The sequence below is a fragment of the Geobacillus sp. WSUCF-018B genome, from assembly GCF_002809985.1.
In the GTDB taxonomy this organism is placed as follows: domain Bacteria; phylum Bacillota; class Bacilli; order Bacillales; family Anoxybacillaceae; genus Geobacillus; species Geobacillus thermophilus.
The window spans coordinates 1-57,467 of the sequence record NZ_PIJF01000012.1 but is presented as its reverse complement, the minus strand read 5'-3'; the positions used below and the strand labels follow the sequence as shown (position 1 = coordinate 57,467).

Here is a 57,467-nt window from a genome sequence, read left to right as displayed (position 1 = left end):
TTTACCGCCACCTTTTCCGTTGAGAACAGCGCCTCCTCCTTTTTTCGTTTGCTTTTGCGCGAAACGGGGCACAATAAAAGGAGAAGCGGGAAGGAAAAAGGAGGAAAAAGTGATGAAGATCGGCATTCCAAAAGAAATCAAAAACAATGAAAACCGCGTCGCCATCACTCCGGCAGGCGTGATGACGCTCGTCAAAGCGGGGCATGACGTGTATGTGGAGACGGAAGCCGGCGCTGGGTCGGGGTTTTCTGACGCTGAATATGAAAAAGCCGGGGCAGTGATCGTGACAAAAGCGGAAGATGCCTGGGCGGCGGAGATGGTGTTGAAAGTGAAAGAACCGCTGCCTGAGGAGTTCCGCTATTTCCGTCCAGGGCTCATTTTATTTACGTATTTGCATTTAGCCGCGGCCGAAGCGCTCACGAAAGCGCTCGTCGAGCAGCAAGTGGTCGGCATCGCTTACGAGACGGTGCAGCTTGCGAACGGCTCGCTGCCGCTGTTGACGCCGATGAGTGAAGTCGCCGGCCGCATGTCGGTGCAAGTCGGCGCCCAGTTTCTCGAGAAGCCGCACGGCGGGAAAGGCATTTTGCTTGGCGGCGTGCCCGGAGTGCGGCGCGGCAAAGTGACGATCATCGGCGGCGGAACGGCGGGGACGAACGCGGCGAAAATCGCGGTCGGTCTCGGGGCAGACGTGACGATTTTGGACATTAACGCCGAGCGGCTGCGCGAGCTCGATGATTTGTTCGGCGACCACGTGACGACGCTCATGTCCAACTCGTACCATATCGCCGAGTGCGTGCGCGAATCGGATTTGGTCGTCGGCGCCGTCTTGATCCCGGGGGCGAAAGCGCCGAAGCTGGTGACGGAAGAGATGGTGCGCTCGATGACGCCGGGATCGGTGTTGGTCGACATCGCCATTGACCAAGGCGGCATTTTCGAAACGACCGACCGCGTCACGACGCATGACGATCCGACATACGTCAAGCACGGCGTCGTCCATTACGCCGTCGCCAACATGCCGGGCGCGGTGCCGCGTACGTCAACATTCGCGCTTACGAACGTCACGATCCCATACGCCTTGCAAATCGCCAACAAAGGCTACCGCGCCGCGTGCTTGGATAACCCGGCGCTGTTAAAAGGGATCAACACGCTCGATGGGCACATCGTGTACGAAGCGGTCGCGGCGGCGCACAACATGCCGTATACGGATGTTCATTCGTTGCTGCAGGGATGAAACAATGAAGATGGAGCCGCCTTGATGGCGATGAGAAAACAAAGCTGTCCGAATCGGCTTCGGGATCGATCCGGCGGACAGCTTTGTTCGTGCGCTTATTCGCAGAAGCTTTTGCCAATGGTTTTTCTCGTTATACAATGATCAATTCCTTCGAAAACGACGTCAACACCTCAACGCCGTTGTTCGTGACCGCGACATCGTCTTCAATGCGCACGCCGCCGATGGATGGGACGTAAATGCCCGGTTCGATCGTAAACACCATGCCGGGAGCGAGCGGGTCGGGGTTGGCGCCATGAAGCGATGGGTATTCGTGGATTTCGATTCCTAAGCCGTGCCCGACGCGGTGGGTGAAGTACGGGCCGTAGCCGGCTTGTTCGATGACGTTTCGAGCGGAGCGGTCGATCTCCTTCATCGCGGTTTGCGGGCGGCAGGCGTCGATCGCCGCCTGCTGGGCGCGCCGAACGGTATCGTACATGAGCCGCTGTTCGTCGCTTGCCGTCTGACAGACGACGGTGCGGGTAATGTCGGAGCAATACCCATCGACGATGACGCCCAAATCGAACAGCACGAAATCGCCCGGTGCGACCGCCGCCGTTCCCGGCACGCCGTGCGGGTCGGCTGATTTGGCGCCTGCAAGCACGGTCGTGGGAAACGACATCCCTTCAACGCCGAGTTTTTTCAGCTCATATTCAATGACGGCGACAAGTTCAAGCTCCGTCACGCCCGGGCGGATGGCGGAGACGCCGATTTCGATCGCTTTGTCGGCCAGTTTTGCCGCCTGGCGCAACACCTTCATTTCCTGCTCATCCTTGATCAGGCGAAGCTGGCGCAGCTTTTCTTCGGCGTCGTGCCACTTGGCGTTTGGAAACAATGCCGAGAGACGCTCGAAACGGGCGAACGACAAATGGTTTTTCTCGATGGCAATCAAGCCGGGTTTTGCGCCGCGCGCTTCGAGATGGCGCCCGATCTCTTCCCATGGGTCGGTGCTGTCGTCGTAGCCGATCACCGTATACCCAAAGCCGCTCCGGCGGGCGCGCGGGACTTCCATTTGCGGACAGACGAGCGCGGGCTCGCTGTCAGGGAAGACAAGCAATGCAAGCAGCCGCTCGTGTGGATCGCAAAAAAAGCCGCTCAAATAAAAAACGTTGGCGCTTGACGTAATGAAGGCAAATGAATCATCATGATGTTGAAGCCATGATGAAAAAGCATCCAGCCGTTGGTTCATCGTTCCCTTCCTTCCTTTTTTCGTGATCGTCCATTTTGAGCGTATCAAGAAACGGGCCGTTTGTAAATGGACAGGCGGGAAAAGAAGGGAATGGATGGGCGGCGGCGAATCATGTGTAGTGGAAAGGAGAGATGTGACGATGAAAATCAGCTACCATGGCCATTCGGTCGTCCGCATTGAGACGAACGGAAAAACGATTTTGATCGACCCGTTCATCACCGGCAATACGACGACCGATTTGAACGCGGCGGATGTGAAAGCGGATGTCATTTTGTTGACGCACGGGCACGGGGATCATGTCGGCGATACGGTTGAAATCGCCAAGCGGAACAACGCCCTTGTCGTGGCCACATTTGAGCTGGCGACGTATTTAAGCTGGCAAGGCGTCGAGACGTTTGGCATGAACATCGGCGGGGCGCGCGAATTTGACTTTGGCACGGTCAAGTTCACGCAGGCGTTCCACAGCTCCGGGTTTGTGACGGACGACAAGCAAATCATTTATTTAGGCATGCCGACCGGCATTTTGTTCACGGCCGAAGGCAAAACGATCTATCATGCCGGCGATACCGGGCTGTTTTCCGACATGAAGCTGATCGGCGAGCGCCATAACATCGATGTCGCCTTTTTGCCGATTGGGGACAGCTTCACGATGGGGCCGGAAGACGCGGCGGTCGCCGCCGAGTGGCTCGGGGCGAAACTCGTCGTGCCGATCCATTACAACACGTTCCCGCCGATCACCCAAGACCCCGAACGGTTCGTCTCGCTTCTACCGTCGGGTGTCGGCCGTGCTCTGAAGCCAGGCGAAAGCATCGAGCTGTAACAGCGGCGCCCTTCCCACTTTGGGAAGGGCGCTTTCTGATGGCCGGCGCGATCGTTGAATCCCCGCTGCTGAGCCCTGTATAATGAAAGTAACAATGCGTAAAGGGTGAAGACCGTTGGCGACCAAACATGAACAAATTTTAGAATACATCCACCGGCTGCCGATCGGCGAGAAAATTTCCGTCCGGCAGATCGCCAAGGAAATGGGCGTAAGCGAAGGGACGGCGTACCGGGCGATCAAGGACGCCGAGAACAAAGGGTATGTGAGCACGATTGAACGCGTCGGCACGATCCGGATTGAGAAGAAACGGAAGGAAAACATTGAGAAGCTTACGTACGCCGAGGTTGTCAACATTGTGGACGGCCAAGTGCTTGGCGGACGTGAAGGGTTGCATAAGACGCTCAACCGTTTTGTCATCGGCGCAATGCAGCTGGAGGCGATGATGCGCTATACGGGCGCAGGGGATTTGCTTATCGTCGGCAACCGGACGAAGGCGCACGAGCTGGCGCTTCAGGCGGGGGCGGCCGTGCTCATCACCGGCGGGTTTGACACGGCCGACCACGTGAAAAAGCTCGCCGATGAGCGGCAGCTGCCGATCATTTCGACGAGCTATGACACGTTTACGGTCGCGACGATGATCAACCGGGCGATTTATGACCAGCTGATCAAAAAGGAGATTGTGCTCGTTGAGGACATTGTCACCCCTGTCGAGAAAACAGCCTATTTATATACAGACGATCCCGTCGAGCGCTGGTATGTGCTAAATCGCGAGACGCGCCATACCCGGTTTCCGGTCGTCGACGACCAGTTGAAAGTGCAAGGCATTGTGACGGCAAAAGACGTGCTGGATGTCGACCGGCAGCTGCCGGTCGAAAAGGTGATGACGAAGCAGCCGATTACGGTGAACGGAAAAACATCGGTCGCATTTGCCTCGCACATCATGGTATGGGAAGGGATTGAACTGCTTCCGGTCGTTGATGACCATAACCGGCTGCAAGGGATCATCAGCCGCCAAGACGTGTTAAAAGCGCTGCAAATGGCGCAGCGCCAGCCGCAAGTCGGCGAGACGATCGATGACCTCGTCACCGCCCAGTTCCGCGAGTCAGGCGACAAAGAAACGCTGTTTCGCTGCACGATCACGCCGCAAATGACGAACTATTTAGGGACACTCTCGTACGGCGTGTTTACGACGATCGTCACCGAAGCGGCGGCGCGGATGCTGCGGGCGTACAAACGCGGCGATTTGGTGATGGAAAGCATTACGATTTATTTCATCAAGCCGGTGCAAATCGACACTACAGTCGACGTGCAGGCGAAGCTTTTAGAGCTCGGGCGCAAGTTCGGAAAAGTGGACGTCGAGGTGTACAATGAAGGCGCCATCGTCGGGAAGGCGATGATGATGTGCCAGCTGATCGACCGGTAATCGACAACGAAAAAAGGATGTCCGCCCTTTGTTGCTGGACATCCTTTCCCTTTCGCTGTGAACGGTTATGGTCAGCTTTGTTTCGCCGCTTTTTCCGCCTCTTCGATCGCCTGCGGCAGATAGTAGCGGTAGGCGCGGTAGCCGGCCCAGACGCTGCCGGCGCCTAGGGCGATAAAGATGGAGGAGATGATATAGGTGACAGTTGTCTGATACAAAAACAACTGGTTGACTCCGAACAAGGCGACAAACAGCCCGAGCGCCATGCTCGATTTCGCCGAGAGGAAGCGGCGCTCCATCGGGCGCTGCGAGCGAACGTAGCGGATTTTATAATAGACGTAAAACGAAAAGGAAAATATAATGAAAATAACCAATACGGGCATGCTGGCTCCCTCCGTAGTCCGTTTCTTTTTCCATTGTACATAGAAGCGCGGAAAAATGCCAGCGGTTGAAAATGACAAGCCATAAAAAGGGGACGAAGTGATGAAAGACGTTTGCCGGGACATTCTTGAAACGATTCGCCAATTTGATACGATCATCATCCATCGCCACGTGCGCCCGGACCCGGACGCGTACGGGTCGCAAGGCGGGCTGGCGGCGCTGCTTCGGGCGTCGTTTCCGGAAAAACAAGTGTATGCGGTGGGGACGGATGATCCATCGTTGTCATTTTTACGTCAAATGGATGTCATTGACGATGGCGCCTATGAACAGGCGCTCGTGATTGTCTGTGACACGGCGAACGAAGAGCGGATTTGTGACAGCCGCTACCGGCTCGGGCGGAAGCTGATCAAAATCGACCACCATCCGAACGATACGCCGTACGGCGACATCATGTGGGTTGACACCGACGCCAGCTCGACGAGCGAAATGATTTACGAACTGTATTTGGCCGGCAAAGACGACGGGCTGACGATGACCGCCGAGGCGGCGCGCCTGATTTATGCCGGCATTGTCGGCGACACGGGCCGTTTTTTGTTTCCGCGTACGAGCGAAAAAACGTTTCGCTATGCCGGAGAGCTCATTTCGTACGGCTTTTCGCTGACGGAATTGTATGACGGGCTGTACCGGACGAGCCTGCCGCTCGCCCGTTTGAGCGGTTATGTGCTGTCGAATTTCACGATCGATGAAGGAGTGGCGGCGGTGAAAATGCCGCGGGCGCTGCTCGAAGAATACGGCGTCACCCCGCTTGAAGCGTCGCAGCTTGTCGGGCTGCTCGGCAACATTGATGGCATCATCGCCTGGGTGTTTTTCGTTGAGGAGGAGAAGGAGATTCGCGTGCGTTTTCGTTCGAAAGGGCCGGTCATCAATGTCGTCGCCAAGCGGCATGGCGGCGGCGGCCATCCGCTGGCGGCCGGCGCGTCGATCGCTTCATGGGAAGAAGCCGACCGCATTGTTGAAGAGGTGAGAGCCGTTTGCCGGGCGGAACGGTAACAGAAGGGGGCGAGAAGGGCGTCATGCGGCGCCGCCCCCTCTTTTGCCGCCTGATGCAGCGTCCGGCGCTCTTGTCGGCGTCGGGGTGTCGGTTTGTTTTGGCTTTTCTCGTTTGTCGGCTGCATGGCGTGTTAAGGGAGCGGCTTCAATTTCACTTCCACAGCCAAAAGGGTGAAAATGGTGAGCGTATGAATTTCCAGCCGGTACGCTTTTTCGTGGATCGTATACGTTTTGTTTTCAATTGCCCGCTTGATCAGCTCGCGGCTGTTGTACACCGTTTCAATATCTTTGGTGATTAAATGGGACAAATCTTCTTTCACACTGTCTTCGATGCGGAACGCTGTGTACGAATCAAGCTTGTATTGCTCGGCGTTGACAAGGTGGACGGACACGTCCTGCACGGTCAGCTTTTTTTTCATTTCTTTGTTGTAATGGATATAGTCTTCTTGCCAAATGCGAATTTCATTTTGCAAGTCGGCGATCTGCTCGTTCAGCTCATTGACGTGCCGCACCTGCTTTTCCTGCAGGACGCCGAAAATGTACAAAAAGACAAACCAGCTGATGAGCGCCCCAATCGCTACGCCGGCGAAAAAACGCTGCCATGACGGATATTGGTAATACGGAGGAATTCTCATGGCGAAATGTGCTCCTGTGTCAGCCACGTAATGATCGCCACTCCTGTTTGCGCGCCGCCCATGGCGGACAAAATGAGCAAAAACTGCCGCACAATGTCTTTTGTTTCCCCGAGAAACAGCCCTCGCTCGACGACGTAAAACGTATCAAACGTTCCGCCGATGGCGGCGACGACCGCCCAAATGCGCAAGTCGCCGGCAAACCGGTACATGGCCGTCAGCGGCTGGCCGCCGCTCAAAAATGCGCCGAGCGCGCCGATGATGGCGCCGCCAAGCAACACGCCGACCGCGATAAAATAGCTTTGGATCAACGCCGGCAAAAACGCTGCTTTTTCGTCCATCGTTTCCCCGCCCTTTCTTTCTCTTTTACTATGTATATCAACGAATGGGACGGAGCATGCAGCCAATGGAAAAGTTTTCGTCCGCAGACGGATGAATAAGGGAGGGCTGTCTATGACGTTTGTGCACTTGCATGTGTCAAGCGGCTATAGTTTGTTTCAAAGCACGGCCACCGTGGAAGCGCTGGCGGCCAAGGCGAAACAGCTCGGCTGCCCCGCCTTGGCGTTGACCGACCGCAACGTGCTGTATGGCGCTCTGCCCTTTTACAAGGAGTGCCAGCGCCATGGCATCCGTCCGATCATCGGCGTGACGGCCGATATTGCTCTCAGCGGGGACGGCGCCTATCCGCTCGTGCTGTTGGCCGCCAATGAGGAAGGGTACCACCATGTAATCGAAATCAGCACGATGATCCAAATGGGCGAAGAAAAGCAGATCGATGAAGACGCCCTCCGCCGGTTGAGCGGTGGAATTGTCGCCATCACCCCGGGGGCTGAAGGGCGGGTCGAGTCGCTGCTGGCCGCCGGGGAATGGCAGCAGGCGAAAGCGGTGCTCGCCCGCTATCAACAGCTGTTTCCTGGCTGTTTGTATGTGGCTGTCCAGCGCGGCGAGCGGACGCGCGCACCGTACGAAGGAGCGTTGCGGCAGTTGGCGGAAGAAGCCGGGGTTCCGGTCGTGGCGACGAATGACGTCCGTTATGTTGAGCGCGGCGACGCCGCAGCGTGGCGCTGCCTGCAGGCGATCAGGCTCGGCGTGCCATTTGCTGACGTCCAAGAGGATGGCGGCCGTTATTTGGCGGCGCCGGATGAGATGGCGCGCCGGTTTGCCGACTTGCCAGAAGCGCTTGAGAACAGCGCGGCGATCGCTGATCGGTGCGAACTGCACATCCCGTTTGGCGGCTGGCGGCTGCCGAAATTTCCGGTGCCTGACGGCGAGACGGCGGACGGGTATTTACGCCGTCTGTGCGAACAAGGGCTCGCCCGCCGTGTGCCGGGCGCCGATGAGCGTTACTGGAAGCGTCTGCGGCATGAGCTTGATGTCATTCAGGCAATGCGCTTTAGCGATTATTTTTTGATTGTCGCCGATGTGGTTGCCTACGCCCGCCAACGTGGCATTCTCATCGGACCGGGCCGCGGTTCGGCGGCCGGCTCGCTCGTCGCCTATGCTTTGGCTATTACCGATGTCGATCCGATCCAATACGGGCTGTTGTTTGAGCGGTTTTTGAATCCGGAGCGGGTGTCGGTGCCGGATATTGATCTTGATTTTCCCGATGACCGGCGCGAAGAAATGATTCGCTATGCGGCGGACAAATACGGGCGCGACCGCGTCGCGCAAATCATTACGTTTGGGACGTTCGGCGCCAAGTCGGCGCTGCGCGAGACGGCGAAAGCGCTCGGCATTCCCGGGAGCGAGGCGGAGCGGGTTGTGTCGCTTTTGCCGGATAAACAAGGGGTGACGATCCGCCAATGGCGCAGCGAGTCGACCGCGTTCCGCCGCGCCGCCGAAACGGTGCCGGACGGCAAGCAGTGGCTGGATATCGCGCAAACGCTCGAAGGGCTGCCGCGCCATACATCGATTCACGCGGCTGGCGTCATCATCAGCCCTGAGCCGCTTGTGCGCCAAGTCCCGTTGCAGCCAAGCCATGGCGAATGGCCGCTCACGCAATACGCCATGGGGTCGCTCGAGGCGCTCGGCCTTCTCAAAATGGATTTTCTCGGCTTGCGCACGTTGACGCTGCTCGGGCAAATGGTGCGTCTCATCGAACGGCAGACAGGAAAGCCGTTTGATGTGCGTCGCGTTCCGCTTGACGACGAAAAAACGTATGCGCTCCTGAGCGCCGGAGAGACAAACGGCATTTTTCAGCTTGAATCAAGCGGAATGAAGCGTGTGCTTGCGGAATTGCGGCCGTCGGAGCTGGAAGACTTGGTCGCTGTCAACGCCTTGTACCGGCCGGGGCCGATGGACATGATTCCTGCTTATATCCGGCGCAAGCGCGGAGACGAGGCGATTTCGTATATCCATCCTGACCTTGAGCCGATTTTGGCGCCGACTTACGGAGTGCTGATCTACCAAGAGCAAATTATGCAAATCGCCGCCCGCATGGCTGGGTTTTCGCTCGGACAAGCGGACGTGCTCCGGCGGGCGGTGGCGAAAAAAGAGAAGGCGCGTCTCGCTGAACAGCGGGAGGCGTTTGTCGCCGGCTGCACGGCGAACGGCTATCCAAAGGAAGTTGCCGAGGAATTGTACCGGCATATCGTCCGCTTCGCCGATTACGGCTTCAACCGGAGCCACGCGGTCAGCTATGCGCTGTTGTCGTATGCGATGGCCTACATTAAAGCCCACTATCCGCTTTGTTTTTACGCGGCCATGCTCTCGGGCGCTTCCGGCGACCGGGAAAAAACGGCTCTTTACGCTAGCGAAGCAGCGCAAAAAGGGATTCCGCTGCTGCCGCCATCCGTCAACCGGAGCGGCTATCGGTTTGCGATCGAAGGCAAGGCGATCCGCACCGGGCTGGCGGCGGTGAAACATGTCGGCACAGCGGCGAGGCTCATCATCGAAGAGCGTCGGGAGCGCGGACCGTTTGCCGATTTTTTCGATTTCGCCATCCGCCTGTTGCCGAAAGGATTGCCGCGCCCGGCGCTTGAGGCGCTCGTTTTGGCCGGCGCGTTTGATGAAATGGACGGGGAGCGGGCTTCGCTTTTAGCGAGCATTGACGTGGCGGTCGAACACGTGCAATTGGTCGGGCCGTACTTGGACACAGGCGGATTGTCGCTGAAGCCGAAATACATGGATGCCCCCCCGCTGCCGCCGGATGAGCGGCGGAAACGGGAAAAAGAGTTGCTCGGGTTTGCCGTCACCCCACATCCGGCCGCGGTCTGCCGCCCGCTGTTTCAAGCGGCCCGGGCGGTGCCGATTGCCGAAATGCACGGTTCGGCGGCCGTGGTCGGCGGCTATGTGGCCAAACAGCGGAAAACGAGAACGAAACGGGGGGAGGAAATGGCGTTTGTGACAATCAGCGATGAAAGCGGGGAAGTGGAGGCGGTCGCCTTTCCGTCCATTTATGCCCGCGCCTCCGATGAGCTGGCGGAAGGAAACTTTGTGTTGCTTTTTGGAACGGTCGACCGGCGCGCAGGCAGGCGACAGCTCATCATCCGCCGCGCCGGCCTCCTGCCCGTGTCGGCGCTATACATTAACGCGAGCCGGGCCGATGAGGCCAAATTGTCCAAGCTGAAACAGCTGCTTGAGCAGCAGCGCGGCGCTACGCCGGTCTATTTGTATGACGAAGCGAAGCGGACGCTTCTCCGTCTTCCGGAGCAGTACGCCGTCGCGCTCACAGCGCCGCTTGTCGATGGGCTGCTCGCCTTATTCGGCTTCGGGCGCATTGCTGTGAAATAACTTCCCCTTTACTATTTCGCTATTTTATTATATCGTATAACCATTAGGTGGTCAGACCAGTGCGTCTGGCTGCGGTTGAACGGCATGCCGCCCACGCATGGAGTATGGCATGAACCGAAAAGGAGGGGTCTCCGTTCAACGATGAAAAAGTGTACGCCGAGACGTTGAAGCATATCCATCGTCTCGTTGTCGAGGATGGCCTTGTCCCGGGCGACAAGCTGCCGTCAGAACGCGAGCTGGCCGAGCGGCTCGGCGTCGGCCGCTCGTCGGTGCGCGAGGCGCTGCGGGCGCTTGAGTTTCTCGGCCTGATTGAGACGCGGCGCGGCGAAGGGACCTACTTGTGCGAGGTCGGCGGACATCAGCTGATTGAGTTGCTGGCGATGTTTTTGCTTGAAAATGAACGGGCGAAAGCGGATTTGGCGGAAACGAAATGGCTGATCGAACGGCTGCTGCTCGAGCTCGCTTGCCTCCGCTGCAGTGAAGATGCGCTGGAGAGGCTGGAAAAAACCGTTCGCCAAAAACCGACTGATTTCACGCCGTTTTTTCAGGCGGTCGCTGAGGCGGCTGACAACTACTTGCTCATCCGCATTTGGCGGGCGCTGTCTAGGTTTGCCTCCGCCTGTGCGCCCGACCCACCGCTTGCCGACTCGTTTTATGACCAGCTGTTAGCAGCATTGAAAAAACGCGATCCGGCTGAAGCCGCTGCTGTCTGGGAGAGGCACCGGCCTTCGCCGTTGTCGAAACAGAACTGACACCGTTTGACAAACAACCGCTTGCATTTTCGATAAAGTAGTAGAGAGGCGAAAACGCAAAGGAGGAGCTCCCTCGTGTGGAAAGATTTATTTGCCAAAAAGAAGAAGTATGCGTCGCTTCCTTCCGAGCAAGTGAGGCATGAGGTGCCGGAAGGCGTGATGACGAAATGCCCGCAATGCAAAAAAATTATGTATACAAAAGAGTTGGTGAAAAATTTGCGCGTTTGCCTAAGCTGCGGCTACCATCATCCGATGCCGGCGCGCGAACGGATCGAGAGCGTGCTGGATGACGGCAGCTTTCGCGAATATGATGCCGATATGATTTCTGTCAACCCGCTCGGGTTTCCGGGCTACATAGAAAAACTCGAGGAAGACCGGCGCAAGTCGGGATTGAACGAGGCGGTCGTGACCGGCGAAGGGACGCTTGACGGCCATCCGCTCGTCATTGCGGTCATGGATTCCTCGTTTCGCATGGGCAGCATGGGCTCTGTTGTCGGCGAAAAAATCACCCGTGCAGTCGAACAAGCGCACGATAAAGGCGTGCCGTTTCTCATTTTTACCGCTTCCGGCGGCGCCCGCATGCAAGAAGGGGTGTTAAGCTTGATGCAAATGGCGAAAACGAGCGCGGCGCTCAAACGGTTCAGCAGCGACGGCGGCTTGTTCATTTCCGTCATGACCCATCCGACAACAGGCGGCGTATCGGCGAGCTTCGCCTCGCTTGGCGACTACAACTTCGCTGAACCTGGCGCGCTCATCGGCTTCGCCGGCCGCCGCGTCATCGAACAGACGGTGCGCGAAGAGCTGCCGGAAGATTTTCAGACGGCGGAGTTTTTGTTAAAGCACGGTCAGTTGGATGCCGTCATTCACCGCCATGAGCTGAAAGAGACGCTGGCGGTCGTGCTTCGCATTCACGCGGGAGGAGGGGAATCAGGATGGTGGCGGAATTAGAATTCGAAAAGCCGCTTGTCGAGCTGCGCCGCAAAATTCAAGAGCTGAGAGAGTTTATGAAAACGGCCGATGTCGACTTGTCGGCGGAAATCGAGAAACTGGAGGCGCGCCTCGCCAAGCTGGAAAACGACGTGTATGCCAATTTGACGCCGTGGGACCGCGTGCAAATCGCCCGCCATCCGCAGCGGCCGACGACGCTTGATTATATTGGGCGGCTGTTTGCGAATTTTCTGGAATGCCATGGCGACCGCTGCTTTGGCGACGATGAGGCGATCGTCGGCGGCATCGCCGAATATGACGGGCTGCCGGTGACAGTCATTGGCCACCAGCGCGGCAAAGATACGAAAGAAAATTTGCGCCGCAACTTCGGCATGCCGCACCCGGAAGGCTACCGGAAGGCGCTGCGGCTCATGAAGCAGGCAGAAAAGTTTTCGCGGCCGATCATCTGCTTTATCGACACGAAAGGCGCCTATCCGGGCAAATCGGCCGAAGAGCGCGGGCAAAGCGAAGCGATCGCCCGCAACTTGTTTGAAATGGCAGGGCTCACCGTGCCGGTCGTCTGCATCGTCATCGGCGAAGGCGGAAGCGGCGGGGCGCTCGCCCTTGGCGTCGGCAATCATATTCATATGCTTGAAAATTCCACGTACTCGGTCATTTCGCCGGAAGGGGCGGCTGCTATTTTATGGAAGGATGCGTCATTGGCGCAACGGGCGGCGGAAACGATGAAAATTACCGCTCACGACTTAAAAGCGCTCGGCGTCATTGACGAAATCATTCCGGAAGTGAAAGGCGGCGCCCACCGCAACGCTGACGAGCAGGCAAAGGAAATGGACCGCGTGCTGCGCCGGTCGTTGAAAGAGTTGTTGGCGCTTGACGGCGAGGCGCTCGTCCGGCAGCGCTATGAAAAATTTAAACAAATCGGCCAAGTGTCGTTTTTGCAGGAAACGATTCGGGCAAGATAAGGAAAAAGCTGTCTCGACTTTCGGGGCAGCTTTGTTCTGTCCATGAAAAAATTCTGTTCATGTAAGCCGTTTCAACAAGGCGTCGCTGTTGTGTTCCGCCCATGTTCATGGTACATTAGGGTTGTTCAAGAGCGACAGATGTATGAGGTCGGACGTGTTGAATTTGATGCAAATGAGGTGGAATGAGTGAAACGGATTGGTGTGTTGACAAGCGGCGGCGACTCGCCGGGCATGAATGCGGCCATTCGCGCGGTTGTCCGCAAAGCGATTTACCACGGGGTGGAAGTGTACGGCGTTTATCACGGGTATGCCGGGCTGATCGCCGGCAACATCAAAAAGCTGGAAGTCGGCGATGTCGGGGATATTATCCACCGCGGCGGCACGATACTCTATACGGCCCGCTGCCCGGAATTTAAGACGGAAAAAGGGCAGAAAAAAGGAATCGAACAGCTGAAAAAGCACGGCATTGAAGGGCTGGTCGTCATCGGCGGCGACGGGTCGTACCAAGGGGCGAAAAAACTGACCGAGCACGGCTTTCCGTGCGTCGGCGTGCCGGGAACGATCGACAACGACATTCCGGGCACCGATTTTACGATCGGGTTTGACACGGCGCTCAATACGGTCATTGATGCCATCGACAAAATCCGCGACACGGCGACGTCGCACGAGCGGACGTACGTCATTGAAGTGATGGGCCGCCATGCCGGCGACATCGCCTTATGGTCGGGGCTGGCCGGCGGGGCGGAAACGATTTTAATTCCGGAAGCCGATTATGATATGAACGACGTCATCGCCCGCTTAAAACGCGGCCATGAGCGCGGCAAAAAACATAGCATCATCATCGTGGCGGAAGGGGTCGGAAGCGGCGTCGACTTCGGCCGGCAAATCCAAGAAGCGACCGGCTTTGAGACGCGCGTGACGGTGCTTGGCCACGTGCAGCGCGGCGGGTCGCCGACGGCGTTTGACCGCGTGCTCGCGAGCCGCCTCGGCGCCCGGGCGGTCGAGCTGCTGCTTGAAGGAAAAGGCGGGCGCTGCGTCGGCATCCAAAACAACCAGCTCGTCGACCATGACATCGCGGAGGCGCTGGCCAACAAACATACGATCGATCAGCGGATGTACGCATTGTCGAAAGAATTGTCCATTTAAGTCCCGAGGGGAAAGGAAGAAGACACGATGAAGCGGAAAACGAAAATCGTCTGCACGATCGGGCCGGCAAGCGAGAGCGTGGACAAGCTCGTGCAGCTGATGGAAGCAGGAATGAACGTGGCGCGCCTGAACTTTTCGCACGGCGATCATGAAGAGCACGGGCGGCGCATCGCCAACATTCGCGAAGCGGCGAAACGAACGGGCCGAACGGTCGCCATTTTGCTTGACACGAAAGGGCCGGAAATCCGGACGCACAATATGGAAAACGGCGCCATTGAGCTGAAGGAAGGGGCAAAGCTCGTCATTTCGATGAGCGAAGTGCTCGGCACGCCGGAAAAAATTTCGGTCACGTACCCGGGGTTGATCGACGATGTGTCCGTCGGCGCGAAAATTTTGCTTGACGACGGGCTCATCGGCCTGGAAGTCAACGCGGTCGACAAGCAAGCGGGAGAAATCGTCACGACCGTGTTAAACGGCGGCGTGTTGAAAAACAAAAAAGGAGTCAATGTGCCGGGTGTCAAAGTCAACTTGCCGGGCATCACCGAGAAAGACCGGGCTGACATTTTGTTTGGCATTCGCCAAGGGATCGATTTCATCGCTGCCTCGTTTGTGCGCCGGGCGTCCGATGTGCTGGAGATCCGCGAGCTGCTTGAGGCGCATGACGCCCTCCATATCCAAATTATCGCCAAAATTGAAAACGAAGAAGGCGTCGCCAACATTGACGAAATTTTAGAAGCCGCCGACGGCCTGATGGTGGCGCGCGGCGATTTGGGCGTGGAAATTCCGGCTGAGGAAGTGCCGCTCATTCAAAAACTGCTCATTAAAAAGTGCAACATGCTCGGCAAGCCGGTCATTACGGCGACGCAAATGCTCGATTCGATGCAGCGCAATCCGCGTCCGACGCGGGCGGAGGCGAGCGACGTCGCCAACGCCATTTTTGACGGCACCGACGCCGTCATGCTTTCCGGGGAAACGGCGGCCGGCCAGTATCCGGTCGAAGCGGTGAAAACGATGCACCAAATCGCGCTCCGCACCGAACAGGCGCTTGAGCACCGCGACATTTTGTCCCAACGCACAAAAGAAAGCCAAACGACGATCACCGACGCCATCGGGCAGTCGGTCGCCCACACCGCGCTCAACTTGGATGTGGCGGCGATCGTGACGCCGACCGTGAGCGGAAAAACGCCGCAAATGGTGGCGAAGTATCGCCCGAAAGCGCCGATTATTGCCGTGACGTCAAATGAAGCGGTATCGCGCCGGCTGGCGCTTGTGTGGGGCGTGTATACGAAAGAAGCGCCGCATGTGAACACGACGGACGAAATGCTCGATGTCGCCGTCGATGCGGCGGTGCGCTCCGGGTTGGTGAAGCACGGCGACTTGGTCGTCATCACCGCCGGCGTGCCGGTCGGCGAAACCGGTTCAACGAACTTAATGAAAGTGCACGTCATCAGCGATTTGCTGGCCAAAGGGCAAGGGATCGGCCGCAAGTCGGCGTTTGGCAAGGCGGTCGTCGCCAAAACGGCGGAAGAGGCGCGGCAAAAAATGACAGACGGCGGCATTTTAGTCACTGTCAGCACCGATGCCGACATGATGCCGGCGATCGAAAAAGCGGCAGCCATCATTACTGAAGAGGGCGGGTTGACCAGCCATGCGGCGGTCGTCGGTTTGAGCCTTGGGATTCCAGTGATTGTCGGAGTGGAAAACGCAACAACCTTGTTTAAAGATGGGCAGGAGATTACGGTGGACGGCGGGTTCGGGGCCGTCTATCGCGGCCATGCCAGCGTGTTGTAACGCGGACTGAAACAGCCTTGGCCAGTGGAGCCAAGGCTGTTTTTTACAAAGTCGGCCTGCCGACGATAAAGCGCCAAATGTCGCGGAAGACGTTGGCGCTGTGGAGCGTGCGGATGATGACGAGCGCGACCGGACCGGCGATGAGGCCGAGGAAGCCGAGCAGCTTGAAGCCGACAAACAAGGCGATGAGCGTCGCGAGCGGGTCGAGCCCGATCGAGGAGGAGAGCACTTTCGGCTCCATAATTTGCCGTTGGACGAGAACGACGATATACAAAACGCCGAGCCCGATCGCAAACGGGATGTCGCCGCTGATGGCGGCGTAAATGATCCAAGGCACGAAGACGATGCCGGTCCCGAGGTAGGGCAAAATATCGACAAAGCCGATGATCAACGCGATCGTAATCGCGTAATCGACGCGCAAAATGAGCAAGCCGATCAACACGATGACCGTCGTAATCGAAATGAGCGTCGCTTGCGCTTTAATAAAGCCAAACAACGCCCGCTTCAAATCCAAAAACACCGTTTTCCCGCTCGTGCGGGCTTTCGCCGGCAGCCAACGCTGCGCCATCCGCATTAAGCGGTGCCAGTCTTTACTGATGAAAAAGGTCGCCAACAGTGAAAAAATAAATACGGTCGCCGCGTTTGGCAGCCAGGCGATGAGCTGGGGAATGTTTTGCAGCACGCGCTGAATGAATTCGCCGACCGTCGTCGCGATTTGCGTTCCGACCGCCTGAATGTTTTGCATGATCGTATCTTGTTGATCGGCGTTCAAGCTTTTAAACAAGACGGCCAAGTCTTGGTAAAGCGGGATAAGCTGATTGGCGGCAAACGATTCGATGTACGCGACGAGCGCCTGGAATTTTTCCGGCACCACATTGGCCAAATATTGCGTTCCCGAAACGATCTCAGCGATCAACAGCGTCACCAGCCCGGCGACAGCGGCGAACAAGACGATGAGCGTGGCGCTGACCGCGAGCCAGCGCGGCATTTTCACCTTTCGTTCCAACAAGTCGACGACCGGGTTGATGAGAAAGGCGATGAAAAAGGCAATGATAAACGGGTACGTCAATGTTGCGGCATAGTAGGCGGCGGCAGCGCCGAACGCAACGATCGCGATGACGATGAGAAAACGCAAAAAGCGGTCAACATATATTCGGGACAATGTTTCACCCCCACTCGTTTTCCATACTGATATATTACATGTTTCTTTACGAAGAAGCAAAAAGACAAGTTTCAGAGGAAAGGGCGAACAATCATGAACGAACCCGTCTTGTTTTTGCTCGGGCTGCTTTTGGTCGGCCTATTGGCGAAAAACAAATCATTTATTGCCGCGATTGTCGTGCTGCTTGCCATTAAACTCGCCGGCCTCGATCAGCGGCTGCTCCCGTTGATCCATGCCAAAGGCCTCAACTGGGGCATTACGCTCATTACGATCGCCGTGCTGGCGCCCATTGCCTCCGGGGAGATCGGCCTTAAGCAGCTTGCCGGCTCGCTGCAATCGTTGGCGGCCTGGGTGGCGCTTTTATCCGGCATTCTTGTTGCGTTGATCGCGAAAGGGGGCGTGACGCTTTTGGCGAATGACCCACATATCACCGCGGCGCTTGTGTTTGGCACGGTCATTGCGGTGTCGCTGTTTCACGGGGTGGCGGTCGGTCCGTTGATCGGCGCGGGGATTGCCTATATGGTCATAAAAATGGTAGAATATTTTTGAACTGGGGCGGGGAACGTTATTCTTATGTAATGTCTTTTGCCAGGACGATACATTTCCGTTCACAAAAGTCTGATAATTGTTTATAATAGTAGGCGTAAGCTAGTTTTCGGGTCAAACGGCGCCCCCCCCGCCACAGCGCGGCGGCATCCGCGCGGTGATGTAAGCACTTTCGAGAGCGTGCGCTTGTTTTTTGCGCCTGTTTCGAGCAAGCGCTCACCGGCCGTAAAGCGGCAAGCAGGAACGAGGAACTATAAAGAAAAGGGGAGATTGACATGACGGTAACCCGCGGTTTGGAAGGAGTTGTAGCGACAACCTCTAGCATCAGCTCAATCATCGACGATACATTGACGTATGTCGGCTATGACATCGACGATTTGGCCGAAAACGCTTCCTTTGAAGAAGTCATTTATTTGCTTTGGCACCGCGAGCTGCCCACGAAAGAACAGCTCGAGGAGCTGAAACAGCAATTGGCGGAAAATGCCGACATCCCACGCGAGATCATCGAACACTTCAAGCTCTATCCGATTGAGAACGTGCATCCGATGGCCGCGCTGCGCACTGCCGTCTCGCTTCTTGGCCTGTACGACGAAGAAGCGGATGTGATGACGAAAGAAGCGAACTACCGGAAAGCGATCCGCCTGCAGGCGAAAATTCCGACGATTGTCACTGCCTTCGCCCGCGTGCGCAAAGGGTTGGAACCGGTTGCGCCGCGCAAAGATTTGAGCTTTGCCGCCAATTTCTTGTACATGCTGACCGGCAAAGAACCAGACGACATCGCCACGGAAGCGTTCAACAAGGCGCTCGTGCTGCACGCCGACCATGAGTTGAACGCGTCGACGTTTACGGCGCGCGTCTGCGTAGCCACGCTGTCCGATATTTATTCCGGCATCACGGCGGCGATCGGCGCGTTGAAAGGACCGCTTCACGGCGGGGCGAACGAAGCGGTGATGAAAATGTTGACGGAAATCGGCACGGTCGACAACGTCGAGCCGTACATCCGCACGAAGCTCGCCAACAAAGAAAAAATTATGGGCTTCGGCCATCGCGTCTATCGGAAAGGCGACCCGCGCGCCAAGCACTTGAAGAAAATGTCGGAAAAACTGACGAAGCTCGTCGGCGAACCGCACTGGTACGAAATGTCGACGAAAATCGAGGAAATTGTCACGTCGGAAAAAGCGCTGCCGCCGAACGTTGACTTTTATTCCGCTTCGGTTTACCATTGTTTAGGAATCGATCATGATTTGTTTACGCCGATTTTTGCCGTGAGCCGGACATCGGGATGGTTGGCCCATATTTTGGAACAATATGACAACAACCGTCTCATCCGTCCGCGCGCCGAGTACACCGGCCCGGGCAAGCGGGCGTACGTGCCGATCGACGAGCGCGGCTGAAACAAGTGGACAAGGCGGTGAAGGCGAGCCTTCACGCCTTTTCAATAAAAAACTGGCATTGGGGGTTTTACTCGTGACGCAAGGGGAAAAAATTACTGTCACCAATGGTGTGCTCAATGTTCCAAACAATCCGATCATTCCGTTCATTGAAGGGGACGGAACCGGCCCGGACATTTGGGCGGCCGCTTCGCGCGTGCTGGAAGCAGCGGTGGAAAAAGCGTACAAGGGCGAGAAAAAAATCGTTTGGAAGGAAGTGCTCGCCGGCGAAAAAGCGTACAAGCTGACGGGCAGCTGGCTTCCGGATGAAACGCTTGAGACGATCCGCGAATACATAATCGCCATTAAAGGGCCGTTGACGACGCCGGTCGGCGGCGGCATCCGTTCGCTCAACGTCGCGCTCCGCCAAGAGCTCGACCTGTTTGTCTGCCTGCGTCCGGTCCGCTACTTTCCTGGCGTTCCGTCGCCGGTCAAACGTCCGGAAGACACCGATATGGTCATTTTCCGCGAGAACACGGAAGACATTTACGCCGGCATTGAATACGCCAAAGGAACGCCGGAAGTGAAAAAAGTGATCGACTTCTTGCAAAACGAAATGGGCGTGCGCAAAATCCGTTTCCCGGAAACGTCCGGCATCGGCATTAAGCCGATTTCCGAACAAGGGACGAAACGGCTTGTGCGCGCGGCGATCAACTATGCGATCGAACACGGCCGCAAGTCGGTGACGCTCGTCCATAAAGGGAACATTATGAAGTTCACGGAAGGCGCGTTTAAAAACTGGGGCTATGAGCTTGCCGAACAAGAATTCGGCGATAAAGTGTTCACGTGGGCGCAATACGATCGGATCGTCGAAGCCGAGGGCAAAGAGGCGGCGAACAAAGCGATGGCGGAAGCGGAAGCAGCCGGCAAAATCATCGTCAAAGACGTTATCGCCGACATCTTCCTGCAGCAAATTTTGACGCGTCCGCGCGAATTTGACGTCATTGCGACGATGAACTTAAACGGCGACTACATTTCCGATGCGCTCGCAGCCCAAGTCGGTGGCATCGGCATCGCGCCGGGGGCGAACATCAACTATGAAACCGGCCACGCCATTTTCGAGGCGACGCACGGCACGGCGCCGAAATACGCCGGTCTTGACAAAGTCAATCCGTCGTCCGTCATTTTGTCCGGCGTCATGATGTTTGAGCATCTCGGCTGGAACGAAGCGGCGAAGCTCATCATCCAGGCGATGGAAAAAACGATTGCCGCCAAAATCGTCACGTACGACTTTGCCCGCCTGATGGAAGGGGCAACCGAAGTGAAATGTTCGGAATTTGCCGATGCGCTCATCCGCAATATGGACTAATTTAACGAAAGGGATGGCAAAACGATGGCGATGAAACGGAAGAAGATCTCGGTGATCGGCGCCGGATTCACGGGGGCGACGACAGCGTTCCTGCTGGCGCAAAAAGAGCTTGGCGACATCGTATTGGTCGATATTCCGCAGTTGGAAAATCCGACGAAAGGGAAGGCGCTTGACATGCTCGAGTCGAGCCCGGTGCTCGGCTTTGACGCCAACATTATCGGTACGTCGGATTATGCCGACACGGCCGATTCCGACATCGTCGTCATTACGGCCGGCATCGCCCGCAAACCGGGGATGAGCCGCGACGACTTGGTGACGACGAACCAAAAAATTATGAAACAAGTGACGAAAGAAGTCGTCAAATACTCACCAAACTGCTACATCATCGTCCTGACGAACCCGGTCGATGCGATGACGTACACGGTCTTCAAAGAGTCCGGCTTTCCGAAAAACCGCGTCATCGGTCAGTCGGGGGTGTTGGACACGGCGCGCTTCCGCACGTTCGTCGCCCAAGAGCTGAACATTTCGGTGAAAGATGTCACCGGCTTCGTGCTGGGCGGCCATGGCGATGACATGGTGCCGCTCGTCCGCTACTCGTACGCCGGCGGCATTCCGCTCGAGAAGCTCATTCCGAAAGACCGTTTGGACGCCATCGTTGAGCGGACGCGCAAAGGCGGCGGCGAGATCGTCAACTTGCTCGGCAACGGCAGCGCCTACTACGCGCCGGCCGCCTCGCTCGTCGAAATGGTCGAAGCGATTTTGAAAGACCAGCGCCGCATTTTGCCGGCGATCGCCTACCTTGAGGGCGAGTACGGCTATGAAGGGATTTACCTAGGAGTGCCGACGATCTTGGGCGGCAACGGCATCGAGAAAGTGATCGAGCTCGAGCTGACCGAAGATGAAAAAGCGGCGCTGGCCAAATCGGTCGAATCGGTCAAAAACGTCATGCGCGTGTTGGAATAACGAAAAGGCAAAAATTCGGGCGTTGTCCCGAATTTTTGCCCGTGATGACTGAAAGCGCTTTCTAGACAAAGGGGTGGGAACGTGTTGAAAAAACGGAAACCCGGGAGAACGATCGGGGAGATTCAGGTTGGAGAAAAACTTGTCTTTCAGGCGTCCATTGAGGACAAAGACTTGCTTCTTTACCTTGGACTGACCGATGATGCCAACCCGCTTTACATCCAACATGACTACGCTTCGCAGACGCCGCTCGGCCGGCCGGTTGTGCCGCCGATTATGTTGACGGGGATGATTACGTCGGCGGTCTCCAAATATTTGCCCGGTCCGGGAAGCTACATCACCCGGCAGGACATCCGCTTTCTCCGCCCGGTTTACCATTATGAGACGCTCGAATTTTTGCTCGAAGTGACCGGGGTGGATGAGGAAGGCCATTGCGTCACCTTGGCCGTGACCGCGACGCGCGGGACGGAGACGGTGCTGGATGGAACGTTGTCCGTCTGTCCGCCGCACGCCTTGCCGCGCTTTGATGGCCGGGTTTTAGAAAATTTTTGACCGGAATCGTGTTTCGCCGGCGGCCAAAAGCCGGCGACAACGTGCGAGAGACTGTTCCTTGCGGGGCTGCTTGCCCGCCGGGGGAGCAGTCTCTTTATTTTTTTCCGTGACAAATCGCGAGTTATGGTATCATAAGGGCAGAAACTATCGGATGAAACGGAGGAGCGGCATGGAAAAAAAAATTTTAGTCGTTGATGACGAACAGCCGATCGTGACATTGTTGGCGTACAACTTGGAGAAAGCCGGCTTTCAAGCTGTGGCTGCCTATGACGGCGAAGAAGCGCTCGCCAAAGTGGCGTCCGAACAGCCGGCGCTCATCATTTTGGACTTGATGCTGCCGAAGCTTGACGGTGTCGAAGTGTGCAAGCGGCTCCGTCAGCAGCAAATCATGACGCCGATTTTAATGCTGACGGCCCGCGATGACGAGTTTGACAAAGTGCTTGGCCTCGAGCTTGGCGCCGACGATTATATGACCAAGCCGTTCAGCCCGCGGGAAGTCGTTGCGCGGGTGAAGGCGATCTTGCGCCGTACGGAGATTGCACAGCCGGCGGCGGAGGAAGGCGAGCGGCTTGCCGTCGGCCGGCTCGAGATTTTTCCAGAGCGATATGAGGCGGCGATCAGCGGCAAGCCGCTCGAGCTGACGCCGAAAGAATTTGAGCTGCTCCTGTATTTGGCGCGGCATAAAGGGCGGGTGCTGACGCGCGACCAGCTGCTCAGCGCGGTATGGAACTATGATTTTGCCGGCGATACGCGCATTGTCGATGTCCATATCAGCCATTTGCGCGAGAAAATCGAAGAGGACACGAAAAAACCGGCATACATCAAAACGGTGCGCGGCCTCGGCTACAAACTGGAGGAGCCCAAGCGGCATGGATAGCTTGCGCAACCGGCTGTTGTTTTGGCTCATCACGCTCATCGTCACGGTTTTGATCGCCCTCGGTTTGCTGCTTGGACAACTGCTCAAACAGTTTTACGCCGAGACGATGAACAAGCGGATGGAAAAAGAGGCGAAAGCGCTCGCCATTTTGCTTGAAAACGAGCCGCTTGAGCAAATTCGCATCGACTTGCACGACATGGGGAACGAGCTGTCATCGCGCATCACGGTGCTTGACCGAAATGAACAAGTGCGCTTTGACAGTGGGCGCATCGCGGCGATCAGCGATGAAGACCATGAGCGCATCATCCGCACCATTTTGCGCAAACAGCAGTTTCCGCGCTTTTCGGTTATTGAAAAAGCGAACGATGTATACTATTACATCGCTCCATACGGACGCGGCTCGGAGCGGGACGGCTATGTCGTGTTAAGCACGCCGACGAGCTCGCTGAAAAAAGTGAACCAGCAAATTTGGGGCGTGCTCACGAGCAGCCTCGGCATGGCGCTTGTCGTCATGATCGCCCTTGTCTTTAAAATCGCCAACCAATATGTGCGGCCGATTGAAGCAGCGACGAAGGTGGCGTTTGAACTCGAAAAAGGCAACTATGCCGCCCGTGTGCCTGATGGCGAATATAAAGAAGCCGGCATGCTCGTCCGCTCGATCAACCGCCTCGCCCGCAACTTGCAGGAGATGAGCCGGGCGCGGGAAATCCAAACCGACCGGCTTCATACGCTCATTGAAAACGTCGGCAGCGCGTTGTTGTTTATTGACCATCGCGGGCATGTTCATTTGCTCAACCGCACGTTCCAAACCTATTTTCATCTTGAGCCATCCGCCTGCTTGTACCGTCCATATGCCGATGTGCTGCCATACCGCGACGTTGTCCGGCTTATTGACGACATTTTTATTACAGAAACGCCTATCCGCCGGCAAATGCGATTGACGGTCGGCATTGAGCGGAAGCATTTCGACGTGTACGGCGCCCCGATTATCGGCACGAACGCCGAATGGAAAGGGATCGTCGTCGTGTTCCACGACATTACCGAGCTCAAGCGGCTCGAGCAAATCCGCAAAGACTTTGTCGCCAACGTGTCGCACGAGTTGAAAACGCCGGTGACGTCGATCCGCGGATTCGCTGAGACGCTGCTTGACGGGGCGATGAAAGACGAAGCGGCGCTTGAGCATTTTTTGACCATCATTTTAAAGGAAAGCGAGCGGCTGCAGACGCTCGTTGAGGAACTGTTGGACTTGTCGAAAATCGAGCAGCACGGATTTCAGCTGCAACTCGAAGACGTGGATATCGCTCAAGTCATCGCCGAAGCGGCTGCTGTGTTTCGCCAAAAAGCGGCGGAAAAACAAATTGATTTGCATATCGAATCGCCATCCGGGCTTGTCATCCGCGGTGACAGAAATCGGATGAAGCAAATTTTGCTGAACTTGCTCGCCAACGCCATCACGTATACGCCGGAGCACGGACGGGTCGCTGTCGAGGCGGAAGAGACGAAGAAAGAAGTGCTGATCCATGTGAAAGACACCGGAATCGGCATTGAGGAAAAAGAAATCCCGCGCATTTTTGAGCGTTTTTACCGCGTCGACAAGGCGCGCAGCCGCGATTCCGGCGGAACGGGGTTGGGCCTGGCGATTGTGAAACATTTGGTTGAGGCTCACCATGGATATATTACCGTAGCGAGTAAAGTGGGGCGCGGCACCGTGTTCACGATCCATTTTCCAAAGCCGGGGCGGTAGCCGGCTTCTTTTTATGGCCGCCCGCCGGCGTGGTACAATAGAACAAGGAACGTCCGAGGAGGGATGATGTTGAAAAACAAGCTCGTCTTAATTGACGGCAACAGCGTGGCGTACCGCGCCTTTTTCGCGTTGCCGCTTTTGCATAACGATAAAGGGATTCATACGAACGCAGTCTACGGGTTTACGATGATGTTAAACAAAATTTTGGCGGAAGAGCAGCCGACCCACATTCTCGTGGCGTTTGACGCCGGGAAAACGACGTTCCGCCATGAAACGTTCCAAGACTATAAAGGCGGGCGGCAGCAGACGCCGCCGGAACTGTCGGAACAGTTTCCGCTGCTGCGCGAATTGCTCAAGGCGTACCGCATCCCCGCCTATGAGCTCGACCATTACGAAGCGGACGATATTATCGGAACGATGGCGGCGCGGGCTGAGCGGGAAGGGTTTGCAGTGAAAGTCATTTCCGGCGACCGCGATTTAACCCAGCTTGCTTCCCCGCAAGTGACGGTGGAGATTACGAAAAAAGGGATTACCGACATCGAGTCGTACACGCCGGAGACGGTCGCGGAAAAATACGGCCTCACCCCGGAGCAAATTGTCGACTTGAAAGGATTGATGGGCGACAAATCCGACAACATCCCTGGCGTGCCCGGCATCGGGGAAAAAACAGCCGTCAAGCTGCTCAAGCAATTCGGCACGGTCGAAAACGTACTGGCATCGATCGATGAGATCAAAGGGGAGAAGCTGAAAGAAAATTTGCGCCAATACCGGGATTTGGCGCTTTTAAGCAAACAGCTGGCCGCTATTTGCCGCGACGCCCCGGTTGAGCTGACGCTCGATGACATTGTCTACAAAGGAGAAGACCGGGAAAAAGTGGTCGCCTTGTTTCAGGAGCTCGGATTCCAGTCGTTTCTCGACAAGATGGCCGTCCAAACGGATGAAGGCGAAAAGCCGCTCGCCGGGATGGATTTTGCGATCGCCGACAGCGTCACGGACGAAATGCTCGCCGACAAAGCGGCCCTCGTCGTGGAGGTGGTGGGCGACAACTATCACCATGCCCCGATTGTCGGGATCGCCTTGGCCAACGAACGCGGGCGGTTTTTCCTGCGCCCGGAGACGGCGCTCGCCGATCCGAAATTTCTCGCTTGGCTTGGCGATGAGACGAAGAAAAAAACGATGTTTGATTCAAAGCGGGCGGCCGTCGCGTTAAAATGGAAAGGAATCGAACTGCGCGGCGTCGTGTTCGATCTGTTGCTGGCCGCTTACTTGCTCGATCCGGCGCAGGCGGCGGGCGACGTTGCCGCGGTGGCGAAAATGCATCAGTACGAGGCGGTGCGATCGGATGAGGCGGTCTATGGAAAAGGAGCGAAGCGGACGGTTCCTGATGAACCGACGCTTGCCGAGCATCTTGCCCGCAAGGCGGCGGCCATTTGGGCGCTTGAAGAGCCGTTGATGGACGAACTGCGCCGCAACGAACAAGATCGGCTGCTCGTCGAGCTCGAACAGCCGCTGGCTGGCATTTTGGCCAATATGGAATTTACTGGAGTGAAAGTGGACACGAAGCGGCTTGAACAGATGGGGGCGGAGCTCACCGAGCAGCTGCAGGAGGTCGAGCGGCGCATTTACGAACTCGCCGGCCAAGAGTTCAACATTAACTCGCCGAAACAGCTCGGGACGGTTTTATTTGACAAGCTGCAGCTCCCGGTGTTGAAAAAGACAAAAACCGGCTATTCGACTTCAGCCGATGTGCTTGAGAAGCTTGCACCGCACCATGAAATCGTCGAACATATTTTGCATTACCGCCAACTCGGCAAGCTGCAGTCAACGTATATTGAAGGGCTGCTGAAAGTGGTGCACCCCGTGACGGGCAAAGTGCACACGATGTTCAATCAGGCGTTGACGCAAACCGGGCGCCTCAGCTCCGTCGAACCGAATTTGCAAAACATTCCGATTCGGCTTGAGGAAGGGCGGAAAATCCGCCAGGCGTTCGTGCCGTCGGAGCCGGACTGGCTCATCTTTGCGGCCGACTATTCGCAAATCGAGCTGCGCGTCCTCGCCCATATCGCGGAAGATGACAATTTGATTGAAGCGTTCCGGCGCGGGTTGGACATCCATACGAAAACAGCCATGGACATTTTCCATGTGAGCGAAGAAGACGTGACAGCCAACATGCGCCGCCAAGCGAAGGCCGTCAATTTTGGCATCGTGTACGGCATTAGTGATTACGGTCTGGCGCAAAACTTGAACATTACGCGCAAAGAAGCGGCTGAATTTATTGAGCGATATTTTGCCAGTTTTCCAGGTGTAAAGCAATATATGGACAACATTGTGCAAGAAGCGAAACAAAAAGGGTATGTGACGACGCTGCTGCATCGGCGCCGCTATTTGCCCGATATTACAAGCCGCAACTTCAACGTCCGCAGCTTCGCCGAGCGGACGGCGATGAACACACCGATTCAAGGGAGCGCCGCTGATATTATTAAAAAAGCGATGATCGATCTAAGCGTGAGGCTGCGCGAAGAACGGCTGCAGGCGCGCCTGTTGCTGCAAGTGCATGACGAACTCATTTTGGAGGCGCCGAAAGAGGAAATCGAGCGGCTGTGCCGCCTCGTTCCAGAGGTGATGGAGCAAGCCGTCGCACTCCGCGTGCCGCTGAAAGTCGATTACCATTACGGTCCGACGTGGTACGACGCCAAATAAAAGCGGCCTGCCCGCCAGCTGCTCGGTTTTTCACGGGGCCGCGCAATGAGCTGTTGCTTTAAAACAGGTGCACGAACAGGAAAAGGAGGGAGGCGCCATGCCGGAACTGCCGGAAGTGGAAACGATCCGCCGCACGCTGTTGCCGCTTGTCGCTGGCAAAACGATTGAAGAGGTGCGGGTGTTTTGGCCGAATATCATTCGTCATCCGCAAGACCCGGCGGCGTTTGCTGCCAGGCTGGCCGGGCAGACGGTGCGCGGCATCGATCGGCGCGGGAAATTTTTGAAATTTTTGCTTGACCGGGATATGCTCATCTCCCATTTGCGTATGGAGGGGCGCTACGCGGTCGCCCAGTCCGATGAGCCGCTTGAACCGCATACGCACATTGTGTTTCGTTTTACAGACGGCAGTGAGCTTCGTTATCGCGATGTACGCAAATTCGGAACCATGCACGTGTACGCGAAAGAGGAAGCAGACTGCCGGCCGCCGCTCGCTCAATTAGGGCCGGAACCGCTGTCCCCAGCGTTTTCTCCGGCGGTGTTGGCCGCAAAAGCGGCGAAAACAAAGCGGACGGTGAAAGCGTTGTTGCTTGATCAAACGGTCGTGGCCGGGTTTGGCAACATTTATGTCGACGAAGCGCTGTTTCGCGCCGGCATTCTCCCTGGACGGCCGGCTGCTTCGCTGACGGATGAAGAACTTGCACGGTTGCACGAAGAAATGGTGGCGACGATCGGCGAGGCGGTCATGAAAGGGGGAAGCACGGTGCGCACGTATGTGAATACGCAAGGAGAAGCCGGAACGTTCCAGCATCGCCTGTTCGTATACGGCCGCAAAGGGGAGCCGTGCAAACGGTGCGGCGCCCCGATTGAGAAAATGGTTGTCGCCGGCCGCGGCACGCATTATTGCCCGCGTTGCCAACGCTAGGCAGCAGACAAAAAAGGAGGGGTGACGAATGGCATTCACGATCGGATTAACCGGTGGAATTGCGAGCGGCAAAAGCACGGTCAGCGCGATGATGCGCGAGCTCGGCCTTCCGGTCATCGATGCGGATGAGGCGGCGCGCGCCGTCGTCCGCCCGGGGGAGGAGGCGTACCGGCAAATCGTCGCTGCATTCGGTCCGGGCATTTTGCGGGCGGACGGCGAAATCGACCGAGCCAAACTCGGGGCGATCGTCTTTAACGACGAACAACAGCGGAAAGTGCTCAACGCCATCGTTCACCCAGCGGTGCGGAAAAAAATGCTGGCTGAAAAAGAAGCGCACATCCGCTCCGGAGCGAAGACCGTCGTCCTAGATATTCCGCTGTTATTTGAAAGCGGGCTGACTCATTGGGTGGATAAAGTGCTTGTCGTGTACGTCGACGATGACGTTCAGCTCCGCCGGCTCATGGCGCGCAACGGTTTCACCGAAGAGGAAGCGCTCGCCCGCATCCGCTCCCAGTGGCCGATGGCGGAAAAAGTGAAACGGGCCGATGCGGTGATTGACAACAACGGGACGATCGAAGAGACACGCCGGCAGTTGCTGGCCATTTTGCATCAATGGGACGCCTTGGGAAAATAGGCGTCTTTTTTGCTGCGTTTTATTGATTTTGTTCTCCACATTTCATAAAAATATGATATACTATTTATGCGGATGAAAATAAATAGTATAACATATATGAGAGGAGAACAAGGTGAATGAAGGCGAAAGTGGCGATTAACGGATTCGGACGAATTGGACGGATGGTATTCCGGAGAGCCATCAATTCTCCCGACCTTGAAATTGTGGCGGTGAATGCCAGCTATCCGCCGGAAACGTTAGCCCATTTGGTGAAATACGACTCCAACCACGGCAAATTCGACGGCGATGTCACCGCTTTGGAAGACGGATTGCTTGTCAACGGCAAAAAGGTGAAATTGCTGAACTCGCGCGATCCGCAACAATTGCCGTGGAAAGAGCTTGATATTGATATTGTGATTGAAGCGACCGGCAAATTTAACGCCCGCGAAAAGGCAAGCCTTCACTTGGATGCTGGGGCGAAACGCGTCATTTTAACCGCTCCGGGCAAAAATGAGGATGTGACGATTGTCGTCGGCGTCAATGAACAGATGTTGGATATTGACCGTCATTTTATCATTTCCAACGCTTCGTGCACGACGAACTGCCTCGCCCCGGTCGTGAAAGTGCTTGATGAAGCGTTCGGAATTGAAAACGGCCTGATGACAACTGTTCATGCTTATACGAACGATCAAAAAAACATCGACAATCCGCATAAAGATTTGCGCCGCGCCCGTTCATGCGCCCAGTCGATCATCCCGACGACGACGGGAGCCGCGAAGGCGCTCGGGCTGGTGCTGCCGCATTTAAAAGGAAAGCTTCATGGCATGGCGTTGCGCGTTCCGACGCCGAACGTGTCGCTTGTCGATTTGGTCGTTGACGTCAAGCGGGATGTGACGGTCGAGGAAGTGAACGAAGCTCTTCTCCGCGCAGCCAATGGTCCGCTGAAAGGCATTTTGGATTTCACGATGGAGCCGCTTGTGTCGATCGATTTCAACACGAACCCGCATTCGGCGATCATTGACGGTTTGTCGACAATGGTGATTGACGGCCGGAAAGTGAAAGTGCTCGCCTGGTACGACAACGAGTGGGGCTATTCGTGCCGCGTCGTCGACTTGGCCAGCCTTGTCGCCGCCAAAATGAATGAGCGTCTTCATGTGAGCGCTTAAGCAGTTTTTCTTCCAATCTCGCAATCGTGAAAAGATGCGCAAAGCGTCCGATCCGCCCGTGTGGCGGTGTGGGCGCTTTTTCCTTTTGGCATGCGAAAAATTAAAAAAGCCTGTTGCAAAAACCCCCTAAACAAAGTATACTATGTTTCGTGAACTTCTTAACGGCAAAGGTAATGTGACTACTTAAAGGGTTAGGACCTCTTAGGACTAACTTTCCCCCGTGGTAGTTATACATGCCATTTTGCAACCTACAAATCTGTTTTTTATTTGAGAAAATTGGTTAAAAGGGGGACTTTCGCATGGATACGATGGGTCGTCACGTTATCTCGGAACTTTGGGGATGCGACTTTGACAAACTGAACGATATGGACTTTATTGAAAAAACGTTTGTAGACGCCGCATTAAAGTCGGGAGCGGAAATTCGCGAAGTCGCGTTCCATAAATTCGCTCCGCAAGGTGTAAGCGGGGTCGTCATTATTTCCGAATCCCATTTAACGATTCATACGTTTCCGGAACACGGCTATGCCAGCATTGATGTGTATACATGCGGCCATTTAGACCCGACCATCGCCGCGGATTACATCGCCGAAAAGCTTGGCGCGCAAACGCGGGAAACGATTGAGCTGCCGCGCGGCATGCGCCCGATTGAAGTGAAAAAGGCGCACGCGCTGTAATTCCATAACAACGGAAGCAAAAGGAGCGTAAACAGGACGCTCCTTTTTTTACGCTTTCGGCGGTGCCATGGCGGCCAAAATCATGGTATGATGGTGAAAAAAAGAACGATTAGGGAGACGTGGCTATGAGCATGTGGAAAAAGTTGAAGTATGCGTTGACGAACCATTGCGAAACGCGGGAAAACCATGAGGACGCCGAGCTCCGGAGCCATTACTACAAAGCGGCCCACCGCGCTGTCATCGACGCGGTGAAAGAGCTGCTCGCTTCGCTGCCTGACGCCGAGCTGCTTTCCGTTTCCGAAGAGCGCGGCGAGCTTTGCGCCCAAACGCGGCGCGGCCCCAAGCTGTTTATCGTCGCCACCGTCATTTCCGTCCGCCCGTTTGAAACGGCGGTGGACTTTTCGGTGACGACCGAGGCAAAGTTCTTGCCGTTTGATTTTGGCCGCAGCCGGGCGGTCATCCTTGAGTTATACCGGAAGCTTGACGGCCGCCTGCCGTATATTGGTTCTGGCCTCAATAGCTGACTATGGCTTGTCTGCCCTCTGCCATTCCGGTATGATAGAAGATAAGAAGAGGAACGGAGTGGATGTTATGCGATGTCCGTCATGCCATCACCAAGGCACGCGCGTGCTTGACTCGCGCCCTGCCGAAGAAGGCCGCTCGATTCGCCGCCGGCGCGAGTGCGAACAATGCCACTATCGATTTACGACGTTTGAGCGGGTCGAGGAACCGCCGCTGATTGTCGTCAAAAAAGAAGGGACGCGCGAGGAGTTCAGCCGGGAAAAAATTTTGCGCGGTTTGATCAAAGCGTGTGAAAAACGGCCGGTGGCGCTTGAGCAATTGGAAAAAGTGACGCAGGAAATCGAGCGCGAGCTGCGCAGCCAAGGCGTATCGGAAGTAAAAAGCGAAACGATCGGCGAAATGGTCATGGAGCGGCTGTCGCGCATCGATGAGGTGGCCTATGTCCGCTTCGCTTCCGTCTATCGGCAGTTTAAAGATATCAACGTATTTATCGAAGAGCTAAAAGAGCTGATTAAAAAAGGACAACGGTAAAAGGGCTCGGGCGGGAATGCGGCAGGCCCTTTTTTCAGCTTATTTTTCGGCCGGGAAGGCGAGAGGTGGATGGAAACGAATATGGCAGAATGGAAGGTCGGAGCGATGCCACACCATTGGAAAGAGTTGTTGGCCGTTGATCGGTATATGGTGCAAAGCCGCACTGCGCTGCACGATGCGGACCGAAAAGTGTTGACTATGCTGTATCAGCCGCTGATCGGCCATCGTGCGCTCGCCTTATATATGACGCTTTGGGGGGAGCACGAGCTGCTTGGCGGCCGGGAAGCGACCCACCATCGGCTTATGGCGCTCATGCAGTGCGGCCTGCCGGACATTTACAGCGAGCGGCTGAAGCTCGAAGGCATCGGGCTGCTGAATACGTACGTCCACGCCCCCGAGGCGGAAGAGCCGAAGCAGTTTGTGTATGAGCTGCGCCCGCCGCTGGCGCCGGATCAATTTTTCCGCGACGAAATGCTCGGCGTCTTTTTGTACCGGCAAGTCGGCCGTCATATGTTTGCCCAGCTGAATGACTGTTTTGCCTGCCCGGTTGTGGATGAGACAAAGTTCACCCGGGTGACGCGCGCGTTTTCGGACGTATTTTCGTCCGTTCATGCTGAACAAATCGTCGCGGGATTCAATGAAGAGGCCGGGCGCGAGCTCGAGCCGCCGGATGGAAAAGTGCACATGGGGCGGGACGAGGCGTCGTATGCGCTCGATGACGGCGTGTTTGATTTTGAGCTGTTTTTTGCCGGCTTGTCGAAACAGATGGTGCCGCGCCGGGCCGTAACCGCGAAAGTGAAAGAAGCGATCAAAAAGTTGGCATTTTTGTACGGCATCCCGCCGCTGGAAATGCAAAAAATTGTCCTCGGCGTCATCGATCCGGCATACGAGATTGACATTGACGCCCTGCGCCGGGCGGCCCGGGAGTGGTATGAGCTCGAGCACGGCGGCGCCGCCCCGCGCCTTGTCGAACGGGTGCAGCCGCTCGCTTACCGGACGATGGAACACATCAAGCCACGCACAAAAGAGGAGGCGTTGATGAAGCAGCTCGAGACGATCTCCCCGCGCCAGCTTCTGAAGGAAATTTCCGGGGGAGCGGAGCCGTCGCTCGCCGATTTGCAATTGATCGAAGATATTATGTTTCAACAGCAGCTTCTTCCGGGCGTCGTCAATGTGCTGATTTATTACGTCATGCTGCGGACGAATATGAAACTATCGAAAAAATATGTCGAGAAAATCGCCAGCCATTGGGCGCGCAAAAAGGTGCGCACCGTCAAAGAGGCGATGGAGCTGGCTAAAGAGGAAGCAAAGACGTACCAAAACTGGGCGAATGAAAAAGAAAAAGGGACGCGGACAGTGCGCAAAGTCGTGCGCACCGAAATCGTCCCCGACTGGCTGAACATGGATTACAGCCAGCCGGATGATGACGACTTTGATGTGGAACAGGCGCGCAAAGAGCTCGAGGAACGGCTGAAAAAATACCGTGATGGATCGTAGGTGTAAAGGCGATGGAACGAGTAAATCAACTGTTGCAGCGGCTGTTCGGAAACGAAGGGTTCCGGCGGCGCTATGAACAAATGCGGCGCTATATTTTGACGCATCCGGACGTGCAGCCGTTTTTGCAGGCGCACGAGCAGCAGCTGTCGCGCGATGCGGTGGACCGAAGTTTAATGAAGCTGTACGAATTTATCGAGCAACATGGCCATTGCCGCCAGTGCCCAGGGCTCGAGCAATGCCCAAATATGCTGCCGGGGTATCATCCGAACTTGGTGGTCGCCGGCGGGCGAATTGACGTTGAATACGACCGCTGCCCGAAAAAAGTGCAAGATGATGAACGGAGAAGGCAGGAAGCGCTCATTCAAAGCATGTTCGTGCCGCGGGAAATTTTGCAAGCTTCGCTGTCGGATGTGGATCTTAGCGACGATGGGCGCATTAAAGCCATCCAGTTTGCAGAGAAGTTCGTGACGGAGTACGAGCCGGGGAAAAAAATGAAAGGATTGTACTTGTACGGGTCGTTCGGCGTCGGCAAAACGTATTTGCTCGGGGCGATCGCCAATGAACTGGCGAAACGGAACATTCCGTCGCTCATCGTCTATGTGCCGGAGCTGTTTCGCGAGCTGAAGCATTCATTGCAAGATCAGACGATGAACGAAAAGCTCGATTATGTGAAAAAAGTGCCGGTGCTCATGCTCGATGACCTTGGAGCGGAGGCGATGTCGAGCTGGGTGCGCGACGATGTGCTCGGCCCAATTTTGCAATACCGGATGTTTGAAAATTTGCCGACCTTTTTCACCTCCAACTTTGATATGAAGCAGCTCGCCCACCATTTGACGTATTCGCAGCGCGGCGAGGAAGAAAAAGTGAAAGCCGCCCGCATTATGGAGCGGATCCGCTCACTCGCGCACCCGGTTGAAATTACCGGGCCAAACCGCCGCGAATGATGGATAAGCGGTCAAACGGCGCGCTTAAGGCGTCCCCTGACGCAAGGGGGCGCCGTTTTTCTGCGCTGGGGCGGAAAGGATGCATTCTCCGCCAGCCGCCAAGGAGCGGGGCATCTTGGCGAATGAACCCGTTGCGAATGTCTGTGCGCTCCGTCCGCCGCAGCCCTGTAGGCGGGAAACGTTGGACGTTTTGCGCTTTTTTAGTCTAAACAGCTGATTGTCCCCATATATATAAACCAAGCGTTGATCTCGGAGAAGGGGGGACAGCGGGTGATCGAAATCCATTTTGACAAGGCAAGCGAGGCGGAGAAACTGTTTTGGCTGCTGAATGAACGGAAACGGGATGCCTGTCCGCTGTTTCACGCCGCTTACGACGGAAACAAGATCGTGGCGGTTTACATATACGGCGACGAGAAGCACGTGCTCGAGACGTATATCATACCAGCCATGACTGCATTTGTGCAGTCTGTCCTCGAAGACCGGCTGTTGTTGTCGATCATTTCCGGTGTCTTTTATTTTCGCGACCGCGAGGAACAGCAGCAAATTTTGGCGCTCGCCCATTCGTTTTTGGACGGTGAACGGCGCGATTATCAGAAAGGGGCGGAGTTTGCTGCTTCGCGCATGGCGCTGCTGCGCGAGGCGTTCGCTTCGTTTTTGCGCGACGGGCTGTCCTTCTCGTTTTCGTCGTTTGTCACCTTTCGGCTGAAGCCGTACATCGAGCGGCTTGAACATTATGTCGGGCTCGCGATTGACGAGTACAAATTGGAGCAAGAGTATCAAACTTTCGTGCAAATGCTGCGCGAATGCCTGGTTGGCCGGACGCCGCAATGGCCGCGCCTGTATTTGGTGCACGACCCGCCGCACTTCGTGTTTTACGACCGCCACCGCCGCGAGCTGTCGGCGGCGGAAGTGAAACAGCTGATCGACCGCCATCTCGTCGTCAGCCAGCCGATGTATATCGATTCTTCGGTGCTCGCGCCGCTTGTCTCGCTTGCTCCGGCGGAAATTGAGCTGTATACCGACCACCCGGATGACGGCATGGTGCAGACGCTGCAAAACGTGTTTCAAGAGCGGCTTCGCCTCCGCCGCCGCGCTGATTTTTCCCGCTTGTTTGTCGCCAGCGCCGGAAATGGGGAAGAATCTTGATTTTTCTTTTCGGTTCCGCTATAATATCGTACATGAATAACCGCATAGACAAGCGATGACGAGGATATGGGTGCATTTTTACGGTTTCCAGAGAGGGAAGGCGGCGGCTGGAACCTTCCTAACACGAAAAATGCGCTTACCCCCTCAGAGCTGCGGCAGCGAACGGAGCGCCCAGTAGTTGCCGCCGGTGGCTAGCCGTTATTGTTGTTAAGCCATGGCGTTGTGTTGCCATGGGAAGAAGGGTGGAACCACGACGAAAACTCGTCCCTTTTGAGGGAGGAGTTTTTTTCTTTTTTAATTATGACAAAGGAGTGATTGCCGATGCCAGACATGATTCGCATCACGTTCCCGGACGGGGCGCAAAAGGAGTTTGCGAGCGGGACATCGACCGAAGACATCGCCGCGTCGATCAGTCCGGGGCTGAAGAAAAAAGCGATCGCCGGGAAACTGAACGGCCGGTTCGTCGATTTGCGCACGCCGCTTCATGAGGACGGCGAGCTGGTGATTATCACCCAAGATATGCCAGAGGCGCTTGATATTTTGCGCCATAGCGCCGCCCATTTAATGGCGCAGGCGATCAAACGGCTGTATCGCAACGTCAAGCTCGGCGTCGGACCCGTTATTGAAAACGGCTTCTACTATGATATCGATATGGAGCATAAGCTGACGCCGGACGATTTGCCGAAAATTGAGGCGGAAATGCGCAACATTGTCAAAGAAAACTTGGATATCGTCCGCAAAGAAGTGAGCCGTGAAGAAGCTATCCGGCTGTATGAAGAAATCGGCGATGAGTTGAAGCTCGAGTTGATCGCTGATATTCCAGAAGGCGAGACGATTTCCATTTACGAGCAAGGCGAGTTTTTCGACCTTTGCCGCGGCGTGCACGTGCCGTCGACCGGCAAGATCAAAGAATTCAAGCTGCTCAGCATCTCGGGGGCCTACTGGCGCGGTGACAGCAACAACAAAATGCTGCAGCGCATTTACGGGACAGCGTTTTTCAAGAAGGAAGATTTGGAGCGCTATCTGCATCTTCTCGAAGAGGCAAAGGAGCGCGATCACCGCAAATTAGGAAAAGAGCTTGAGCTGTTTGCGACGTCGCAAAAAGTCGGGCAAGGCTTGCCGCTTTGGCTGCCGAAGGGGGCGACGATCCGCCGGATCATTGAACGGTATATCGTCGACAAAGAAATCGAGCTTGGCTATGACCATGTGTATACGCCGGTGCTCGGCAGCGTCGAGCTGTACAAAACGTCAGGACACTGGGACCATTACAAAGAAAACATGTTCCCGCCGATGGAAATGGACAATGAACAGCTTGTGCTGCGTCCGATGAACTGCCCGCACCATATGATGATTTACAAAAGCAAGCTGCACAGCTACCGTGAGCTGCCGATTCGCATCGCCGAACTTGGCACGATGCACCGCTACGAAATGTCCGGAGCGCTTACCGGCTTGCAGCGCGTCCGCGGCATGACGCTTAATGACGCCCATATTTTCGTGCGCCCTGACCAAATCAAAGACGAGTTTAAACGTGTCGTCAACTTGATTTTAGAAGTATACAAAGATTTCGGGCTTGACGAGTACTCGTTCCGCTTGTCATACCGCGATCCGCATGACAAAGAAAAATATTACGACGACGATGAAATGTGGGAAAAAGCGCAACGAATGCTGCGCGAAGCGATGGACGAGCTCGGTCTCGACTACTATGAGGCTGAAGGGGAAGCGGCGTTTTACGGGCCGAAGCTCGATGTGCAAGTGCGCACGGCGCTCGGCAAAGACGAAACGCTCTCAACGGTGCAGCTCGACTTCCTCTTGCCGGAACGTTTTGACCTTACGTACATCGGCGAAGACGGGAAGCCGCACCGCCCGGTTGTCATCCACCGCGGCGTCGTCTCAACGATGGAGCGGTTTGTCGCGTTCTTGATCGAAGAATACAAAGGCGCGTTCCCGACATGGCTCGCCCCGGTTCAAGTCAAGGTGATCCCGGTGTCGCCGGAGGCGCACCTCGATTACGCCTATGACGTGCAGCGGACACTGAAAGAACGCGGCTTCCGCGTTGAAGTCGACGAGCGCGACGAAAAAATCGGCTACAAAATCCGCGAAGCGCAAATGCAAAAAATCCCGTACATGCTCGTTGTCGGCGACAAAGAGGCGGCCGAGCGAGCGGTCAACGTCCGACGCTACGGCGAAAAAGAGAGCCGGACGATGGGGCTTGATGAATTTGTCGCCTTGTTAGCGGAAGACGTGCGGGAAAAACGGGCGAAATAAGGAACGACCTATGGCGGTCCGACGCGTTTCGGACCGCTTTTTTTTCGCGCGCAGGCGGAGGCTGGAGCGCATTGTTGCGGTCAACTGAAAATTTTCTCTTGCTAACGAAGTGAGAATCCATTATAATAAAGGACGTTGTGTTTATCAAGAGCCGCTCCTTGACATGCCATCGCCAAGGTGGTATAGTGTATAAAGTGGAATGATTGCTTGTTTGTAACGAAAGCAGAAGCGCCCGCTTCTCACCTGACCGACGCTAAGAAGGCTGTTGGCAGGTTGTTACGGTTCGCCAACTTTTTGTCCGAACGTCGTGCGCGGGTGCTTTGTGCATCCGCGCTTTTTCGTTGAGAGCGGGCTCTGCCGGCAAACAAGCCAGTTGGAAAAAACCTTGGAGGTGGCTCATTATTAGCAAAGATTTCATTATCAACGAGCAAATTCGTGCCCGGGAAGTGCGCTTGATCGATCAAAACGGCGACCAACTTGGCATCAAGTCGAAGCAGGAAGCGCTCGAAATTGCGGCGAGACGCAACTTGGACCTCGTGCTTGTGGCGCCGAACGCCAAACCGCCTGTTTGCCGCATCATGGATTACGGGAAATTCCGCTTCGAGCAGCAGAAGAAAGAAAAAGAAGCGCGCAAAAAGCAAAAGGTCATCAATGTGAAAGAAGTGCGCCTCAGCCCAACGATCGAGGAGCATGACTTCAACACGAAACTGCGCAACGCGCGCAAGTTTTTGGAAAAAGGCGATAAAGTGAAAGCGACGATCCGCTTCAAAGGACGGGCGATCACCCATAAAGAAATCGGACAGCGCGTCCTTGACCGCTTCTCGGAAGCGTGCGCCGACATCGCGGTCGTCGAAACGGCGCCGAAAATGGACGGGCGCAACATGTTTCTCGTGCTCGCACCGAAAAACGACAACAAGTAAGGAGGAAACTGTGATGCCAAAAATGAAAACTCACCGCGGCTCGGCGAAACGGTTCAAAAAGACGGCGAGCGGCAAATTGAAACGCGGCCATGCGTATACGAGCCACTTGTTTGCCAATAAAACGAAAAAACAAAAGCGTCATCTCCGCAAAGCGACGCTTGTCTCGCCTGGCGATTTCAAACGCATTCGCCAAATGCTCGACAACTTGAAATAACGACCGACTATAGGAGGGAACGATTATGCCACGCGTAAAAGGTGGACCAGTGACGCGCAGACGTCGCAAAAAAGTATTGAAGCTTGCGAAAGGCTATTTCGGCGCGAAACACGCGTTATATAGAGTTGCGAACCAGCAAGTGATGAAATCGCTCATGTATGCGTATCGCGACCGCCGTCAACGGAAGCGCGATTTCCGCAAACTGTGGATCGCCCGCATCAATGCGGCGGCCCGCCAAAACGGCCTGTCGTACAGCCGTTTGATGCACGGCTTGAAATTGGCCGGCGTCGAAGTCAACCGGAAAATGCTCGCCGACTTGGCGGTCAACGACCAAGCGGCGTTTGCCCAACTCGCCGATTTGGCGAAAGCGAACTTGAATAAGTAACCATGACGGCCATCCTGACAAAGGGTGGCCGTTTTTCTTCGGCAACGAAATGGGGGGCTTGAAAGCCGATCAGCGCTGCTGTTTTTCTGTCAAGGAAAGGGATGGATATGGTACAATACGGAATAGCGATCAATCTTCTTGCCTTTTTTATGATGGGGCTCGACAAACAAAAAGCGAAACGCCGCCGCTTTCGCATCGCCGAGCGGACGCTTTGGCTGCTGGCGTTTGCGGGTGGGGCCATCGGTGCGGCAGCTGGAATGTACACGTTTCGCCATAAAACGCGCCATTCGGCTTTTCGCTATGGGCTTCCGCTGCTGGCAGCCGCGGAGGCGTTTTTCTATTGGAACTGGATGTGGTAGAAGGGGGAAAAGAGCATGGATTGGCCTTTGCTTTACGATATGCAGCGCATGTTGGATGAGCGGATTGAAACAGAGCACGGCCTTATGCATGAGGACTTGTTCAATCGGAAAATGCTTGCGTTTCTCGTCGAACTTGGGGAGCTGGCCAATGAGACGCGCTGTTTTAAATTTTGGAGCGTGAAACCGTCGGCGCCGGCGGAACGGGTGCTGGAGGAATATGTCGACGGTTTGCATTTTTTGCTGTCGCTCGGGCTGGATTGCGGGCTGTTTTATGAAAGCCGGGAGCTTCCGGCTGTCGAGCGGCCGCTTGTTGAGCAGTTTTTGGCCGTCTTTCGCGCCGCCGAGCGGTTCGGGGAGACGAGAGCGCGAGGGGAATATGATGCGCTGTTTGCGGAGTATTGGCGGCTTGGCGTGGCGCTCGGTTTTTCTTCCGACGACATCGAGGCGGCGTATCGGCGGAAAAATGAAGTGAACCACAAGCGGCAAAACGAGCGCTACTGATCTTTTTTCGGGTGGCGAATGATTCATTTTGCCAATCGTCAGCCTTTTCAAGTATAATAAAAAAGTGGACAAAACCGGAAAGGGGTGCCAAGATGGCGAAGTTGGACGAAACGTTGACGATGCTGAAAGCGATGACCGATGCGAAAGGCGTCCCGGGCAATGAGCGGGAAGCGCGCGATGTGATGAAGACATACATAGCCCCGTATGCGGATGAAGTCACAACCGACGGCCTCGGCAGCTTGATCGCGAAAAAAGAAGGGAAATCAGGCGGGCCGAAAGTGATGATCGCCGGTCATTTGGATGAAGTCGGCTTTATGGTGACGCAAATCGACGACAAAGGCTTCATCCGCTTCCAAACGCTTGGCGGATGGTGGAGCCAAGTAATGCTCGCCCAGCGCGTGACGATCGTGACGAAAAAAGGCGACATCACCGGCGTCATCGGTTCGAAGCCGCCGCACATTTTGCCGCCGGAGGCGCGCAAAAAACCGGTGGAAATCAAAGATATGTTCATCGACATCGGCGCGACCAGCCGCGAGGAAGCGATGGAGTGGGGCGTCCGCCCGGGCGATATGATCGTGCCGTATTTTGAATTTACGGTATTGAACAATGAAAAAATGCTGCTCGCGAAAGCATGGGACAACCGGATCGGCTGTGCGGTCGCCATCGATGTGCTCAAGCAGCTGAAAGGCGTCGACCATCCAAACACGGTATACGGCGTCGGCACGGTACAGGAAGAAGTCGGCTTGCGCGGCGCGCGCACGGCCGCCCAATTCATTCAGCCGGATATCGCCTTTGCGGTGGATGTCGGCATTGCCGGCGATACACCGGGCGTGTCGGAAAAAGAAGCGATGGGCAAACTCGGCGCCGGCCCGCACATCGTCCTGTACGACGCGACGATGGTGTCGCACCGCGGCTTGCGCGAATTCGTCATCGAAGTGGCGGAAGAGCTGAACATTCCGTACCATTTTGATGCCATGCCGGGCGGCGGTACGGATGCGGGAGCGATTCATTTAACGGGCAGCGGCGTTCCGTCGCTCACGATCGCCATCCCGACGCGCTACATCCACTCGCACGCCGCCATTTTGCATCGCGACGATTATGAAAACACGGTCAAGCTGCTTGTCGAAGTAATCAAACGGCTTGACGCCGACAAAGTGAAACAACTGACGTTTGACGAATAAAAACACCGGCCGATTCGGCCGGTGTTCGTCATTGTTTAACCGCCTGCTCGAGCGTGGTGAGCATCATGTCTTTTTGCTGTTCATTGGCGTGCGTCCAAATGGCTTCAAAGAGGACGCCGAGGCCGGGCAAATATTTTTCCTCGCCACGCTGGATCGCGTCCTCGATTGTATTCTCGAGCTGTTCTTTCGAGTTGTTGGCGACGTTGTGCATAATGGCTTTCCGCAAGTTCAAATCCATTTGTCTCACCTCATTGGCCGTATTGTACACCGTTATCGTTTGCCAATGGCGGCGGATTTATACATGGAGCGGCTCTCGTATATGGTATAATAGAGGAAAAACTAGACCGAAATGAGTGATGGCGACGATGGACGAGAAACCGCTCTATGGATTGGAACGAACGGTATTTCGCCAACTGCTCCATCTATTTTCCCGTTATGCTGATGTCATTGAAAAAGTCATTTTGTTCGGCTCAAGAGCACGAGGCGATTACAAGGAAGGATCAGATATCGATTTGGCGATCCAATTTCGAAAACCGGGAGGCCCGCTGTACCTCCTGCAATCGGACTTGGATGAACTTCCGATCATTTATCCGATCGATGTTGTTGATTACAATCAAATTCACAACGAACAGCTAAAAATGAATATTGACCAAGAAGGAAAGACGATTTTTCAAACGAACGAGCACGGGAAGGTGATGGTCACCATGAGCCGGCTGATGGATCGATTTTACGATTTCGAACGGGCGCTCTCCAAACTCCGGCAAAGTGCCGCAAGAGACGCTCAAACGGATGACCTTGTTGTTGATGCGACCATTCAACGCTTTGAATTCACGTACGAACTAGCATGGAAATGGATGAAACTTTATTTGGAGCATCAGGGATACGCTGAAGTGACGAGTCCGAGGAAAACGATTCGCGAGGCGTTTCGGGAAGGGTTGATTCAAGACGGAGAGACATGGCTTCGCATGCTGGAAGACCGCAACCGGACGTCCCATACGTATGACGAAGAAACGGCGATGGACATTTACGAACGCATCCGTACACACTATATCCCGCTGTTTGACCGCTTGCTTGACGAAATGAAACAACGGCTTGACTCAGCGACATGAGCGGCCGGCGTGCGGAACGGAACGAGCCTGGCTTTGTGAAGGAACTTGGCTTTGGTCGTGAAAGATGACAACGGCGCACATTTTGTTATAATCAAATGAAGAAACTTGACGCATGAGGTGACGACACAATGGAAAAAGCGACATTCGCCGGCGGCTGCTTTTGGTGCATGGTGACGCCGTTTGAGGAGCTTGACGGCATTTACGGCATCGTCTCCGGCTATACAGGGGGACATGTGGAAAATCCGACATACGAGCAAGTGAAAACCGGCACGACCGGCCACTACGAAGCGGTGCAAATCACGTTTGACCCGGACGTCTTTCCGTATGAGCGGCTGTTGGAGCTGTATTGGTGTCAAATCGACCCGACCGATGACGGCGGCCAGTTTCACGACCGCGGGCCGCAATACCGGACGGCGATTTTTTACCATAACGAAAAACAGCGCCAGCTCGCCGAGCAGTCAAAGCGGGCGCTCGAGGAAAGCGGGCGCTTCTCGAAGCCGATTGTAACGAAAATTTTGCCGGCGACGACGTTTTACCCGGCGGAAGAGTATCATCAAAACTACCATAAGAAAAATCCGGAGCATTACAAACAAGACCGCGCCGCGTCCGGGCGCGACGAGTTTATCGCCAAACATTGGGGGACGAAACGGTGAAGCGGATCGAATCGCCGAAAAATGCGCGCGTCAAACAATGGAAAAAGCTGCTGACCAAAAAAGGGCGCGATGAGACCGGATTGTTTTTGCTTGAAGGGTTTCATCTTGTCGAAGAGGCTGTAAAAAGCCGAGCGCCGCTTGTTGAGCTGATGGTGGACGAGCGGACAGCCATCCCGCCCGGCTGGGACGTCAGCGTCCCGGTTGTGATCGTGACCGAAGCGGTGATGAAGGCGATCAGCAGCACGGAGACGCCGCAAGGCATCGCCGCGGTGTGCCGAAAGTTGCCAGCCGAGCTTGAAGGCGTGAAGACCGCCTTGCTCATTGACGCCGTGCAAGACCCGGGCAATCTCGGGACGATGATTCGCACCGCCGATGCCGCCGGGATCGATGCTGTCATCCTTGGCGAAGGGTGCGCCGATGTGTACAATCCGAAAGTCGTGCGGGCGACGCAAGGGTCGCTGTTTCATCTTCCGGTTGTCAAAGGCGATTTGGTGCAATGGATCGCGCGTTTCAAGGAGCAGGGCATTCCGGTGTACGGAACGGCCTTGGAGAATGCCGTCGATTACCGCACCGTTCCGCCTTCGTCTTCCTTCGCCTTGCTCGTCGGCAATGAAGGAAGCGGCGTCCGACCCGACCTGCTGCGCCTAACGACAGAGAACGTGTACATCCCGATTTACGGCCGCGCCGAGTCGCTGAACGTCGCCGTCGCGGCCGGAATTTTGCTTTATTCCTTGCAGGCGGTGCGGTAAAATAGAATCGAAAATCAATAGGACAAGGGAGCGGAGACAGATGGATGGCGAACTGCGGGCGTTATTGAACGCTGTGCTCGAGCGTCTTGATGTTCAAGGGGCCTACATCGAACAAATGCGCATGGATATCGTCAAGCTGCAAGGAAGCGTGAAACAACTCGAAGACAAAGTCGATCGCATCCAGAGTGATGTTGAGGCGATGAAAAAAGACATGGACGCGATGAAAAAAGACATGGATGCGATGAAAAAAGACATGCTAGGGGTCAAAAAAGATGTCGCCGCGCTCAAGGAAGGGCAAGTGCGGCAGGAAAAAATTATGGAGCGCCTTGCCATCCGCTCGATTGAACAGGAAGCGGAAATCGATGAGCTGCGCAAAGAAATTTCGGCCTGACCTTGCCTTTGCCTACTCATTTGCGTATAATGAATAGCGACAATTTCCCATACGGACAACAACGATGACGGAGAAAAGTAGCTTGCTGCTCGCCATCCAGGGAGAAAACGCCGGAGACTGGGAGCGTTTTTATGGCCGACGCAAGTGAAGTTCACCTCCCGAGTTGGCACCGGGACCATCCCAAAAGGGGATGTAAAGGTGTTCCGGCTTTCGGCCGTTATCGCAATGAAGCGAACAGCACATTTGTGCTGTTAACAAGGGTGGTACCGCGAGCAACAACTCGTCCCTTACCGGGGGGGCGGGTTTTTTATTTTGGATAGAGGAGGGACTCAAGTGAAAGAACGGCTGTACGAGCTGAAGCAAGAAGCGCTTCGCCGAATCGATGAGGCGAAAGACGTCAAAGCACTGAATGACGTGCGCGTCGCTTACTTGGGCAAAAAAGGGCCGATCACCGAAGTGCTGCGCGGCATGGGGGCATTGCCGCCGGAAGAGCGCCCGAAACTCGGCGCGCTGGCCAATGAAGTGAGAGCGGCGATTCAGCAGGCGCTCGAGGCGAAACAAGCGAAACTGGAACAGGAGGAAGTCGAGCGGAAGCTGGCCGCCGAAGCGATCGATGTGACGCTGCCGGGACGACCTGTGAGTCTTGGCAATCCCCATCCGCTGACGCGCGTCATTGAAGAAATTGAAGATTTGTTTATCGGCATGGGCTATACGGTCGCCGAAGGGCCGGAAGTCGAGACCGACTATTACAACTTTGAGGCGCTCAATTTGCCGAAAGGACATCCGGCCCGCGATATGCAAGATTCGTTTTACATCACGGAGGAGATTTTGCTTCGCACCCACACATCGCCGATGCAGGCGCGGACGATGGAAAAACACCGCGGGCGCGCCCCGGTGAAAATCATTTGTCCGGGCAAAGTGTACCGCCGCGATACGGACGATGCGACGCATTCGCACCAGTTTACGCAAATTGAAGGATTGGTTGTGGACCGGAACATCCGGATGAGCGATTTGAAAGGGACGCTGCGCGAATTTGCCCGCAAGCTGTTCGGGGAAGGGCGCGACATCCGCTTCCGGCCGAGCTTTTTCCCGTTCACCGAGCCGTCGGTCGAAGTCGATGTGTCCTGCTTCCGATGCGAAGGGCGGGGCTGCGGCGTCTGCAAAGGCACCGGTTGGATCGAAATTTTAGGAGCCGGCATGGTTCATCCGAACGTGCTTGAAATGGCCGGCTTTGATTCGAAAACGTACACCGGCTTTGCGTTCGGCATGGGGCCGGAGCGGATCGCGATGCTGAAGTACGGCATTGACGACATCCGTCATTTCTATCAAAACGATCTACGTTTCTTGCGGCAATTTTTGCGTGTGTAACAGAAAAAGGAGGGGTTTTCCATGCTCGTGTCTTACCGTTGGCTGAGCGAGTACGTCGATTTGACGGGGGTCACCGCCGCGGAACTCGCTGATCGCATCACGAAAAGCGGCATTGAAGTCGAGCGGGTTGAGGCGCTCGACCGCGGGATGAACGGCGTCGTCATCGGCCATGTGCTCGAGTGCGAGCCGCACCCGAACGCGGATAAACTGCGGAAATGCCTCGTTGACCTTGGCGAAGGCGAGCCGGTGCAAATCATTTGCGGCGCCCCGAACGTCGCCAAAGGGCAAAAGGTCGCCGTCGCCAAAGTCGGGGCGGTGCTGCCGGGCAATTTCAAAATCAAACGGGCGAAGCTGCGCGGGGAAGAATCGAACGGAATGATTTGTTCGCTCCAAGAGCTCGGCGTCGAAACGAAAGTCGTGCCGAAAGAGTATGCAGACGGCATTTTCGTCTTTCCGAGCGATGCGCCGGTCGGCGCCGATGCACTGGAATGGCTCGGCTTGCACGATGAAGTGCTCGAACTGTCTTTGACGCCCAACCGCGCCGACTGTTTAAGCATGATCGGCGTCGCCTATGAAGTCGCGGCCATTCTCGGACGTGAAGTAAAGCTGCCGAAAGCGGCGGTCAAAGAAACGAACGAAAACGTTCACGACTACATTTCCGTCCGCGTCGAGGCGCCGGAAGACAACCCGCTGTACGCCGGGCGGATCGTGAAAAACGTCCGGATCGGCCCGTCGCCGCTTTGGATGCAAGCGCGCTTGATGGCAGCCGGCATTCGCCCGCACAACAACGTCGTCGACATTACGAACTACATTTTGCTTGAGTACGGCCAACCGCTTCATGCGTTTGACTACGACCGCCTCGGTTCGCAGGAAATTGTCGTCCGCCGCGCAAAGGCAGGCGAAACGATTGTCACGCTCGATGATGTCGAACGGAAGCTGACCGAAGACCACCTTGTCATCACGAACGGCCGCGAGCCGGTCGCCTTAGCCGGGGTGATGGGCGGGGCGAATTCGGAAGTGCGCGATGACACGAAAACCGTGTTTATTGAAGCGGCGTACTTTACAAGCCCGGTCATCCGCCAGGCGGTAAAAGACCACGGGCTGCGCAGCGAAGCGAGCACTCGGTTTGAAAAAGGCATCGATCCGGCGCGGACGAAAGAAGCGCTCGAGCGCGCCGCCGCCCTGATGGCCGAATACGCCGGCGGCGAGGTCGTCGGCGGCGTCGTGGAAGCGAGCGTGTGGCGTGAGGAGCCGGTGGCGGTGACGGTCACGCTCGAACGCATCAACGGTGTCCTCGGCACGGCGATGTCGAAAGAGGAAGTGGCCGTGATTCTTTCGAACTTGCAATTTCCGTTCACAGAAGACAACGGAACGTTTACGATCCACGTCCCGTCGCGTCGGCGCGACATTGCGATTGAAGAAGACATCATCGAGGAAGTGGCGCGCCTGTATGGCTACGACCGTCTGCCGGCGACGCTGCCGGTGGCGGAGGCGAAGCCGGGCGGACTCACGCCGCATCAGGCGAAGCGCCGCCGCGTCCGCCGCTATTTGGAAGGGGCGGGCTTGTTCCAAGCGATCACGTATTCGCTCACGAGCCCGGACAAAGCGGCGCGCTTTGCGCTTGAGACGGCCGAATTGGTCCGCTTGGCGCTGCCGATGAGCGAAGAGCGGAGCGTTTTGCGGCAAAGCTTAATCCCGCATCTGCTTGAAGCGGCGAGCTACAACCGCGCCCGCCAAGTCGAGAACGTCGCCTTGTACGAAATCGGCTCTGTCTACTTGTCCAAAGGAGAAGGCGTCCAACCAGCGGAAAAAGAGCGGCTTGCCGGCGTTCTCACCGGCTTATGGCACGCCCATTTATGGCAAGGAGAGAAAAAGGCCGTTGATTTTTACGTTGCCAAAGGCATTTTGGACGGCTTGTTCGACTTGTTTGGACTCGCCGCCCGCATCGAGTACAAGCCGGCCAAGCGCGCCGATTTGCATCCGGGACGGACGGCGGAGATTGCGCTTGGCGGCAAGGTGATCGGCTTTGTCGGCCAGCTCCATCCGGCCGTGCAAAAAGAGTACGATTTAAAAGAAACGTACGTGTTCGAGCTCGCCTTGACCGATCTGTTGAACGCCGAAAGCGAAGCGATCCGCTACGAGCCGATTCCGCGCTTCCCGTCGGTCGTGCGCGACATCGCCTTGGTCGTTGACGAAATGGTCGAAGCCGGCGCCTTGAAGCAGGCGATCGCCGAAGCCGGGAAACCGCTTGTCAAAGACGTCTCCCTCTTTGACGTCTACCAAGGCGAGCGCCTGCCGGCCGGGAAAAAATCGCTCGCCTTCTCGCTCCGCTTCTATGATCCGGAGCGGACGCTCACGGATGAAGAAGTCACGGCCGTCTATGAGCGGGTATTGGCGGCGGTCGAAGAGCAGTTTGGCGCGGTGTTGCGCGGGTAATGCCGCAGCGGTATGAAGCAGGGAGCACGGGCAGCTCCCTGTTTTTCTATTCTGTCACACCGAAGCGTGCAAAAAGGGGGAGAACGATGCGAACCATTCAGGCCGCGATCATTGCCTTGCTTTTGCTTGCCGGGTTGTATGGATGCGCCGCGGGGCGGCCGGATGGCAGACAACAACCGGTTGAGCTCACCGTCTCAGCGGCTGCCAGTTTGCAAGACGCGCTAGAGGAAGTGAAAACCGTCTTCGAGCGCGAGCATCCGAACATCCGCATTCACTATAACTTTGGGTCATCCGGCGCCTTGCAAAAACAAATCGCGCAAGGGGCGCCGGTCGATTTGTTTTTCTCCGCCGCCGTCCAGCCGTTTGCGGAGCTGAAACAAGAAGGGCTGATGGATTCTGCGCATGAAAAAACGGTGTTAGCCAACGAACTCGTGCTCATTGTGCCAAAACAAGAAGAAGGGGCGATTCAGTCGCTCGATGACATCACTCGCGCGAAACGGGTGGCCATTGGCATCCCTGAGTCGGTGCCGGCCGGCATATACGCGAAACAAACGCTTGAGCAGGCCGGGTTATGGGAAAAAGTCAAGCCGCGCCTCGTTCTGGCCAAAGACGTCCGCCAAGTGTTGACGTATGTCGAAACGGGCAACGTCGACGCCGGCTTTGTGTACCGGACGGACGCGCTTGTCTCCGGCAACGTGAAAATTGCGGCTGTGGTGCCTGATGAGATGCACGAACCGATCGTCTATCCGCTCGGCGTGGTCAAGACGACCAAGCATCTGCAAGAAGCGCGCCAGTTTTATGCTTATTTAACGAGCGAACAAGCGTTGAAGCAGTTTGAACGGCATGGGTTCCGCCGCGCCCGGCAGCACTAAACAGGGGGCTCTTCACAACATCAGGGTATTTATGGTAAAATAAAACTCGTTCAACAACATAGGCGATGGGGTTCGCCATAATCGCCGGCTTCCGGCTGATGACTCCTGCTGCGTTTGCATGCGGCAGGAGTCTGTTTCTTTTTGGAAGGGAGGAACGGTCATTGGTTTATCTCGCCGTTGGCATCGCCGGCATGATCGGCGCGCTTGTCCGTTATGGGCTTGGTTTGCTTGTTCCCGCCGCCCATGGCTTTCCGTTTGCGACGCTTTTCATCAACTGGACAGGCTCGTTTTTGCTCAGCTGGCTCACGGTCACATTCACCCGCCGCCCCACGTGGCCGCCATGGGTGCAAACGGCGGTGACGAGCGGTTTTGTCGGCTCGTATACGACGTTTTCCACCCTTAGCGTCGAGTGTGTCGAATTGCTGGAACAAGGACGATGGGGCATGGCCGCTGGTTATATCGCCGCCAGTTTGTTCGGCGGTCTAACCGCGGCATGGGCGGGCTCCGCTGCCGCCCAGCCAAAGCGAAAGGGGGAAATGGTCCGATGATGGCATCGCTATTGGTGATGATCGGCGGTTTTTTTGGCGCCATCTGCCGTTACGCCGTCAGCCGCTGGGCAGCCCGGCGCTCGCCGCGCTTCCCGCTCGGCACGCTCATTGTGAACTTACTTGGCTCGTTTTTGCTCGGCTGGCTGGCTGGAAGCGGCGCCGCCGATGCTGAAAAATTGCTTGTCGGCACCGGTTTTATGGGCGCGTTCACGACGTTTTCCACGTTCAAATGGGAAAGCGTGCAAATGATGCAGCGAAAACAACAAGGAAAAACGAGGACTTATTTGGTGGTCGCCTGCTCTTATTTGGTCGTTACCTACTCGTTTGGCGTGTTGTTAGCATGGCTTGGCTACCATCTTGGGCGTTGAAAGTTTCCCAAAAAGCGGATCGGTGTGTACAGCGAGGCATGGAGCGGAACATGATGGTAAACTTTGTTCGCCGAACAGAATGGATAAAGCAGCGATGACAGCAAGGCGTTCCAAAATGCCTATCCATCCGGATGTTCGCTTTTCCCAACCGATCCGCTAAACGGGGTGTCGACGGACGACTATGGTGTCAACGAAAACAACATTGATAACATTTATTTCCTCCCTTTTTTTACTAAAAAATAAGCGGTCACCCACGAAGTGATTGGAATAGTTGATGCTACACCAATCCCGGCAAAAAAGATCGCGATCATTTCTGCGCTAAATATTTTTGAATTTACGATTTGATCGATAGAGTAGGATAAATCTTTAAACCAGATAAGCAATGCCAAATAGCTGCCGAAGAAGGCGAAAAACAACGTATTTGTACTCGTTCCTAATAGATCCCTCCCCATACGTAAACCGAAGGCAAACAAATCTTTCCTGCTAATGGATGGATGGTGATGGAATATTTCGCGCATTGGAGACGAAATGGCAATCGCCGTATCTGTAATCGCACCTATTGTACTCATAATAATGACAGATGCCCCGATTTTCACAAAGTCGATTCCAATGTAAAGGGAAAAGGCGGAAATCCCCTCGGCTTCCTCTTCGCCAAATCCTTGAATCATAGCATTTTCAGTCACAATGACAATAAAGAAGAGCAGGATCACCACAGTGGCTATGCTAGAAATGAAGGCAGTGATTGTTTTTGTGCTCACTCCATTGATGTAAAAAAGGCTAATGCAGCTGATCAACGTGGATGCAATCAATGTTAAGATGATCGGATCAGCTTTTGGAATCAGCATAATCAGGATAGTGAGTATGAGCACGCCAAAGTTGAAGAATATGGCCAAGAAAGATCGTGCCCCTTTTTTCCCGCCAACAAGGACCATCAGAATGAATAAAATGGTTCCTAACCAGAACAATGTATTCATGCTCTTGCCCTCTTTCTCTTAATGAAAAAAATAGTCGTATATAACCCTATTGGGATTGTCATTACGATTCCAATCCCCCCAGCTAAAGCTCTAGCCAATTCCAGCGAAAGGTTCATCGAAAGGGTGAACATTAAGGGGGAGGCATTTTTTAAATACAAAATAAGCATAGGGATGGAGCCGCTTATATAGGCAAAAAACAAAATATTTGTCATCGTTCCCATAATATCCTTCCCGATCTCCATTCCCGAAGCTTTCAGTGCTTTGATCGATATGTTGTTATTCTTTTCATACAATCCAAAGATGGAAGAGGACATTGTAATTGCCACATCCATTACAGCTCCTAAAGATCCGATAAATACTCCGGCCATAAACACGACTTTATAAGGACGAGTTACAAATTGCATTTCCTCATATCGAAGGCCTTGTTCTGACGTGAATTGCATGACAAGATAAGTGATCAACAGCGACATAAACGTTCCCAGTAAGGTGGCAACAATAGCGGCATATGTTTTTTTATTAAACCCGTTAACGAGCAACAAAGAAATGGTAGTAAACAAAATGATACTAATGCCGCATATGATTAAGAGACTGATGCCGGATGTATGGAGATAAACATCCAATGCATAGGATAACAAAATGGAGTTGACGGCTAAACTTATAATCGACAACAATCCTTGCTTTTTCCCGATGAGAAGCAAAGTCAAGATGAAAACCCATGCCGCCATCAATACGTATTTGTCACGCTTTACACCTTGGATCGTTCCAGTTAAATGTGAGTTTTCGTTTCTATTTGCATCAATCGAAACAAACAATTCATCTCCAACACGATATTGTTGATCATAAGCTTTCGATGAGGAATACTGGTTAGTTAAGTGAATAAGCCGCCCTTTTTGGTCGCCATTTTTCAATTGAGCAATGATGCGTTGGGTGAATAGACGATCTTCATTTTCATGCATATCAGTTACTTTCGTTGTATCTGTCAGTTCTATTTTGATCACTTTGGCAATGGGACGATCATAGAAGGGATGATTGTAGTGAACAAAAAGAACGGAGGCGGCCAAACAAATTCCGATGAGCGCGTACAACAAAATTTGTTTTTGAGACATTTTTTTTAATTTGTCCTTCCATACCATTCGCAAAAACCCCCAAATGTAGGAATGAATTCACCCGGCTTCTAGAAATATTTTCTCTTATAGTCATAATACATTTTTTCACTCACTTAGCGCAAAAAGGGGGATTACAGAGGTCAGGCTGCAGGGGGACACGATGATGTGAAAAAACGATTGATTTTTCCTTTCATCCTTGTTACGTTAATAGTGGTAATGGTTCAATAGTTGAACTAAATAGGCAGATCGAGTGAGCTAATTGATCAGGCCGGCAAATGGTTCAACGAGTGAATGATTGGAGGTGAGCAGATGGTAGAAAGAAACATCGACGATTGGATCGACCGCTATTTGTCCGTGTCGTTTCTCGTGATGAAACGCGGAGCGGCGCTTGTCAAAGGCAGTCTTTGCCAAGAGATGACGCATGACCAATATTATTTGCTTCGCTACATCCGCCGGCGGGGGGCGTGCACGTCAACGGAGCTCGCGGCGATGTTTGGCGTGAACAAAAGCGCGGTGACGGCGATGACAAATCGCCTCGTCGACAAAGGCTGGCTGCGCCGCGACCGTGATGAAAGCGACCGACGTGTTGTGGCCTTATCGTTGACGCCACAAGGAGAGGAATGGGTGGCGGAGATGGACCGGAGCGTCTATCGGCTGGTGGAAGACGTGATCGCTCGCTTTCCAGAGGAGGAGATTGAAACGTTCATCCGTACGTATGAGCGGCTGGCCCACGTGCTGCAGGAGGTGGAAGAGGCGACATGAAAGCGATCATCAAAGGAAAATGGCTCGTACTTGCGGCATGGATCGCCATTGCGGCCGTGCTCATGGCGACGGCGCCGAACATGGGCGATCTTGTCCGCGAGAAAGGGCAGTTGAGCGTGCCTGACGGCTACTCGTCGTCATTGGCGGCCAAGCTGATCAAAGAGGCGAACAGCCAGGAAAACAAACAAAATGAACGATCCGCGGTGCTTGTCTTTTACCAAAAAGGCGGGCTGACGGCGGATGACAAAAAAGAGATTGAACGGGCGGTAAACGCGCTCGAAAAGAAAAAAGAGGAGCTTCATGTCACGAACATCGTCTCGCCGTTTGCCAACCCGAAGCTCGAAAAAGAACTCATCTCCAAAGACGGGACGACGATGCTCATTTCCATCACCATCGACCCGGCCGGCCGGACGGCGAAGCAATTGACCGACGCCCTGTATAAAGCGGTCGATGGCGTCAAGGTCGAGCATTATTTCACCGGCGGCTGGATGATCGATGAAGATGTCGTGACAAGCTCGCTTGAAGGCGTGAAGAAGACGGAAGGGATTACGATCGTCTTCATTTTGCTTGTTCTGCTCGCTGTATTCCGTTCACCGGTAGCCCCGCTGATTCCATTAGTGGCGGTCGGGGCGACGTATGTCGTCTCGCAGTCGGTCGTTGCGTTTTTAGTAGATAAAGTGAATTTCCCGCTGTCGACGTTCACGCAAACGTTTTTAGTCGCGGTGTTGTTTGGCATTGGGACCGACTATTGCATTTTGTTGCTGAGCCGGTTTAAAGAAGAACTGGCGAAACGCGGCGATCGGGTGGAAGCGATCGTCGCCACGTACCGGACGGCGGGAAAAACGGTGTTGGCGAGCGGATTGGCGGTGATGATCGGGTTTGCGGCGATCGGTTTGTCGACGTTTAAGCTGTACCAATCGGCGGCGGCCGTCGCCGTTGGGGTAGCGGTGCTGCTTTTGGCGCTCGTGACGCTCGTGCCGTTTTTCATGGCCGTGCTTGGCGAGAAGCTGTTTTGGCCGGTGCGCGGAAAGCTTGAGCACGGACAAAGCCGGCTTTGGCTCGCGGCTGGCCGATTTGCATTCGCCCGTCCGCTGCTGGCGCTCGCCATCGTCGCAGCGGTAACGGTGCCGGTGCTCGTGACGTACGATGGCAAACTGTCGTTTGATTCCATGGAAGAGATCGGCGATCATTACCGTTCGGTCAAAGCATTTCGCATCATCGCCGATCATTTCAATCCGGGAGATGCCATGCCGACGCAGGTGGTGGTAAAAAGCAAAGAGCCGCTTGATTCGGAAGAAGGGCTGGCGTTGATTGAGAAAATGAGCCGTGAGATCGAAAAAGTTGATGGCGTGGCAAGCGTCCGCTCGGCGACGCGTCCGACCGGAGAGCCGATTCAGGAGCTGTATGTCACCGAACAGGCGAAACAGCTCAAAGACGGCCTCGGCGCCGGCAAAGAGGGGATTGAGAAAATCAGCGCCGGACTTGAGACGGCAAGCGAAAAATTGTCCTCGTCCGCGCCGCAGCTGAAGCAGGCGTCATCCGGCGTCGGCCAGCTCGTCTCCGGAACGGAGCGGCTTGAAGACGGCCTGCGCCAGCTGCAAAACGGCCTTAGTCAAATCGAACAAGGCGTGCGTCGTGGAGCGGTGGGCGCCGGCGAGCTGAAAAACGGCTTAGTGACGCTTCGCGACAATGCGAAAAAGCTGCAGGAAGGCGCCGCGCAGCTGCTTGACGGCTACAAGCAGGCAGAACAAGGACTGTCGGCGCTAAGCGGCCAGTACCGGCAAATCGAAGCGGGATTAAAGGCCGTCGCCAATCAGCTTGCCGCCGTGCAGGCGATGCTTGCGCAAGTCGAACAGGCGCACCCGGAGCTCGCGCAAGACGCTCAATATCAACGAGCGAAAATGACGGTCGCCGCCTTGTCCGAAAAGACGAACGAAATGGCGGACGGCCTCGTACAGTTGAACGGGGCGCTTGAGCAGGCGCGCGCCGGCTTGGCGAAAGCGAACGACTCGTTCGCCCAGCTTGCGGCCGGCCAAGCGGCGGTCAACGGCGGCTTGGACCGGATCATCGCCGGGCTTTCGGAGCTCGAAGCCGGGTTGACGAAAGCGGCCGACGGCCAGAAACAGGCGGTCGACCAATTGCCGCAATTCTCCCGAGGGCTTGAGCAAGTGAACGGCGGCCAGCGCCAATTGCTTGAGCATTTCTCCGCCCTTGGCGGCCAGCTCGGCCAGCTTGTAAACGGCTTGGACCAAAGCGCGTCCGGTCTGCATAAAGTGGCGGACGGCCTCGGAACGGCGGAAACGTATTTAGCCGATTTGTCATCGGCGCCGGAGAAAGACATGGCTGGCTGGCACATGCCGAAAGAGGCGCGCGAAAGCAAAGACTTTGCGCAGGCGAAAGACGCGTATATGTCGAAAGACCGGCGCATCGTGACGTTTGATGTCATTTTAAAAGAAAATCCGTATTCGCCATCGTCGCTCAGCCGTGTGGATGACATTCGCGCCGCCGCTGAGCGGGCGGTGAAAGGGACGAAGTGGGAAGACGCGACGATCGCTGTCGGCGGCGTCACAAGCACGTACGCCGATTTGCAGGCGATCTCAAACGCCGACTATAAACGGACGGCCGTGCTGATGTTGATCGGCATCGCCATCGTGCTCGCAGTGCTCCTTCGTTCGCTGATCATGCCGCTTTATTTGATCTTGTCGCTCGTCCTGACGTATTACACGTCGATGGCCGTCACCGAACTCATTTTCGTCAACGGCCTCGGCTATGCCGGTTTGAACTGGGCGGTGTCGTTCTTCGCCTTTGTGTTGCTTTTGGCGCTCGGCATCGACTACAGCATCTTCCTCATGGATCGGTTCAACGAATACCGCGGCCGGCCGGTGAAGGAAGCGATGCTGTCGGCGATGGGCCATATGGGGACGGTCATTATCTCCGCCGCCGTCATTTTAGGCGGAACGTTCGCCGCGATGTATCCGTCCGGCGTTCTGTCGCTTTTGCAAATTGCGACGATTGTGCTGACAGGGCTCCTGCTTTACGCCCTCGTCGTCCTGCCGCTGTTTGTGCCGGTCATGGTCCGCACGTTCGGCCGCGCGAACTGGTGGCCGTTCCGGCAGCCGGTGAGTGAAGTGGATGGTCTGGAACAACAAAAAATCAGTTAGGAAGGCGAGTCAACAAGGGTGTTCCAACAGACTGGGACACCCTTTCTTATTAATGTATGTAGAAGCAAAATGGTTGATAGAAAACAATATGTTGTGTTTAAGGAGCATTACCCTCTTGGATCAGCCTCTTTTTCTTAGTCCTGTAGGTATAAAAAGAAAGCGAGGCGCTCTGTTTGATTCAACAGGAACGTATATTCTATGTACAATGTCTAGTTGTTTTCCCTGATTCTTTCCCCCGTGAATGCGGATAGCATGGCGCATAGAAAAGAATATTTTGTTTAAATATATTGAATATTATTTATTTTTTGTTAAAATGGCTATGAAATATTGAATACTGGGGTGATGAAAATGAAGTTGGGGAAAATCGCCGTTCTATTCTCGGTGACGTTAGCTATTTTGATAGCACCACTAATGGTGCGCGCCTATGTTTTAGAACCTTACTATTGGAAGAATGGAGTAACCGGCCTCACGTACAAATGGGGAAGCAATCTTCAAACTTCCGGCACGGTGATTCGGACGGCTTTTGAAAATGCCCTCTCCGATTGGAATGGAACGCCAACCCCCGTTTGGTTTTCCTACAGCAGCAGTTCTTCCAACACGCTTAACTCCTACTATGTTTCCGATTCTTCCGAATATGGCGTTTGCAACATCACGTATTCAGGCAGTGAGATACTCCGCTTTACAGCTATGGTCAACGCGGGAAATATCAATATCGGAAAAAGCAACGTGGCTCGGAGTGCAGCCGGGCATGAATTAGGACACGGAATTGGACTGGATCATTCCACGGCAACAGCGATTATGAACTCGAACCGTGATCGGACACGCATCTATACTCCACAGCAAGATGATATTAATGGTGTGAATGCAAGATATTAATTGTTCATCTATCCATGGGGAGGAGAAGAGGATGAAAAAAATGGTGCTGTCCATCGTGACGCTTGGTGTTATCTTTATGGGCGGAGTCGTCTATTTCATAAAAGATGGAGGGAATACCGATAAACAAATAGGGTCTGCCAACGTAGCCAGACAGACTCATACCGTCAGCTATTCTGATCGCCCAAAATATACAAATATAAAGGACTTGGGCAAGGCGTCCGACTGCATCTTTGTCGGAACTGTTGAAGGAGTGGCTGGCACACGAAATTTGGCGCGCAATCCAAACGATCCAGCCGAAGAAGATCCGAATATTTATGTTGAAGGAGTGGACTATAACGTAAAAGTGATCGAAGTCTTGAAAGGGAAAGCAGATTCTCATGTTCTTGTCACGGAACAAAAGCAAACGAAGTTAGGCAAGGACGAGCCGATGGTTGTGGATGAGCATTACATCGGTTTGACATCCGGACAAACCTATATCTTTTTTGTCAAAAAATCGAATTTGACCGGCCGCTATTACAGTGTTGGAGATCCGTTTTTCTTTGCCCTTGAGAACAACCAAGTGGTGCTAAAGACGAAAGAAAAGGATTTGCTGGAGATTTATAAACCTGAAGAGGTAAAGGCGTTCAAAGCGAAAGTGAAAGAAGCAGTGGGGGAATGATGTTTCGTTTCCTCCACTGATTTTGATCAAGAGCGATTCGATTGCACAAGCATATTTTTTCCTGTAGATGAGCATTTTTCATTACAATAATTTCCATGGTTAGAGAGACAAACAGGGTACCCCTTATGCGATACGGAGCTGTTTTTTGATCACATCAATGGGAATATCTTGCTTTGCAGCGTCATAAATGAACTCGACGACGCTGTGGTCTTTCCGCGACCGAAGA

General features: G+C 55.0%; 56 protein-coding genes, 1 riboswitch and 2 other annotated features (1 of these 59 running past the window's edge). Of the genes, 48 read left to right on the top strand and 8 right to left on the bottom strand.

From position 1 onward, the window contains the following. Window positions 1-23: the 3' portion of an SDR family oxidoreductase gene (locus CV944_RS05640; RefSeq protein WP_100663949.1), read on the top strand. Its footprint begins 742 nt before the window's first position; the window shows 23 of its 765 coding nt (coding positions 743-765); its start codon lies off the left edge, out of view; its stop codon occupies window positions 21-23. Between the two features lie 89 nt (window positions 24-112). Further along, entirely contained in the window at window positions 113-1,231 is a 1,119-nt protein-coding gene (gene ald, locus CV944_RS05635) for an alanine dehydrogenase (protein WP_100663948.1), read from the top strand. A gap of 130 nt (window positions 1,232-1,361) precedes the next feature. Here ald and CV944_RS05630 read toward each other — a convergent pair whose 3' ends face one another. Beyond that, on the bottom strand, window positions 1,362-2,456 hold the full coding sequence (locus CV944_RS05630; RefSeq protein WP_100663947.1) for a M24 family metallopeptidase: 1,095 nt from the start codon (window positions 2,454-2,456) through the stop codon (window positions 1,362-1,364). 139 nt (window positions 2,457-2,595) lie between these two features. On the opposite strand from CV944_RS05630, the gene CV944_RS05625 reads away from it, so the two are divergent. After that, window positions 2,596-3,276, top strand: a complete 681-nt coding sequence (locus CV944_RS05625; protein ID WP_100663946.1) for a metal-dependent hydrolase — start codon at window positions 2,596-2,598, stop codon at window positions 3,274-3,276. Window positions 3,277-3,391: 115 nt separating this feature from the next. Beyond that, window positions 3,392-4,699, top strand: a complete 1,308-nt coding sequence (locus CV944_RS05620) for a CBS domain-containing protein (RefSeq protein ID WP_100659265.1) — start codon at window positions 3,392-3,394, stop codon at window positions 4,697-4,699. A gap of 71 nt (window positions 4,700-4,770) precedes the next feature. Here CV944_RS05620 and CV944_RS05615 read toward each other — a convergent pair whose 3' ends face one another. Continuing rightward, the gene (locus CV944_RS05615) at window positions 4,771-5,079 is read right to left on the bottom strand and encodes a YtpI family protein (protein ID WP_044743532.1); all 309 of its coding nucleotides are present in this window, start codon (window positions 5,077-5,079) and stop codon (window positions 4,771-4,773) included. 100 nt (window positions 5,080-5,179) lie between these two features. Here CV944_RS05615 and CV944_RS05610 point away from each other — a divergent pair, with 100 nt between their 5' ends. Beyond that, window positions 5,180-6,127 (top strand): DHH family phosphoesterase, encoded by a 948-nt coding sequence (locus tag CV944_RS05610; protein ID WP_033008569.1) that lies wholly within the window; start codon window positions 5,180-5,182, stop codon window positions 6,125-6,127. A 131-nt stretch (window positions 6,128-6,258) separates the two neighbouring features. Here CV944_RS05610 and ytrI read toward each other — a convergent pair whose 3' ends face one another. Beyond that, complete coding sequence (ytrI, locus tag CV944_RS05605) at window positions 6,259-6,762, bottom strand: sporulation membrane protein YtrI (protein WP_033008567.1); 504 nt, start codon at window positions 6,760-6,762, stop codon at window positions 6,259-6,261. Continuing rightward, window positions 6,759-7,100 carry a sporulation membrane protein YtrH gene (gene ytrH / locus CV944_RS05600; protein ID WP_033008565.1) on the bottom strand — a complete coding sequence of 114 codons (342 nt, stop codon included), beginning with the start codon at window positions 7,098-7,100 and terminating at the stop codon, window positions 6,759-6,761. The genes ytrI and ytrH overlap by 4 nt, the downstream gene beginning before the upstream one ends. Before the next feature lie 112 nt (window positions 7,101-7,212). On the opposite strand from ytrH, the gene dnaE reads away from it, so the two are divergent. The 6 genes from dnaE to pyk all read left to right on the top strand — a co-directional run bounded on the left by dnaE (window position 7,213) and on the right by pyk (window position 16,090). Next, window positions 7,213-10,491, top strand: coding sequence for a DNA polymerase III subunit alpha (gene dnaE, locus CV944_RS05595; protein WP_044743531.1), 3,279 nt, complete (start codon window positions 7,213-7,215; stop codon window positions 10,489-10,491). 149 nt (window positions 10,492-10,640) lie between these two features. Then, window positions 10,641-11,243, top strand: a complete 603-nt coding sequence (locus tag CV944_RS05590) for a FadR/GntR family transcriptional regulator (protein ID WP_033008561.1) — start codon at window positions 10,641-10,643, stop codon at window positions 11,241-11,243. Between the two features lie 75 nt (window positions 11,244-11,318). Further along, on the top strand, window positions 11,319-12,191 hold the full coding sequence (gene accD, locus CV944_RS05585; RefSeq protein ID WP_100659264.1) for an acetyl-CoA carboxylase, carboxyltransferase subunit beta: 873 nt from the start codon (window positions 11,319-11,321) through the stop codon (window positions 12,189-12,191). After that, window positions 12,176-13,153, top strand: a complete 978-nt coding sequence (accA, locus tag CV944_RS05580) for an acetyl-CoA carboxylase carboxyl transferase subunit alpha (protein WP_100659263.1) — start codon at window positions 12,176-12,178, stop codon at window positions 13,151-13,153. Before accD ends, accA begins: the two co-directional genes overlap by 16 nt. A gap of 186 nt (window positions 13,154-13,339) precedes the next feature. After that, window positions 13,340-14,299, top strand: a complete 960-nt coding sequence (pfkA, locus tag CV944_RS05575) for a 6-phosphofructokinase (protein ID WP_100659262.1) — start codon at window positions 13,340-13,342, stop codon at window positions 14,297-14,299. Window positions 14,300-14,326: 27 nt separating this feature from the next. Further along, window positions 14,327-16,090: a pyruvate kinase gene (pyk, locus tag CV944_RS05570; RefSeq protein WP_100659261.1), complete on the top strand. Its 1,764-nt coding sequence runs from the start codon at window positions 14,327-14,329 to the stop codon at window positions 16,088-16,090. A 43-nt stretch (window positions 16,091-16,133) separates the two neighbouring features. On the opposite strand, the gene ytvI is transcribed toward pyk, so the two are convergent. Further along, window positions 16,134-17,252, bottom strand: a complete 1,119-nt coding sequence (ytvI, locus tag CV944_RS05565; RefSeq protein ID WP_044743526.1) for a sporulation integral membrane protein YtvI — start codon at window positions 17,250-17,252, stop codon at window positions 16,134-16,136. Between the two features lie 93 nt (window positions 17,253-17,345). On the opposite strand from ytvI, the gene CV944_RS05560 reads away from it, so the two are divergent. The 24 genes from CV944_RS05560 (at window position 17,346) to CV944_RS05445 (ending at window position 41,210) form a co-directional block, all read left to right on the top strand. After that, window positions 17,346-17,801, top strand: coding sequence for a DUF441 domain-containing protein (locus tag CV944_RS05560; RefSeq protein WP_044743525.1), 456 nt, complete (start codon window positions 17,346-17,348; stop codon window positions 17,799-17,801). A gap of 272 nt (window positions 17,802-18,073) precedes the next feature. Then, window positions 18,074-19,192: a citrate synthase gene (gene citZ, locus CV944_RS05555; protein WP_047818860.1), complete on the top strand. Its 1,119-nt coding sequence runs from the start codon at window positions 18,074-18,076 to the stop codon at window positions 19,190-19,192. A 73-nt stretch (window positions 19,193-19,265) separates the two neighbouring features. Next, entirely contained in the window at window positions 19,266-20,537 is a 1,272-nt protein-coding gene (gene icd, locus CV944_RS05550) for an NADP-dependent isocitrate dehydrogenase (RefSeq protein WP_049624514.1), read from the top strand. Window positions 20,538-20,561: 24 nt separating this feature from the next. Further along, window positions 20,562-21,500 carry a malate dehydrogenase gene (gene mdh, locus CV944_RS05545; protein ID WP_033008547.1) on the top strand — a complete coding sequence of 313 codons (939 nt, stop codon included), beginning with the start codon at window positions 20,562-20,564 and terminating at the stop codon, window positions 21,498-21,500. A gap of 81 nt (window positions 21,501-21,581) precedes the next feature. Further along, a complete protein-coding gene (locus CV944_RS05540; RefSeq protein WP_047818858.1) occupies window positions 21,582-22,049 on the top strand; it encodes a MaoC family dehydratase in 468 nt (155 codons plus the stop codon). 169 nt (window positions 22,050-22,218) lie between these two features. After that, the gene (locus tag CV944_RS05535; protein WP_050367664.1) at window positions 22,219-22,926 is read left to right on the top strand and encodes a response regulator transcription factor; all 708 of its coding nucleotides are present in this window, start codon (window positions 22,219-22,221) and stop codon (window positions 22,924-22,926) included. After that, complete coding sequence (gene pnpS / locus CV944_RS05530; protein WP_100663945.1) at window positions 22,919-24,670, top strand: two-component system histidine kinase PnpS; 1,752 nt, start codon at window positions 22,919-22,921, stop codon at window positions 24,668-24,670. The genes CV944_RS05535 and pnpS overlap by 8 nt, the downstream gene beginning before the upstream one ends. Before the next feature lie 63 nt (window positions 24,671-24,733). Beyond that, a complete protein-coding gene (gene polA, locus CV944_RS05525; protein ID WP_100663944.1) occupies window positions 24,734-27,370 on the top strand; it encodes a DNA polymerase I in 2,637 nt (878 codons plus the stop codon). A gap of 97 nt (window positions 27,371-27,467) precedes the next feature. Then, window positions 27,468-28,292, top strand: coding sequence for a DNA-formamidopyrimidine glycosylase (gene mutM / locus CV944_RS05520; RefSeq protein ID WP_044743539.1), 825 nt, complete (start codon window positions 27,468-27,470; stop codon window positions 28,290-28,292). Between the two features lie 28 nt (window positions 28,293-28,320). Further along, window positions 28,321-28,926: a dephospho-CoA kinase gene (coaE, locus tag CV944_RS05515; protein ID WP_033008536.1), complete on the top strand. Its 606-nt coding sequence runs from the start codon at window positions 28,321-28,323 to the stop codon at window positions 28,924-28,926. A gap of 116 nt (window positions 28,927-29,042) precedes the next feature. Next, window positions 29,043-30,071 (top strand): glyceraldehyde-3-phosphate dehydrogenase, encoded by a 1,029-nt coding sequence (locus CV944_RS05510; protein WP_100663943.1) that lies wholly within the window; start codon window positions 29,043-29,045, stop codon window positions 30,069-30,071. A 299-nt stretch (window positions 30,072-30,370) separates the two neighbouring features. Beyond that, a complete protein-coding gene (speD, locus tag CV944_RS05505; protein ID WP_033008533.1) occupies window positions 30,371-30,745 on the top strand; it encodes an adenosylmethionine decarboxylase in 375 nt (124 codons plus the stop codon). Between the two features lie 125 nt (window positions 30,746-30,870). Further along, window positions 30,871-31,269: a cytosolic protein gene (locus CV944_RS05500; RefSeq protein WP_100663942.1), complete on the top strand. Its 399-nt coding sequence runs from the start codon at window positions 30,871-30,873 to the stop codon at window positions 31,267-31,269. 67 nt (window positions 31,270-31,336) lie between these two features. After that, on the top strand, window positions 31,337-31,798 hold the full coding sequence (nrdR, locus tag CV944_RS05495) for a transcriptional regulator NrdR (protein ID WP_033008531.1): 462 nt from the start codon (window positions 31,337-31,339) through the stop codon (window positions 31,796-31,798). Window positions 31,799-31,903: 105 nt separating this feature from the next. Beyond that, window positions 31,904-33,295 (top strand): replication initiation and membrane attachment family protein, encoded by a 1,392-nt coding sequence (locus tag CV944_RS05490; protein ID WP_100663951.1) that lies wholly within the window; start codon window positions 31,904-31,906, stop codon window positions 33,293-33,295. Window positions 33,296-33,306: 11 nt separating this feature from the next. Then, window positions 33,307-34,239: a primosomal protein DnaI gene (gene dnaI, locus CV944_RS05485; RefSeq protein WP_033010808.1), complete on the top strand. Its 933-nt coding sequence runs from the start codon at window positions 33,307-33,309 to the stop codon at window positions 34,237-34,239. 270 nt (window positions 34,240-34,509) lie between these two features. After that, a complete protein-coding gene (ytxC, locus tag CV944_RS05480) occupies window positions 34,510-35,385 on the top strand; it encodes a putative sporulation protein YtxC (RefSeq protein ID WP_100663941.1) in 876 nt (291 codons plus the stop codon). A 321-nt stretch (window positions 35,386-35,706) separates the two neighbouring features. Continuing rightward, window positions 35,707-37,650 carry a threonine--tRNA ligase gene (thrS, locus tag CV944_RS05475; RefSeq protein ID WP_100659256.1) on the top strand — a complete coding sequence of 648 codons (1,944 nt, stop codon included), beginning with the start codon at window positions 35,707-35,709 and terminating at the stop codon, window positions 37,648-37,650. Between the two features lie 214 nt (window positions 37,651-37,864). Next, window positions 37,865-37,996, top strand: a sequence feature (ribosomal protein L20 leader region). Then, window positions 37,992-38,570 carry a translation initiation factor IF-3 gene (gene infC, locus CV944_RS05470; RefSeq protein WP_080729625.1) on the top strand — a complete coding sequence of 193 codons (579 nt, stop codon included), beginning with the start codon at window positions 37,992-37,994 and terminating at the stop codon, window positions 38,568-38,570. (Overlaps the previous feature by 5 nt.) 13 nt (window positions 38,571-38,583) lie before the next feature. Next, window positions 38,584-38,784: a 50S ribosomal protein L35 gene (rpmI, locus tag CV944_RS05465; protein ID WP_011232191.1), complete on the top strand. Its 201-nt coding sequence runs from the start codon at window positions 38,584-38,586 to the stop codon at window positions 38,782-38,784. A gap of 25 nt (window positions 38,785-38,809) precedes the next feature. Then, complete coding sequence (rplT, locus tag CV944_RS05460; RefSeq protein WP_011887944.1) at window positions 38,810-39,169, top strand: 50S ribosomal protein L20; 360 nt, start codon at window positions 38,810-38,812, stop codon at window positions 39,167-39,169. Window positions 39,170-39,276: 107 nt separating this feature from the next. Then, on the top strand, window positions 39,277-39,528 hold the full coding sequence (locus CV944_RS05455; protein ID WP_033010804.1) for a DUF1294 domain-containing protein: 252 nt from the start codon (window positions 39,277-39,279) through the stop codon (window positions 39,526-39,528). Between the two features lie 15 nt (window positions 39,529-39,543). Beyond that, window positions 39,544-40,029, top strand: coding sequence for a dUTP diphosphatase (locus CV944_RS05450; RefSeq protein ID WP_100659996.1), 486 nt, complete (start codon window positions 39,544-39,546; stop codon window positions 40,027-40,029). A gap of 92 nt (window positions 40,030-40,121) precedes the next feature. Beyond that, window positions 40,122-41,210: a M42 family metallopeptidase gene (locus CV944_RS05445; protein WP_100663940.1), complete on the top strand. Its 1,089-nt coding sequence runs from the start codon at window positions 40,122-40,124 to the stop codon at window positions 41,208-41,210. Between the two features lie 28 nt (window positions 41,211-41,238). Here the strand turns inward: CV944_RS05445 and sspI are convergent, their stop codons facing one another. Further along, the gene (gene sspI / locus CV944_RS05440; protein ID WP_015375579.1) at window positions 41,239-41,448 is read right to left on the bottom strand and encodes a small acid-soluble spore protein SspI; all 210 of its coding nucleotides are present in this window, start codon (window positions 41,446-41,448) and stop codon (window positions 41,239-41,241) included. A 127-nt stretch (window positions 41,449-41,575) separates the two neighbouring features. Here sspI and CV944_RS05435 point away from each other — a divergent pair, with 127 nt between their 5' ends. The 9 genes from CV944_RS05435 to crcB all read left to right on the top strand — a co-directional run bounded on the left by CV944_RS05435 (window position 41,576) and on the right by crcB (window position 49,704). Continuing rightward, window positions 41,576-42,319: an HI0074 family nucleotidyltransferase substrate-binding subunit gene (locus tag CV944_RS05435; protein ID WP_033010811.1), complete on the top strand. Its 744-nt coding sequence runs from the start codon at window positions 41,576-41,578 to the stop codon at window positions 42,317-42,319. Window positions 42,320-42,447: 128 nt separating this feature from the next. Next, on the top strand, window positions 42,448-42,972 hold the full coding sequence (msrA, locus tag CV944_RS05425) for a peptide-methionine (S)-S-oxide reductase MsrA (protein ID WP_013144533.1): 525 nt from the start codon (window positions 42,448-42,450) through the stop codon (window positions 42,970-42,972). Beyond that, a complete protein-coding gene (locus CV944_RS05420; protein WP_100663939.1) occupies window positions 42,969-43,721 on the top strand; it encodes a TrmH family RNA methyltransferase in 753 nt (250 codons plus the stop codon). Before msrA ends, CV944_RS05420 begins: the two co-directional genes overlap by 4 nt. A gap of 40 nt (window positions 43,722-43,761) precedes the next feature. Then, complete coding sequence (locus CV944_RS05415; RefSeq protein WP_063193123.1) at window positions 43,762-44,112, top strand: hypothetical protein; 351 nt, start codon at window positions 43,762-43,764, stop codon at window positions 44,110-44,112. A 55-nt stretch (window positions 44,113-44,167) separates the two neighbouring features. Then, window positions 44,168-44,403 (top strand) — a binding site (T-box leader). A gap of 42 nt (window positions 44,404-44,445) precedes the next feature. Next, the gene (gene pheS / locus CV944_RS05410; protein WP_100659994.1) at window positions 44,446-45,480 is read left to right on the top strand and encodes a phenylalanine--tRNA ligase subunit alpha; all 1,035 of its coding nucleotides are present in this window, start codon (window positions 44,446-44,448) and stop codon (window positions 45,478-45,480) included. A gap of 21 nt (window positions 45,481-45,501) precedes the next feature. Next, on the top strand, window positions 45,502-47,916 hold the full coding sequence (gene pheT / locus CV944_RS05405; RefSeq protein WP_100659993.1) for a phenylalanine--tRNA ligase subunit beta: 2,415 nt from the start codon (window positions 45,502-45,504) through the stop codon (window positions 47,914-47,916). 86 nt (window positions 47,917-48,002) lie between these two features. Continuing rightward, the gene (gene modA, locus CV944_RS05400; RefSeq protein ID WP_063330404.1) at window positions 48,003-48,788 is read left to right on the top strand and encodes a molybdate ABC transporter substrate-binding protein; all 786 of its coding nucleotides are present in this window, start codon (window positions 48,003-48,005) and stop codon (window positions 48,786-48,788) included. Between the two features lie 52 nt (window positions 48,789-48,840). Next, window positions 48,841-48,903, top strand: a riboswitch (Fluoride riboswitch). 46 nt (window positions 48,904-48,949) lie between these two features. Beyond that, window positions 48,950-49,336, top strand: a complete 387-nt coding sequence (locus tag CV944_RS05395) for a fluoride efflux transporter FluC (protein ID WP_044743520.1) — start codon at window positions 48,950-48,952, stop codon at window positions 49,334-49,336. Then, window positions 49,333-49,704: a fluoride efflux transporter CrcB gene (gene crcB / locus CV944_RS05390; protein ID WP_100659992.1), complete on the top strand. Its 372-nt coding sequence runs from the start codon at window positions 49,333-49,335 to the stop codon at window positions 49,702-49,704. Before CV944_RS05395 ends, crcB begins: the two co-directional genes overlap by 4 nt. 212 nt (window positions 49,705-49,916) lie before the next feature. Here crcB and CV944_RS05385 read toward each other — a convergent pair whose 3' ends face one another. Both CV944_RS05385 and CV944_RS05380 read right to left on the bottom strand, forming a co-directional pair. Further along, entirely contained in the window at window positions 49,917-50,678 is a 762-nt protein-coding gene (locus CV944_RS05385; protein WP_044743518.1) for a YibE/F family protein, read from the bottom strand. After that, the gene (locus CV944_RS05380; protein WP_100659991.1) at window positions 50,675-51,811 is read right to left on the bottom strand and encodes a YibE/F family protein; all 1,137 of its coding nucleotides are present in this window, start codon (window positions 51,809-51,811) and stop codon (window positions 50,675-50,677) included. The genes CV944_RS05385 and CV944_RS05380 overlap by 4 nt, the downstream gene beginning before the upstream one ends. Before the next feature lie 282 nt (window positions 51,812-52,093). Here CV944_RS05380 and CV944_RS05375 point away from each other — a divergent pair, with 282 nt between their 5' ends. The 4 genes from CV944_RS05375 to CV944_RS05360 all read left to right on the top strand — a co-directional run bounded on the left by CV944_RS05375 (window position 52,094) and on the right by CV944_RS05360 (window position 57,241). Beyond that, complete coding sequence (locus CV944_RS05375; protein WP_100659990.1) at window positions 52,094-52,546, top strand: MarR family winged helix-turn-helix transcriptional regulator; 453 nt, start codon at window positions 52,094-52,096, stop codon at window positions 52,544-52,546. Then, a complete protein-coding gene (locus CV944_RS05370; protein ID WP_100663938.1) occupies window positions 52,543-55,707 on the top strand; it encodes an MMPL family transporter in 3,165 nt (1,054 codons plus the stop codon). The genes CV944_RS05375 and CV944_RS05370 overlap by 4 nt, the downstream gene beginning before the upstream one ends. A 342-nt stretch (window positions 55,708-56,049) precedes the next feature. Further along, window positions 56,050-56,583, top strand: a complete 534-nt coding sequence (locus tag CV944_RS05365) for a matrixin family metalloprotease (RefSeq protein WP_044743514.1) — start codon at window positions 56,050-56,052, stop codon at window positions 56,581-56,583. A gap of 31 nt (window positions 56,584-56,614) precedes the next feature. Further along, complete coding sequence (locus tag CV944_RS05360) at window positions 56,615-57,241, top strand: hypothetical protein (protein WP_044743513.1); 627 nt, start codon at window positions 56,615-56,617, stop codon at window positions 57,239-57,241. The last annotated feature ends 226 nt before the right edge of the window (window positions 57,242-57,467 follow it).

Excerpts from the sequence above, each read along its gene's own strand:
- modA (WP_063330404.1), top strand. The coding sequence starts at position 48,003 with ATGCGAACCATTCAGGCCGCGATCATTGCCTTGCTTTTGCTTGCCGGG.
- CV944_RS05435 (WP_033010811.1), top strand. The coding sequence starts at position 41,576 with ATGGACGAGAAACCGCTCTATGGATTGGAACGAACGGTATTTCGCCAA.
- sspI (WP_015375579.1), bottom strand. The coding sequence starts at position 41,448 with ATGGATTTGAACTTGCGGAAAGCCATTATGCACAACGTCGCCAACAAC.
- pnpS (WP_100663945.1), top strand. The coding sequence starts at position 22,919 with ATGGATAGCTTGCGCAACCGGCTGTTGTTTTGGCTCATCACGCTCATC.
- accA (WP_100659263.1), top strand. The coding sequence starts at position 12,176 with ATGGTGGCGGAATTAGAATTCGAAAAGCCGCTTGTCGAGCTGCGCCGC.
- coaE (WP_033008536.1), top strand. The coding sequence starts at position 28,321 with ATGGCATTCACGATCGGATTAACCGGTGGAATTGCGAGCGGCAAAAGC.
- thrS (WP_100659256.1), top strand. The coding sequence starts at position 35,707 with ATGCCAGACATGATTCGCATCACGTTCCCGGACGGGGCGCAAAAGGAG.
- CV944_RS05370 (WP_100663938.1), top strand. The coding sequence starts at position 52,543 with ATGAAAGCGATCATCAAAGGAAAATGGCTCGTACTTGCGGCATGGATC.
- msrA (WP_013144533.1), top strand. The coding sequence starts at position 42,448 with ATGGAAAAAGCGACATTCGCCGGCGGCTGCTTTTGGTGCATGGTGACG.
- CV944_RS05625 (WP_100663946.1), top strand. The coding sequence starts at position 2,596 with ATGAAAATCAGCTACCATGGCCATTCGGTCGTCCGCATTGAGACGAAC.
- CV944_RS05455 (WP_033010804.1), top strand. The coding sequence starts at position 39,277 with ATGGTACAATACGGAATAGCGATCAATCTTCTTGCCTTTTTTATGATG.
- CV944_RS05535 (WP_050367664.1), top strand. The coding sequence starts at position 22,219 with ATGGAAAAAAAAATTTTAGTCGTTGATGACGAACAGCCGATCGTGACA.
- CV944_RS05615 (WP_044743532.1), bottom strand. The coding sequence starts at position 5,079 with ATGCCCGTATTGGTTATTTTCATTATATTTTCCTTTTCGTTTTACGTC.
- mdh (WP_033008547.1), top strand. The coding sequence starts at position 20,562 with ATGGCGATGAAACGGAAGAAGATCTCGGTGATCGGCGCCGGATTCACG.
- CV944_RS05415 (WP_063193123.1), top strand. The coding sequence starts at position 43,762 with ATGGATGGCGAACTGCGGGCGTTATTGAACGCTGTGCTCGAGCGTCTT.
- CV944_RS05610 (WP_033008569.1), top strand. The coding sequence starts at position 5,180 with ATGAAAGACGTTTGCCGGGACATTCTTGAAACGATTCGCCAATTTGAT.
- rplT (WP_011887944.1), top strand. The coding sequence starts at position 38,810 with ATGCCACGCGTAAAAGGTGGACCAGTGACGCGCAGACGTCGCAAAAAA.
- rpmI (WP_011232191.1), top strand. The coding sequence starts at position 38,584 with ATGCCAAAAATGAAAACTCACCGCGGCTCGGCGAAACGGTTCAAAAAG.
- crcB (WP_100659992.1), top strand. The coding sequence starts at position 49,333 with ATGATGGCATCGCTATTGGTGATGATCGGCGGTTTTTTTGGCGCCATC.
- CV944_RS05510 (WP_100663943.1), top strand. The coding sequence starts at position 29,043 with ATGAAGGCGAAAGTGGCGATTAACGGATTCGGACGAATTGGACGGATG.
- pyk (WP_100659261.1), top strand. The coding sequence starts at position 14,327 with ATGAAGCGGAAAACGAAAATCGTCTGCACGATCGGGCCGGCAAGCGAG.
- CV944_RS05630 (WP_100663947.1), bottom strand. The coding sequence starts at position 2,456 with ATGAACCAACGGCTGGATGCTTTTTCATCATGGCTTCAACATCATGAT.
- speD (WP_033008533.1), top strand. The coding sequence starts at position 30,371 with ATGGATACGATGGGTCGTCACGTTATCTCGGAACTTTGGGGATGCGAC.
- CV944_RS05560 (WP_044743525.1), top strand. The coding sequence starts at position 17,346 with ATGAACGAACCCGTCTTGTTTTTGCTCGGGCTGCTTTTGGTCGGCCTA.
- CV944_RS05380 (WP_100659991.1), bottom strand. The coding sequence starts at position 51,811 with ATGGTATGGAAGGACAAATTAAAAAAAATGTCTCAAAAACAAATTTTG.
- citZ (WP_047818860.1), top strand. The coding sequence starts at position 18,074 with ATGACGGTAACCCGCGGTTTGGAAGGAGTTGTAGCGACAACCTCTAGC.
- CV944_RS05365 (WP_044743514.1), top strand. The coding sequence starts at position 56,050 with ATGAAAATGAAGTTGGGGAAAATCGCCGTTCTATTCTCGGTGACGTTA.
- CV944_RS05375 (WP_100659990.1), top strand. The coding sequence starts at position 52,094 with ATGGTAGAAAGAAACATCGACGATTGGATCGACCGCTATTTGTCCGTG.
- polA (WP_100663944.1), top strand. The coding sequence starts at position 24,734 with ATGATGTTGAAAAACAAGCTCGTCTTAATTGACGGCAACAGCGTGGCG.
- dnaI (WP_033010808.1), top strand. The coding sequence starts at position 33,307 with ATGGAACGAGTAAATCAACTGTTGCAGCGGCTGTTCGGAAACGAAGGG.
- dnaE (WP_044743531.1), top strand. The coding sequence starts at position 7,213 with ATGACGTTTGTGCACTTGCATGTGTCAAGCGGCTATAGTTTGTTTCAA.
- mutM (WP_044743539.1), top strand. The coding sequence starts at position 27,468 with ATGCCGGAACTGCCGGAAGTGGAAACGATCCGCCGCACGCTGTTGCCG.
- CV944_RS05360 (WP_044743513.1), top strand. The coding sequence starts at position 56,615 with ATGAAAAAAATGGTGCTGTCCATCGTGACGCTTGGTGTTATCTTTATG.
- ytrH (WP_033008565.1), bottom strand. The coding sequence starts at position 7,100 with ATGGACGAAAAAGCAGCGTTTTTGCCGGCGTTGATCCAAAGCTATTTT.
- pheT (WP_100659993.1), top strand. The coding sequence starts at position 45,502 with ATGCTCGTGTCTTACCGTTGGCTGAGCGAGTACGTCGATTTGACGGGG.
- CV944_RS05450 (WP_100659996.1), top strand. The coding sequence starts at position 39,544 with ATGGATTGGCCTTTGCTTTACGATATGCAGCGCATGTTGGATGAGCGG.
- CV944_RS05385 (WP_044743518.1), bottom strand. The coding sequence starts at position 50,678 with ATGAATACATTGTTCTGGTTAGGAACCATTTTATTCATTCTGATGGTC.
- CV944_RS05500 (WP_100663942.1), top strand. The coding sequence starts at position 30,871 with ATGAGCATGTGGAAAAAGTTGAAGTATGCGTTGACGAACCATTGCGAA.
- CV944_RS05445 (WP_100663940.1), top strand. The coding sequence starts at position 40,122 with ATGGCGAAGTTGGACGAAACGTTGACGATGCTGAAAGCGATGACCGAT.
- ytrI (WP_033008567.1), bottom strand. The coding sequence starts at position 6,762 with ATGAGAATTCCTCCGTATTACCAATATCCGTCATGGCAGCGTTTTTTC.
- ald (WP_100663948.1), top strand. The coding sequence starts at position 113 with ATGAAGATCGGCATTCCAAAAGAAATCAAAAACAATGAAAACCGCGTC.
- CV944_RS05490 (WP_100663951.1), top strand. The coding sequence starts at position 31,904 with ATGCCACACCATTGGAAAGAGTTGTTGGCCGTTGATCGGTATATGGTG.
- nrdR (WP_033008531.1), top strand. The coding sequence starts at position 31,337 with ATGCGATGTCCGTCATGCCATCACCAAGGCACGCGCGTGCTTGACTCG.